Source organism: Amycolatopsis sp. QT-25 (assembly GCF_029369745.1).
In the GTDB taxonomy this organism is placed as follows: Bacteria; Actinomycetota; Actinomycetes; order Mycobacteriales; family Pseudonocardiaceae; genus Amycolatopsis.
Genome location: NZ_CP120210.1, coordinates 6,972,298 through 7,028,542 on the forward strand (window position 1 = coordinate 6,972,298; position 56,245 = coordinate 7,028,542).

At 68.7% G+C, this 56,245-nt stretch carries 56 protein-coding genes and 2 pseudogenes (2 of these 58 running past the window's edge); 32 read left to right on the forward strand and 26 right to left on the reverse strand.

Going from position 1 to position 56,245, the window contains the following annotated elements:
• Together P3102_RS32630 and P3102_RS32635 are read left to right on the forward strand one after the other, a co-directional pair.
• A protein-coding gene (locus P3102_RS32630; protein ID WP_276364463.1) for a bifunctional salicylyl-CoA 5-hydroxylase/oxidoreductase crosses the window boundary here: on the forward strand, positions 1-2,350 show its 3' portion. Its footprint begins 11 nt before the window's first position; only the last 2,350 of its 2,361 coding nucleotides appear in the window; its start codon lies off the left edge, out of view; the stop codon is at positions 2,348-2,350.
• Positions 2,347-3,489 carry an acyl-CoA dehydrogenase family protein gene (locus P3102_RS32635; RefSeq protein WP_276364465.1) on the forward strand — a complete coding sequence of 381 codons (1,143 nt, stop codon included), beginning with the start codon at positions 2,347-2,349 and terminating at the stop codon, positions 3,487-3,489. Before P3102_RS32630 ends, P3102_RS32635 begins: the two co-directional genes overlap by 4 nt.
• On the opposite strand, the gene P3102_RS32640 is transcribed toward P3102_RS32635, so the two are convergent.
• Entirely contained in the window at positions 3,461-4,177 is a 717-nt protein-coding gene (locus tag P3102_RS32640; RefSeq protein ID WP_276364466.1) for a DUF2306 domain-containing protein, read from the reverse strand. The two genes, P3102_RS32635 and P3102_RS32640, sit on opposite strands and share 29 nt — an antisense overlap.
• 321 nt (positions 4,178-4,498) lie before the next feature.
• On the opposite strand from P3102_RS32640, the gene P3102_RS32645 reads away from it, so the two are divergent.
• Positions 4,499-5,752, forward strand: coding sequence for an ROK family transcriptional regulator (locus tag P3102_RS32645; RefSeq protein ID WP_276364468.1), 1,254 nt, complete (start codon positions 4,499-4,501; stop codon positions 5,750-5,752).
• A gap of 109 nt (positions 5,753-5,861) precedes the next feature.
• Here the strand turns inward: P3102_RS32645 and P3102_RS32650 are convergent, their stop codons facing one another.
• Positions 5,862-6,512, reverse strand: a complete 651-nt coding sequence (locus P3102_RS32650) for a GntR family transcriptional regulator (protein WP_276371457.1) — start codon at positions 6,510-6,512, stop codon at positions 5,862-5,864.
• 183 nt (positions 6,513-6,695) lie between these two features.
• Between P3102_RS32650 and P3102_RS32655 the strand changes: the two genes are divergently transcribed.
• The 6 genes from P3102_RS32655 to P3102_RS32680 all read left to right on the forward strand — a co-directional run bounded on the left by P3102_RS32655 (position 6,696) and on the right by P3102_RS32680 (position 13,481).
• Entirely contained in the window at positions 6,696-7,940 is a 1,245-nt protein-coding gene (locus tag P3102_RS32655) for an MFS transporter (RefSeq protein WP_276371459.1), read from the forward strand.
• Positions 7,941-7,966: 26 nt separating this feature from the next.
• Positions 7,967-8,761 (forward strand): putative hydro-lyase, encoded by a 795-nt coding sequence (locus tag P3102_RS32660; protein ID WP_276364470.1) that lies wholly within the window; start codon positions 7,967-7,969, stop codon positions 8,759-8,761.
• A gap of 14 nt (positions 8,762-8,775) precedes the next feature.
• Positions 8,776-9,534, forward strand: coding sequence for a 5-oxoprolinase subunit PxpA (locus P3102_RS32665; protein ID WP_276371460.1), 759 nt, complete (start codon positions 8,776-8,778; stop codon positions 9,532-9,534).
• Entirely contained in the window at positions 9,534-10,139 is a 606-nt protein-coding gene (locus P3102_RS32670; protein ID WP_276364472.1) for an allophanate hydrolase subunit 1, read from the forward strand. The genes P3102_RS32665 and P3102_RS32670 overlap by 1 nt, the downstream gene beginning before the upstream one ends.
• On the forward strand, positions 10,136-10,993 hold the full coding sequence (locus tag P3102_RS32675) for a biotin-dependent carboxyltransferase family protein (RefSeq protein ID WP_276364474.1): 858 nt from the start codon (positions 10,136-10,138) through the stop codon (positions 10,991-10,993). Before P3102_RS32670 ends, P3102_RS32675 begins: the two co-directional genes overlap by 4 nt.
• Before the next feature lie 1,192 nt (positions 10,994-12,185).
• Complete coding sequence (locus tag P3102_RS32680; protein WP_346660149.1) at positions 12,186-13,481, forward strand: IS256 family transposase; 1,296 nt, start codon at positions 12,186-12,188, stop codon at positions 13,479-13,481.
• A gap of 52 nt (positions 13,482-13,533) precedes the next feature.
• Here P3102_RS32680 and P3102_RS32685 read toward each other — a convergent pair whose 3' ends face one another.
• The 10 genes from P3102_RS32685 to P3102_RS32730 form a co-directional block, all read right to left on the reverse strand.
• A complete protein-coding gene (locus P3102_RS32685) occupies positions 13,534-13,758 on the reverse strand; it encodes an HNH endonuclease signature motif containing protein (protein WP_276364475.1) in 225 nt (74 codons plus the stop codon).
• Between the two features lies 1 nt (position 13,759).
• On the reverse strand, positions 13,760-14,581 hold the full coding sequence (locus tag P3102_RS32690; protein WP_276364477.1) for a DUF222 domain-containing protein: 822 nt from the start codon (positions 14,579-14,581) through the stop codon (positions 13,760-13,762).
• The gene (locus P3102_RS32695; protein WP_276364479.1) at positions 14,550-14,792 is read right to left on the reverse strand and encodes a hypothetical protein; all 243 of its coding nucleotides are present in this window, start codon (positions 14,790-14,792) and stop codon (positions 14,550-14,552) included. Before P3102_RS32695 ends, P3102_RS32690 begins: the two co-directional genes overlap by 32 nt.
• A gap of 233 nt (positions 14,793-15,025) precedes the next feature.
• On the reverse strand, positions 15,026-15,655 hold the full coding sequence (locus P3102_RS32700) for an alpha-ketoglutarate-dependent dioxygenase AlkB (protein WP_276364480.1): 630 nt from the start codon (positions 15,653-15,655) through the stop codon (positions 15,026-15,028).
• Positions 15,643-15,771 (reverse strand): hypothetical protein, encoded by a 129-nt coding sequence (locus P3102_RS32705; RefSeq protein ID WP_276364482.1) that lies wholly within the window; start codon positions 15,769-15,771, stop codon positions 15,643-15,645. The genes P3102_RS32700 and P3102_RS32705 overlap by 13 nt, the downstream gene beginning before the upstream one ends.
• 95 nt (positions 15,772-15,866) lie before the next feature.
• Positions 15,867-16,925: an alcohol dehydrogenase catalytic domain-containing protein gene (locus tag P3102_RS32710; RefSeq protein ID WP_276364483.1), complete on the reverse strand. Its 1,059-nt coding sequence runs from the start codon at positions 16,923-16,925 to the stop codon at positions 15,867-15,869.
• Positions 16,926-16,982: 57 nt separating this feature from the next.
• Positions 16,983-17,369, reverse strand: a complete 387-nt coding sequence (locus tag P3102_RS32715) for a transcriptional regulator (RefSeq protein ID WP_276371462.1) — start codon at positions 17,367-17,369, stop codon at positions 16,983-16,985.
• Positions 17,370-17,557: 188 nt separating this feature from the next.
• Positions 17,558-18,241 carry a metal-dependent transcriptional regulator gene (locus tag P3102_RS32720; RefSeq protein WP_276364485.1) on the reverse strand — a complete coding sequence of 228 codons (684 nt, stop codon included), beginning with the start codon at positions 18,239-18,241 and terminating at the stop codon, positions 17,558-17,560.
• A 22-nt stretch (positions 18,242-18,263) separates the two neighbouring features.
• Complete coding sequence (locus tag P3102_RS32725) at positions 18,264-18,713, reverse strand: GNAT family N-acetyltransferase (RefSeq protein ID WP_276364486.1); 450 nt, start codon at positions 18,711-18,713, stop codon at positions 18,264-18,266.
• 5 nt (positions 18,714-18,718) lie between these two features.
• Positions 18,719-20,344, reverse strand: coding sequence for an amidohydrolase (locus P3102_RS32730; RefSeq protein WP_276364488.1), 1,626 nt, complete (start codon positions 20,342-20,344; stop codon positions 18,719-18,721).
• 47 nt (positions 20,345-20,391) lie between these two features.
• Between P3102_RS32730 and P3102_RS32735 the strand changes: the two genes are divergently transcribed.
• From P3102_RS32735 to P3102_RS32750, 4 genes are read left to right on the forward strand one after another with little or no spacing between them, the layout of a single operon-like run.
• Positions 20,392-21,135 carry an enoyl-CoA hydratase/isomerase family protein gene (locus P3102_RS32735; RefSeq protein WP_276364489.1) on the forward strand — a complete coding sequence of 248 codons (744 nt, stop codon included), beginning with the start codon at positions 20,392-20,394 and terminating at the stop codon, positions 21,133-21,135.
• Positions 21,132-22,676: an ATP-dependent acyl-CoA ligase gene (locus P3102_RS32740; protein WP_276364491.1), complete on the forward strand. Its 1,545-nt coding sequence runs from the start codon at positions 21,132-21,134 to the stop codon at positions 22,674-22,676. The genes P3102_RS32735 and P3102_RS32740 overlap by 4 nt, the downstream gene beginning before the upstream one ends.
• 53 nt (positions 22,677-22,729) lie before the next feature.
• Positions 22,730-23,365, forward strand: a complete 636-nt coding sequence (locus P3102_RS32745) for a TetR/AcrR family transcriptional regulator (protein WP_276364492.1) — start codon at positions 22,730-22,732, stop codon at positions 23,363-23,365.
• Between the two features lie 58 nt (positions 23,366-23,423).
• On the forward strand, positions 23,424-23,759 hold the full coding sequence (locus tag P3102_RS32750) for a hypothetical protein (protein ID WP_276364494.1): 336 nt from the start codon (positions 23,424-23,426) through the stop codon (positions 23,757-23,759).
• Positions 23,760-23,914: 155 nt separating this feature from the next.
• On the opposite strand, the gene P3102_RS32755 is transcribed toward P3102_RS32750, so the two are convergent.
• Positions 23,915-25,084 (reverse strand): acyl-CoA dehydrogenase family protein, encoded by a 1,170-nt coding sequence (locus P3102_RS32755; protein ID WP_276364495.1) that lies wholly within the window; start codon positions 25,082-25,084, stop codon positions 23,915-23,917.
• A gap of 137 nt (positions 25,085-25,221) precedes the next feature.
• Between P3102_RS32755 and P3102_RS32760 the strand changes: the two genes are divergently transcribed.
• A complete protein-coding gene (locus P3102_RS32760) occupies positions 25,222-26,577 on the forward strand; it encodes a cation:dicarboxylase symporter family transporter (RefSeq protein ID WP_276364497.1) in 1,356 nt (451 codons plus the stop codon).
• A 123-nt stretch (positions 26,578-26,700) separates the two neighbouring features.
• On the forward strand, positions 26,701-27,390 hold the full coding sequence (locus P3102_RS32765) for a 4'-phosphopantetheinyl transferase superfamily protein (protein WP_276364498.1): 690 nt from the start codon (positions 26,701-26,703) through the stop codon (positions 27,388-27,390).
• A 160-nt stretch (positions 27,391-27,550) separates the two neighbouring features.
• On the opposite strand, the gene P3102_RS32770 is transcribed toward P3102_RS32765, so the two are convergent.
• A complete protein-coding gene (locus P3102_RS32770) occupies positions 27,551-28,690 on the reverse strand; it encodes an isochorismate synthase (protein ID WP_276364500.1) in 1,140 nt (379 codons plus the stop codon).
• A gap of 108 nt (positions 28,691-28,798) precedes the next feature.
• Complete coding sequence (gene mihF, locus P3102_RS32775; RefSeq protein WP_005155963.1) at positions 28,799-29,110, reverse strand: integration host factor, actinobacterial type; 312 nt, start codon at positions 29,108-29,110, stop codon at positions 28,799-28,801.
• 451 nt (positions 29,111-29,561) lie between these two features.
• Here mihF and P3102_RS32780 point away from each other — a divergent pair, with 451 nt between their 5' ends.
• Positions 29,562-31,199, forward strand: a complete 1,638-nt coding sequence (locus P3102_RS32780) for a long-chain fatty acid--CoA ligase (RefSeq protein ID WP_276364506.1) — start codon at positions 29,562-29,564, stop codon at positions 31,197-31,199.
• 137 nt (positions 31,200-31,336) lie between these two features.
• Positions 31,337-32,599: an extracellular solute-binding protein gene (locus P3102_RS32785; RefSeq protein WP_276364507.1), complete on the forward strand. Its 1,263-nt coding sequence runs from the start codon at positions 31,337-31,339 to the stop codon at positions 32,597-32,599.
• On the opposite strand, the gene P3102_RS32790 is transcribed toward P3102_RS32785, so the two are convergent.
• Positions 32,568-33,023 carry a hypothetical protein gene (locus tag P3102_RS32790; protein WP_276364509.1) on the reverse strand — a complete coding sequence of 152 codons (456 nt, stop codon included), beginning with the start codon at positions 33,021-33,023 and terminating at the stop codon, positions 32,568-32,570. The genes P3102_RS32785 and P3102_RS32790 overlap by 32 nt on opposite strands.
• A gap of 58 nt (positions 33,024-33,081) precedes the next feature.
• On the opposite strand from P3102_RS32790, the gene P3102_RS32795 reads away from it, so the two are divergent.
• Entirely contained in the window at positions 33,082-33,681 is a 600-nt protein-coding gene (locus tag P3102_RS32795; RefSeq protein WP_276364510.1) for a TetR/AcrR family transcriptional regulator C-terminal domain-containing protein, read from the forward strand.
• Here P3102_RS32795 and P3102_RS32800 read toward each other — a convergent pair.
• Entirely contained in the window at positions 33,678-34,112 is a 435-nt protein-coding gene (locus P3102_RS32800) for a hypothetical protein (protein WP_276364512.1), read from the reverse strand. The genes P3102_RS32795 and P3102_RS32800 overlap by 4 nt on opposite strands.
• A 177-nt stretch (positions 34,113-34,289) precedes the next feature.
• Here P3102_RS32800 and P3102_RS32805 point away from each other — a divergent pair, with 177 nt between their 5' ends.
• From P3102_RS32805 to P3102_RS32820, 4 genes and pseudogenes are all read left to right on the forward strand, one after another.
• The gene (locus tag P3102_RS32805) at positions 34,290-36,011 is read left to right on the forward strand and encodes a TIGR03767 family metallophosphoesterase (protein WP_276364513.1); all 1,722 of its coding nucleotides are present in this window, start codon (positions 34,290-34,292) and stop codon (positions 36,009-36,011) included.
• 268 nt (positions 36,012-36,279) lie between these two features.
• A complete protein-coding gene (locus P3102_RS32810) occupies positions 36,280-37,545 on the forward strand; it encodes a C39 family peptidase (protein WP_276364514.1) in 1,266 nt (421 codons plus the stop codon).
• Positions 37,546-37,625: 80 nt separating this feature from the next.
• Positions 37,626-37,814: pseudogene (locus P3102_RS32815) on the forward strand (alcohol dehydrogenase catalytic domain-containing protein); the annotation flags it as partial.
• Positions 37,815-37,824: 10 nt separating this feature from the next.
• Positions 37,825-38,433: pseudogene (locus P3102_RS32820) on the forward strand (gamma-glutamylcyclotransferase family protein); the annotation flags it as partial.
• 193 nt (positions 38,434-38,626) lie between these two features.
• Here the strand turns inward: P3102_RS32820 and P3102_RS32825 are convergent.
• Positions 38,627-40,246: an FAD-binding oxidoreductase gene (locus P3102_RS32825; RefSeq protein WP_276364516.1), complete on the reverse strand. Its 1,620-nt coding sequence runs from the start codon at positions 40,244-40,246 to the stop codon at positions 38,627-38,629.
• 97 nt (positions 40,247-40,343) lie between these two features.
• Between P3102_RS32825 and P3102_RS32830 the strand changes: the two genes are divergently transcribed.
• The 7 genes from P3102_RS32830 to P3102_RS32860 all read left to right on the forward strand — a co-directional run bounded on the left by P3102_RS32830 (position 40,344) and on the right by P3102_RS32860 (position 45,714).
• Entirely contained in the window at positions 40,344-40,907 is a 564-nt protein-coding gene (locus P3102_RS32830) for a TetR/AcrR family transcriptional regulator (protein WP_276364517.1), read from the forward strand.
• Positions 40,904-42,484, forward strand: a complete 1,581-nt coding sequence (locus P3102_RS32835; RefSeq protein WP_276364519.1) for a glycerol-3-phosphate dehydrogenase/oxidase — start codon at positions 40,904-40,906, stop codon at positions 42,482-42,484. The genes P3102_RS32830 and P3102_RS32835 overlap by 4 nt, the downstream gene beginning before the upstream one ends.
• An 81-nt stretch (positions 42,485-42,565) precedes the next feature.
• Positions 42,566-42,835 carry a helix-turn-helix transcriptional regulator gene (locus tag P3102_RS32840; RefSeq protein WP_276364520.1) on the forward strand — a complete coding sequence of 90 codons (270 nt, stop codon included), beginning with the start codon at positions 42,566-42,568 and terminating at the stop codon, positions 42,833-42,835.
• Positions 42,832-43,377 carry a hypothetical protein gene (locus tag P3102_RS32845; RefSeq protein WP_276364522.1) on the forward strand — a complete coding sequence of 182 codons (546 nt, stop codon included), beginning with the start codon at positions 42,832-42,834 and terminating at the stop codon, positions 43,375-43,377. Before P3102_RS32840 ends, P3102_RS32845 begins: the two co-directional genes overlap by 4 nt.
• Positions 43,374-43,604: a hypothetical protein gene (locus P3102_RS32850; RefSeq protein WP_276364523.1), complete on the forward strand. Its 231-nt coding sequence runs from the start codon at positions 43,374-43,376 to the stop codon at positions 43,602-43,604. Before P3102_RS32845 ends, P3102_RS32850 begins: the two co-directional genes overlap by 4 nt.
• On the forward strand, positions 43,601-44,527 hold the full coding sequence (locus P3102_RS32855; RefSeq protein ID WP_276364525.1) for an ATP-binding cassette domain-containing protein: 927 nt from the start codon (positions 43,601-43,603) through the stop codon (positions 44,525-44,527). Before P3102_RS32850 ends, P3102_RS32855 begins: the two co-directional genes overlap by 4 nt.
• Positions 44,524-45,714, forward strand: coding sequence for an ABC transporter permease (locus P3102_RS32860; RefSeq protein ID WP_276364526.1), 1,191 nt, complete (start codon positions 44,524-44,526; stop codon positions 45,712-45,714). The genes P3102_RS32855 and P3102_RS32860 overlap by 4 nt, the downstream gene beginning before the upstream one ends.
• Positions 45,715-45,768: 54 nt before the next feature.
• On the opposite strand, the gene P3102_RS32865 is transcribed toward P3102_RS32860, so the two are convergent.
• The 4 genes from P3102_RS32865 to P3102_RS32880 all read right to left on the reverse strand — a co-directional run bounded on the left by P3102_RS32865 (position 45,769) and on the right by P3102_RS32880 (position 50,320).
• Positions 45,769-47,118: a deoxyribodipyrimidine photo-lyase gene (locus P3102_RS32865; RefSeq protein WP_276364528.1), complete on the reverse strand. Its 1,350-nt coding sequence runs from the start codon at positions 47,116-47,118 to the stop codon at positions 45,769-45,771.
• 114 nt (positions 47,119-47,232) lie between these two features.
• On the reverse strand, positions 47,233-48,549 hold the full coding sequence (locus P3102_RS32870; RefSeq protein WP_276364529.1) for a citrate synthase: 1,317 nt from the start codon (positions 48,547-48,549) through the stop codon (positions 47,233-47,235).
• Between the two features lie 193 nt (positions 48,550-48,742).
• Entirely contained in the window at positions 48,743-49,684 is a 942-nt protein-coding gene (locus P3102_RS32875) for a carbohydrate kinase (protein ID WP_276364531.1), read from the reverse strand.
• A gap of 48 nt (positions 49,685-49,732) precedes the next feature.
• Positions 49,733-50,320 (reverse strand): TetR/AcrR family transcriptional regulator, encoded by a 588-nt coding sequence (locus P3102_RS32880; RefSeq protein WP_276364533.1) that lies wholly within the window; start codon positions 50,318-50,320, stop codon positions 49,733-49,735.
• 104 nt (positions 50,321-50,424) lie between these two features.
• Between P3102_RS32880 and P3102_RS32885 the strand changes: the two genes are divergently transcribed.
• On the forward strand, positions 50,425-51,570 hold the full coding sequence (locus tag P3102_RS32885) for an acyl-CoA dehydrogenase family protein (protein WP_276364534.1): 1,146 nt from the start codon (positions 50,425-50,427) through the stop codon (positions 51,568-51,570).
• A gap of 263 nt (positions 51,571-51,833) precedes the next feature.
• Here P3102_RS32885 and P3102_RS32890 read toward each other — a convergent pair whose 3' ends face one another.
• The 4 genes from P3102_RS32890 to P3102_RS32905 all read right to left on the reverse strand — a co-directional run bounded on the left by P3102_RS32890 (position 51,834) and on the right by P3102_RS32905 (position 55,129).
• Positions 51,834-52,421, reverse strand: coding sequence for a hypothetical protein (locus P3102_RS32890; protein WP_276364536.1), 588 nt, complete (start codon positions 52,419-52,421; stop codon positions 51,834-51,836).
• A 67-nt stretch (positions 52,422-52,488) separates the two neighbouring features.
• Positions 52,489-53,718 (reverse strand): amidohydrolase, encoded by a 1,230-nt coding sequence (locus P3102_RS32895; RefSeq protein WP_276364538.1) that lies wholly within the window; start codon positions 53,716-53,718, stop codon positions 52,489-52,491.
• Between the two features lie 11 nt (positions 53,719-53,729).
• Complete coding sequence (locus tag P3102_RS32900) at positions 53,730-54,221, reverse strand: GNAT family N-acetyltransferase (protein ID WP_276364539.1); 492 nt, start codon at positions 54,219-54,221, stop codon at positions 53,730-53,732.
• 2 nt (positions 54,222-54,223) lie between these two features.
• Complete coding sequence (locus tag P3102_RS32905; RefSeq protein ID WP_276364541.1) at positions 54,224-55,129, reverse strand: aldose 1-epimerase family protein; 906 nt, start codon at positions 55,127-55,129, stop codon at positions 54,224-54,226.
• 510 nt (positions 55,130-55,639) lie between these two features.
• Here P3102_RS32905 and P3102_RS32910 point away from each other — a divergent pair.
• Positions 55,640-56,203, forward strand: a complete 564-nt coding sequence (locus tag P3102_RS32910; RefSeq protein ID WP_276364543.1) for a TetR/AcrR family transcriptional regulator — start codon at positions 55,640-55,642, stop codon at positions 56,201-56,203.
• Positions 56,203-56,245, forward strand: the 5' portion of a protein-coding gene (locus P3102_RS32915; RefSeq protein WP_276364544.1) for an MBL fold metallo-hydrolase. It continues 788 nt past the right edge of the window; only the first 43 of its 831 coding nucleotides appear in the window; the start codon lies at positions 56,203-56,205; its stop codon lies beyond the right edge, outside the window. The genes P3102_RS32910 and P3102_RS32915 overlap by 1 nt, the downstream gene beginning before the upstream one ends.

Genomic DNA, 56,245 nt, shown 5'->3' on the forward strand with positions numbered 1-56,245 from the left:
GGTGTTAGGCGGCGGCCCGGCGGGGCTCTACTTCGCCACGCTGGCGAAACAGCTCCATCCCGAGCACGAGATCACCGTCTGGGAGCGCAACGCGCCCGACGACACCTTCGGGTTCGGAGTGGTGTTCTCCGACGAGACACTCGGCGGGATCGAGCACGCCGATCCGGTGATCCACGCCGCCATGCGGCGGGAATTCGCGCGCTGGGACGACATCGACGTCCACTTCCGCGGCACGGTGCACACCTCCGGTGGGCACGGGTTCGCCGCGATGAGCCGCAAACGGCTGCTCGGCATCCTCCAGGAACGCTGCGCGGAACTCGGCGTGGACGTCCGTTTCCGCACCGGGGCGCCGGATGCGGCCGAGGTGAGCACCGAGTACGACCTCGTCGTCGCGGCGGACGGCGTCAACTCCCCGACCCGCGACGCCCTCGCCGAAAGCTTCCGGCCGAGCCTCCAGACCAGGCGTTGCCAGTACATCTGGCTCGGCACCGACCTGGTGTTCGACGCCTTCAAGTTCCACGTTCTCGAAACCCCGCACGGGATCATGCAGATCCACGGCTACCCGTACGGCGACACCGCGAGCACGTTCATCCTCGAACTGCACGAGGACGTCTGGCAGCGCGCGTTCGGCGAGATCGCCGCGACGGCGTTGGCGCCGGGTGAAAGCGACGAGAAGTCCATCGAGGTCATCCGCGAACTGTGCGCGGACGTCCTCGGCGGCCATCAGGTGTTCGCCAACAACTCGAAGTGGACCGCGTTCGCCACCGTGCGCTGCGCGAGCTGGCGGCACGGGAACGTCGTCCTGCTCGGCGACGCCGCGCACACGGCGCACTTCTCCATCGGCTCCGGCACGAAACTCGCGATGGAGGACGCGCTCGCGCTCGCCGCCTGTCTGCACGAACAGTCCGACATGGACAGTGCGCTGAAGGCATACGAGGCCGAGCGCCGCCCTGTCGTCACTTCCACCCAGCGCGCCGCGCAGGCGAGCCTGGAGTGGTTCGAGAACATGGGCCAGTACACCCATCAGGATCCCGCTCAGTTCGCGTTCAACATCCTCACCCGCAGCCGCCGCGTCACCTACGACAACCTCCGGTTGCGCGATCCCGAGTTCGCCGCCGAACTGGACACCTGGTTCGCGTCCACTGTGCACTCGTCGGACTCCGACGTCCGGCCGCCGATGTTCCAGCCATTCCGGATCGGGAACCTCGACCTGCCGAACCGCGTCGTCGTCTCGCCGATGGACATGTACTCCGCCGAAAACGGTGTCCCGACCGATTTCCACCTGGTACACCTGGGAAGCAAGGCGCTCGGCGGTGCCGGTCTGGTGATGACGGAGATGGTCTGCGTCTCCGAAACCGGCCGGATCACCCCGGGCTGCGGCGGCCTGTACACCGAAGAACAAGAGCAGGCGTGGGCGAGAGTCACCGACTTCGTCCACGGCCACACGCCCGCGCGGATCGGCGTCCAGCTCGGCCACTCCGGGCGCAAGGGCTCCACGAAACTGATGTGGGACGGGATCGACCAGCCGTTGCCGGCGAACAACTGGGAGATCTGCGGCCCGTCCGCGATCCCGTACAGCGAAGCGAATCAGACCCCGCGCGAGCTCACGGTCGCTGAGCTGCGAGAGATCCGCGACCAGTTCGCGCATTCCGCCGTCGCCGCCGCGCGTGCCGGATTCGACCTCCTCGAACTGCACTGCGCGCACGGCTACCTCCTGTCGTCGTTCCTGTCGCCGCTGACCAACCGGCGTACCGACGAATACGGCGGCTCACTGGAGAACAGGCTGCGTTTCCCGCTCGAGGTCTTCGACGCCGTCCGCGCGGCCTGGCCCGCGCGGCGGCCGATGACGGTCCGCATCTCCGCGACCGACTGGTACGACGGCGGGATCGACGTCGACGACGCCGTCGAGATCGCCCGCGCGTTCGCCGAGCACGGCGTGGACGGTATCGACGTCTCGACCGGGCAGGTCGTCAGCGAGGAGAAGCCCGAGTACGGCCGCAGTTACCAGACGCCGTACGCCGACAGGATCCGCAACGAGATCGGGCGCGAATACGGGATCGCGGTGATCGCCGTCGGCGCGATCTCCTCCTACGACGACGTCAACTCGCTGATCCTGGCGGGCCGCGCGGATCTGTGCGCGCTCGGCAGGACGCATCTTTACGATCCACAGTGGACCTTGCACGCCGCCGCCGAGCAGGGCTATCCCCTGCCGTGGCCGAAGCAGTTCGCGGCGGGCAGCCGGAAACCGCAGGGTGGCCGCACCGACGGACCGAAACCACGGCTGGAACTGTTGCGTTCGGGCGAATCCGGTACCGCGCACGCCCGCTGGCGACCTGGGAGCGACCGATGACCGCCTTCGCACTGAGCCCCGAGCAGCAGGTCTTCGCCGAAGAGGTCCGGCGGCTGGGTGCCGAAAAGCTCCGCCCGCTGGCCGAATCCGGCACCGAAGGTGCGGTGAACCGGCCACTGCTCAAGGAAATGGGCGCGCTCGGCCTGCTCTCCCGGCTGTTCCCGGGCGTCGACGGCGGCAGCCCGAGCCGGGAGGCCGCCGCGACGGATCTCTGCATCCTGCGGGAATCACTCGCGAGTCAGAGCACCGAAGCCGAAACAGCGTTGGCATTGCAGGGTCTGGGCACGTATCCCGTGCTGCAGTCCGGGCAGGACTCGCAGGTCGCGAAGTGGGTTCCCGCCGTGGCCGCGGGGGACGCCGTCGCCGCTTTCGCGCTCACCGAGCCGAACGCGGGCTCGGACGCGGCGGCGCTGGAACTCGCCGCCGAACCCGACGGCGACGGCTGGCGTCTCACCGGTGAGAAGATGTGGATCTCCAACGCCCCCGAGGCGGACTTCTACAGCGTTTTCGCCCGCACCACCCCGGAAGCGGGCTCACGCGGGGTCTCCGCGTTCGTCGTCCCCGCCGATCGCGCCGGGCTCTCGGGTGAGCACCTCGACCTCGTCAGCCCGCATCCCATCGGCACCCTGGTCTTCGACGGGGTCCGCGTGGACCGGGACGAGTTGCTCGGCGAGCGGGATCGCGGTTTCGGCGTCGCCATGCGGACCCTGGACCTGTTCCGGCCGAGTGTCGGGGCGTTCGCCGTCGGGATGGCACAGGCCGCGCTCGACGCCGCCGTCGCCCACGCCCGTACCCGGGTCGCGTTCGGCGGCCCGTTGCTGAAGCAGCAGACCGTGGCGCACACCCTCGCCGAAATGGCGACGCGCACCGAGGCGGCACGCCTGCTCGTCCACGCCGCGGCCGCCGCCTACGACGCGGGCGAGCGGAACCTCGCCGGCCGGGCCGCGATGGCGAAACTGTTCGCCACCGAGACCGCGCAGTACGTCGTCGACTCGGCCGTGCAGATTCATGGCGCGCGGGCGCTGCGGCGAGGGCATCTGCTCGAACACCTCTACCGCGAGGTCCGCGCGCCGCGCATCTACGAGGGCGCGTCCGAAGTACAGCGCACGATCATCGCGCGATCGCTGACTTCTTCCTGACCGGACGGCGATCGAGCCACCACTGCGTGGCGAGTATGACCAGTGTCGGGCTCAGCCAGGCCGTGATCCCGGCGACCGATTGGGTCAAGGCGAGTTCGCTGCCGCCGAACGTGGTTTCCAGCTGAGGTTGCAGGATGATGGTGGCGATCGGCCCGACCACCCGGCTGACGATGATCGACATGGTCAGCGCGAAGCTGCGGATCATCCAGCGCCGGTGGTCGCCGAACCGGCGTCGCCTCGCCGCGCGCCAGCCGGCGAAGGTGCACGCCAGCCACAGCACCCCGGCCACGACGTTGGCCACCCGCGTCACCGGGCCGAACGGGCTCATCGCGCCGACGGTCAGCGCCAGCAAACCGGCCGGGAGCACCCCGGCGAACACGTAGACCCGGCCGATCTTCCGGTGCACCGCCGGGTACTTCGCCCGGAACCACGGCCAGATCTGGAGCAGCGCCCCGATCATCGCGATCGAGCCGAACAGCACGTGCGCCGCGAGGAACCAGTAGTGCGAGGTGAACCCGGCCGGCTGCGGAACCCTCGACAGCGACGGGTCCATCGCGAGATACGGCGGCATCGAGAAGGCCAGGAACACCACGACGACCACGGCCAACGGCCCCACCCACGGCCTTCGCCACCACGATTTCCCTGGCGCCGCGCCCGGCTGATCACGTCGCTCGAGCCTGACGGTCATCACTGTCCCCCACGTTTCCTTTACCGGCAAACAACTTCGCTGCCGAACTTAGGACGCGGGGCGAGCGGCGAACAGGGAGCGGACCGCCGGATCGAGGGTGGGGCGGGCCCTACCACCGTCCGTCGCGCACCCGCTCGACGTGGTTCCTTGAGCGGCGTTGTCGACGGACCACGGAGACCTGACCCAGGTGTCCCCAAGGGACGGTGTTCATCCGTCTTCGACGACCGCGCTTTCTCCAGGCTCGCCCCCCTTATTTCGCCAGTTGATACATGGCGGAGGCTAAGGTCGTGGAGCATCCTGGAAAAGGTCCGCCGCCATGAGATGGGTACCCGCATGCCTGCCAAGCGCACCACCGTCCGTGACCTGCGGCGGCACAACCGTTCCCTCCTGCTGGCGAAACTCTACTTCGACGGCCCGCTCAGCCGCCACGAATTGAGCGGGCTGACCGGGTTGAGCGCGGCGACCGTCAGCAACGTGACCGCCGAACTCGGCGAAGAACGCCTCATCACCGAAGCCGGGCTGGTCGAGTCCGACGGCGGCAGGCCGCGTGTGCTGCTCCGCGTCGACCCGGCGTACGGCCATGTCGCGGGCGTCGACATCGGTGAGACCGGCGTGAAGGTCGAACTGTTCGACCTCACCATGAACCGGCTCGCCGCCGTCGAGCATCCGCTCGCCTCGCCCCGGCCGGACGCGGCGGCGGCCGTCACCCAGGTGGCGTCCGGGCTCCGCGAGGTGATCTCGGAAGCGGGGATCGACGAGGCGACCGTGCTCGGTGTCGGCGTCGGTGTTCCCGGCACCGTCGAACAGGGTGAGGCGCTGCGTGTGCACGCCCCCACCATCGGCTGGAAGGAGGTCCCCCTCACCGACCTCCTGCGCGCGGAGGGCGTCGAGCTGCCGTTGTTCGTCGACAACGGCGCGAAAACCCAGGGCCAGGGCGAAATGTGGTTCGGTGCCGGCCGCGGCGCCCGGCACGCGGTGATCGTCCTGATCGGGTCCGGCGTCGGCGCGGCCGTGGTCACCGACGGCACCACGTATCGGGGAGCCACCAGCAGCGCGGGCGAATGGGGCCATACGACGATCGTCTACGGCGGGCGGGAATGCCGCTGCGGATCGCGCGGCTGCCTGGAGTCCTACGTCGGCGCGGAGGGTGTTCTCGCCCGGTATCGCAAGGCACGCGGCGGAAAGCCGACCTCGGGCGAGGACGAGCGGACACAGTTCGCCGCCCTGCTGAAGTCCGCGGGCAAGACCAAGGCCGCGGCCAAGATGCTGGAGGAGACCGCGGGCTACCTCGGCGCCGGGATCGGCAATCTGGTCAACCTGTTCAACCCGGAGCGGATCGTGCTCGGCGGCTGGGCCGGGCTCGCGCTCGGCGAGCAGTACCTGCCCGAGATCCGGCGCGTGGCGGGTGCGCACGCGCTGGCGCACGTGTTCGACCAAACCGAAATCGAACTCGGGCGGCTCGGGCCGGACGCCGTGGCCATAGGAGCCGCCACGCTCCCCGTCGCCGCCCTCCTCGACCAGGGCACGGACCCGCGGACGGCCGGATCGAACCGCGACACGGCCGCCAGACCTTAATTCGAGCCCGAAAAATATCCCTTGTCGCAGTGGTGGAGACCCACCGCAATTCGGCACCAGGCTGCGATGGTTCGCTTTGCCGACTACCGCAACCTGGTGCCGAATTGCGTCAAGCGGGAGCGCGTTCGGCGTAGGCCTCGACGAGCTGGTTTTCGGCGTCGGTGAGGTATTGCGCGAGAAGTTCTTCGGCGCCCAGGCCGTCGCCGGCCTCGATGCGCCCGAGGATCTCCGCGTTGCGCTTGAGGTACGGCTCGTGAAAGCGCCGCGGGTCGGCCATCATGTGGAACACCAGCCGCAGCTCGGCCAGAACGCCGCGCATCAGCTCGTCGATCCGTTCGCTGCCACCGAGTTCCGCGATCGCCGAATGGAACCGGATGTTCGCGGTGCCGAGGTCCTGCCAGCGCTCACTTCGCTCGGCCAGCCTGCCGTCCTCGACCAGGCGCGCGAGCTTGGCGAACGTCGGGGGCTTCTCCGTCACCGCCCGCACCGCCGAACACTCGACGACCTTGCGCACCTTGTAAAGGTCGACGACGTCCTCGACGGGCAGCACCCGCACGAAGACACCGCGGTTGAGCTCATGGGTCAGCAACCGTTCGTGCGTGAGCAACCGGAATGCCTCACGCAGCGTGTTACGGGAGACGCCGAGCGCCGAGCCGATGTCGTGTTCCGACAGCCGGACGCCGGGCAGGAAGAACCCCTCCGCGATACGCGTGCGAAGGACACCCGCGACCCGTTCGGCCGTGCTGGTGCGGCTGATCATGCCGCGATCGGCCTCGAGTCCCTCTACCGAGGCAGGACCACCCTCCGCGATCGTCACGTGACCGATCCTACCCAGGGGCAAAAGCCTCAGCCAAGGATCCTCTTGTGGAATTGTTGAACAATACCTACAGTGGCTATCCATGTGACCCGTGCCACCATGAAGAAGTCACCGCTGGAGGTGCCGATGGACGCGACAGCCACTACCGAAGACACCCGCCCCTTCGCCTGGTTCCGCACGCTCGGTTCGCGAGGCCGCCGGGCCTTCGTCGGCGCGTTCGGCGGCTACGGGCTCGATTCGTTCGACTACCAGACCCTGCCGCTGGGCCTGGCCGCGATCACCGCCTACTACGGCCTTTCCGGTGGCGAGGCGGGCCTGCTCGGCACCACGACGCTGGTGGTTTCGGCGATCGGCGGCATCGGCGCGGGTATCCTTGCCGACCGCATCGGCCGGGTCCGCACCCTCCAGATCACCATCGCGATGTACACGGTCTTCACCGTGCTCTGCGGATTCGCGCCGAACTTCGAGACGCTTCTGGTCTTCCGCGCCCTGCAGGGCCTGGGCTTCGGTGGCGAGTGGGCCGCCGGCGCCGCGCTGGTGGCAGAGTACTCGCAGGCGAAGTATCGCGGCCGCACGGTCGCTTTCGTGCAGAGTGCGTGGGCTGTCGGCTGGGCGCTCTCGGTTGTCGTCTACACCGTCGTCTTCAGCCTGTTCAGCCCGGACATCGCCTGGCGCGTGCTGTTCTGGACCGGCGTCATCCCCGCGCTGCTGGTGCTGTGGGTCCGGCGCAACGTCCAGGACGCCCCCGTCGCGGAAGCCGCCCGCGCCACGAAGAAGGAACGCGGTTCGCTGGCGGGCATATTCAAATCGGATCTGCTGCGCACGACGTTCTTCGCCGCGTTGCTCGCCACCGGTGTCCAGGGCGGTTACTACACGCTCGCGACCTGGCTGCCGAGCTACCTCAAGACCACCCGCGGGCTCACCGTCATCGGAACCGGCGCCTACCTCGCCTTCCTGATCTCCGGCGCGTTCATCGGGTACGTCACCGGCGGTTATCTCACGGACATCTTGGGCCGCAAGAAGACATTCCTGCTGTTCTCGGTGCTGTCCGCCGGCCTCATCATCGCCTACACGCAGATCCCGGCGGGGGCGAACACGCTGGTGCTGTTCCTCGGGTTCCCGCTCGGATTCTCGATGTCCGCGATCTTCAGCGGGTTCGGCGCCTTCCTCGCCGAGCTGTACCCGTCGGCGCTGCGCGGGACCGGACAGGGCTTCACCTACAACCTCGGCCGCGCCATCGGCGCGACCTTCCCCGCCGTGGTCGGTTTCCTCGGCGCGGGCGGCGCGATGGTGTTCGGCGCGGTCGGTTACGGGATCGCCGTGCTGGCGCTGCTCGGCCTGCCCGAGACTCGCGGCCGCGAACTGCTGTGACCACGATCGGAAACGGAGGCACCGCGATGACCACCTTCGACGAGCCGGCGACGTTGTCCCCCGGTGAGGCCCGCGCCCTGTTCCGCGCGGGCACGGCCCGCCCGACCACCGGCTGGGCGAACGGGTTCACCCAAACCAACCTGATCGCCGTCGGAGAGGACTGGGCCTACGACGTCCTGCTGTTCTGCCAGCGGAACCCGCAGCCGTGTCCGGTACTCGACGTCAGCGACCCCGGTGACCCGTCGACCCGGCTGGCGCCCGGCGCCGACCTGCGCACCGATCTGCCGCGGTACCGCGTCTGGCAGAACGGCGCGCTGTCCGGCGAACTCTCGGACGCGAGCGGGTTGTGGCGCAGCGACATGGTCGCGTTCTCGATCGGTTGCAGTTTCACCTTCGAATCGGCGCTGGCCGCCGAGGGCATCCCGCTGCGGCACGTCGATCAGGGCCGCAACGTGGCGATGTACGTGACGAACCGCGAGTGCGTACCCGCCGGGCGGCTGCACGGGCCCATGGTCGTCTCGATGCGGCAGATCCCCGAAGACCGCGTCGACGACGCCGTGCGCATCACCCGGGGGATGCCCGCCGTGCACGGTGCGCCGGTGCACATCGGCGACCCCGCCGCGCTCGGCATCGCCGACCTCGGCAAGCCGGACTTCGGCGACCCGGTCGACGCGGAACCCGGTGACGTGCCGGTGTTCTGGGCGTGCGGCGTGACCCCGCAGGCGGCGCTGATGGCCTCGCGGCCGCCGTTCGCGATCACGCACGCGCCGGGCTACATGTTCGTGACCGACAAACTCGACAGTGAGTTCAAGGTGGCCTGATGCAACTCGGCAGCATGGATCTCAACAGTGACCTCGGCGAGGGTTTCGGCGCCTGGAAAATGGGCGACGACGACGCCATGCTCGACATCGTCACCAGCGCGAACGTAGCCTGCGGCTTCCACGCCGGCGACCCGTCGGTGATGCGGCGCGTCTGCGAACGCGCGGCGGAACGAGGCGTCGTCATCGGCGCCCACGTCGCCTACCGCGATCTGGCCGGATTCGGGCGGCGGGCGATGGACGTCGCCCCCGCCGACCTGGCCGACGACGTGCTCTACCAGATCGGCGCGCTGGACGCGTTCGCCCGCGCGGCGGGCACGCTGGTCCGGTACGTCAAACCGCACGGCGCGTTGTACAACACGGCCGCGGTGGATCCGGAGCAGGCGGCCGCGGTGGCCGAGGGGATCCGGCGGTTCCATCCCGGGCTCTCGCTGCTGTGCCCACCGGGGTCGGAACTGGCCAAGCAGGCCGAAAAGGCCGGGTTCCCCGCGTACGCCGAGGCGTTCGCGGACCGCGCGTACACACCGGAAGGCCTTCTGGTGTCCCGGAAACTCGCGGGCGCCGTGCTCCACGACGCCGACGAGGTGGCCGAGCGGGCGGTCGTGATGGCGACCACCGGCAAGGTCGTCGCCATCGACGGGACGGAGCTGGCGCTCCGGCCGCGTTCGCTGTGCGTGCACGGCGACACACCCGGCGCCGTCGAGCTGGCCCGGCGGATCCGCGCGGGACTCGACGCTTCCGGTGTCCACGTCGGATCGTTCCTCGAGGCCGCGTGATGCGGTTGCTGCGCTATGGGGCGCGTGCGGCCATGGTCGACTTCGACGATCCGTCGGAGGTGCTCGGGCTGCACGCGTCGCTGGAACAGGACCCGCCGGACGGCGTCCTCGAACTGGTCCCGGCCGCGCGGACCCTGCTCATCCGGTTCGATCCGGGCCGGACCCATCACGACCGGCTCGCCGGTGACGTCCTCGATCGGTCCACAGTGGACGTCCAACCACGCGAGACCGCCGAGATCATCGTGCCGGTGCGCTACGACGGCCCGGACCTGGCCGAGGTCGCGGCCGCCGCCGGCATGTCGGCCGAAGCCGTCGTCCGGCGGCACGAGGACGGGACCTACGTCTCGGCGTTCTGCGGCTTCGCACCGGGTTTCGCCTACCTGACCGGACTCGACCCCGCACTGCACCTGCCGCGCCGGACGAGCCCGCGCACCAGGGTGCCCGCCGGTTCGGTCGCGATCGCGGGCGAGTACACGGCGGTGTACCCGAACGCCTCGCCCGGCGGCTGGCAGCTGATCGGGCGGGCCTCGCTGCCGGTGTGGGACGTCGAGCGGGAGCCGCCGAACCTGCTCACGCCGGGCACGCGGATCCGGTTCACTTCATGACCACGAAGATCGAAGTGCTCCAACCCGGGCTGTTCACCACCGTGCAGGATCTCGGGCGACGCGGGCTGGCCTCGATCGGCGTCGGCCGGTCCGGTGCCGCCGACCGCGGTTCGCTGCGGCTGGCGAACCGGCTGGTCGGGAATCCCGAGAGTCATGCCGCGCTGGAATGCGTCCTGGGTGGCCTCGCCCTGCGGTTCTCGGCTCCGGCGACCGTCGCCGTCACCGGCGCGCCCTGCTCGATCACCGTCGGCGGACGGGCTTTCGGCCCGGACTCCCCGATCCCCGTCGGGGCCGGCGCCGAACTGGTTCTCGGCCTGGCTTCTCACGGTTTGCGTTGCTATGTCGCCGTTCGCGGGGGCATCGACGTCCCTCCGGTGCTGGGCGCGCGGGCGACCGACACCCTCGGGAAGCTCGGCCCTCCCGTGCTTTCGGCGGGGACGACCTTGCCGGTGGGAGAGCGTGCGCCACATCACCCCGGTGTCGACCTCGCGCCTCACGCTCCCCTCGCGGATGAGCCCGTCCTGCGGGTCACGGCCGGTCCTCGGGCTTCGTGGTTCACTGCCGGCGCACTGTCCACTTTGGTCTCTTCCGGTTACGTCGCCACCGCCGATGTCGATCGCGTGGGCGTGCGGCTGGCGGGCCCGGTGTTGTCGCGGGCACGTGAGGGCGAGTTGCCGCCCGAGGCCGCCGTGCCGGGCGCGATGCAGGTTCCTCCTTCGGGGCAGCCGATCCTGTTCCTGGCCGACCACCCGGTGACCGGCGGCTATCCGGTGATCGCGGTGGTCGAAGAAGCGGATCTGGACCAGGCGGCGCAGGTACGGCCGGGGCAACGGGTGCGGTTCCGGCTCGGTTGAACCGAGGCCAGGTACCTCCCGGTGGGCAGTCCGTGATGTCGCGCGGCCGAACGGCGAGGGGCGCGGGGCGACATCTTGACCCCGTCGCTCCACATGCGCTGACCCGCTCACTCCACACCCGTCGGCCGCCTGCTGAAGCCAGCTCTCCGCTACGCCTGTCGCTGCCTGACCCTCAGCCAACAGACGCCGACCACCGATGGGATCGATCCAGGTCGCCGTTCGGTTTCAGCACCGATGCCGCGAGTCCTGGTCGCCCGTGCGAACTCGGCACGAAGGGTGGGCCAACGGACTGCCTTGCCGGGCTCCACCGGCCAACGGCAGCGCCCTTGTGGCCGGTGAATCGGCGGTGCCGTCGGTGACGTCCAGTCCGGGAAGGCAGGTCCACACCCGCAGGTTCGTCCGGGCCGCGGCGGGCATCAGCCGGTGCGCGACGCATCCGCGGCGTACTTGAGATAGCCGCTTACCGGCCCCGGTCCGGCGCGGTCGGACAGGGCGTGGATCTCCGGACCCGATTTGCCGCGGTGGTCTACCGGACGGGTTCGCAAGACGACTCCGACGAAGGATGAGGTGATCTTGATGCACGTTCGGTCAACAGCCCAAGTACTTGGCTCCACACGAACTCATTGGCGATGAATGCTTATTGACGGGTAGGGCGAACACGGCATACAGGGATCGGCGGCGCAGCGGACTCGCAAGCGAGTCTCGACGCTCCTCACCATCCACAAAGGACGTTTCCTGATGTCGATGTCGTTTGAGCTGTGTGCAGTGCGTTATAGGAAGGTAAGTCGACCTGTCGCGCGTAGGGCGTGTGGTCGATCTGCGTAGGCGGTTTGCGGGTCATGGAGGCTTCCTTCCCTACTTTGAAGGTAGGGAAGGAAGCCTTGGCTGCCTTCGGATGTGCTCCCTGGTGACAGTGGGACGACTGTGACGACAGCGCCAGTTCATGAAGTCCGTGAAGGCCTCCTTGAGGGACCCTGGGTCCCTCAAGGAGGCCTTCACGGACTTGCCACCCACACGACGCGTTTGCCCTACCCCTCAATAATTCTCTGAATACGAGCGTGACTGACGACAACGTGAGCCACTACACCTGCTTATTCCCCGCCGGAGCGCCCGGCGGAGGGGACTGTTCCAAGATCGGTGTTTTCGGCCCGACACGCCGGGCTGAGGTCCGGCGGGATGGGCACTGTGAGTGATGACATCGGAGCTTGTGAGTCCACGTAAGCGTGAGTCCAAGCCGGCGCGGGAGTTGTCGCCGGAGCAGGCCGCCGCGGCGGTGATGGTGGCTGAGGCGAAGGCTCGCGGGCTGGCGCTGACCGGCCCGGACGGGTTGCTGAAGCTGTTCACCAAGAACGTGCTGGAAACGGCACTGAACGAGGAAATGACCGAGCATCTGGGGCATGAGAAGAACCAGGCCGACCCGGATCGTGAGTCGACGAACGTGCGCAACGGCTCCCGGCCGAAAACGGTGGTCTCGGATGCGGCGGGCGAGGTCGGGATCAACGTTCCGCGGGACCGGGAGAGCACGTTCGAACCGCAGATCGTGAAGAAGCGGCAGCGTCGGCTGACCGAGGTGGACGAGATTGTGCTGTCGCTATATGCGAAGGGAATGACGACCGGGGATATCTCGGCGCATTTCGCCGAAATCTACGGGTCCTCGGTCAGCAAGGAAACGATCTCGCGGATCACCGACAAGGTCGTCGCCGAAATGAACGACTGGGCCAGCCGCCCGCTCGACCCGGTGTACGTCGCTGTGTTCATCGACGCGATCCACGTCAAGGTCCGCGACGGGCAGGTCGCCAACCGGCCCGTCTACGCCGCCATCGGCGTCACCGTGGACGGCCACAAGGACGTCCTGGGCCTGTGGATGGGCGTCGGCGGCGAGGGCGCGAAGTTCTGGATGAGCGTGCTGATCGACCTGAAGAACCGCGGCATCCGGGATGTGTTCTTCCTCGTCTGCGACGGCCTCAAAGGCCTGCCCGACGTCGTGACGAACGTCTGGCCGCAGGCCATTGTGCAAACCTGTATCGTCCACCTGATCCGCAACACCTTCCGGCTCGTTTCCCGCCGGGACTGGGACGCGGTGAAACGCGACATCAAACCCATCTACACCGCACCCAGCCCGCACGCTGCGGCGGCCGCTCTGGACGAATTCGAAGAGAAATGGGGCGCGAAGCATGCAGCGGTGATTCGTTTATGGCGCAACGCTTGGGATGAGTTCACGCCGTTCCTCGACTACGACGTCGAGATCCGGACGATGATCTGCTCCACGAACGCGATCGAGTCGCTGAACGCCCGTTATCGGCGGGCGATCCGTGCACGTGGACATTTCCCGACCGAGCAGGCCGCGATGAAGTGCCTGTACCTTGTGACCCGCAGCCTGGACCCGACCGGGACAGGCCGCGCTCGATGGACGATGCGTTGGAAGCCAGTGATCAACGCTTTCGCCATCACATTCGGTGACCGCTGGCCGGGAGCCGAGACCTACTGATCGACAACGCCGGAAACACCGATCACGGGACAGGCCCCTCGCGAATTTCGGCCTACACCCTGAGGTGCATGGTGTTTCGTCTGGGTGTTGTGGTGGGGTCGAGGTAGGCGGGGGCGGTGAACTCAGGTAAACCGTCGTGGGTGATCCGGACTTTCCATTCGCTGTGGTGGATGAGCCGGTGATGCTTCGTGCACAGCAACACCAGATTGTCGATTTTCGTTTCGCCGTGGTGTCGCCAGAAGACGATGTGGTGTGCCGTGCAGCGGGGCACGGGCATGTCACAACCCGGGGAACGCGCAACCACTGTCGCGGAGGGTGAGTGCGTATTTCCGGGCGAGGGACACGGTGCGTTTGGATCGGCCGATGTCGAGGGGTTCCCCGCCAGTTCCGAGCACACCGGGTCGGACACGGGCGTCGCAGGCGAGGATGCGGGCGTCGGTGGCGCTGATCGGGCCGACGAGGTCCAGGCAGGCTTCACCGAGGTCCCGGATCAGGTCGTCGTAGGACATGGTCACCAGGATGTGTGTGGCTTCGTCCGCTTGTCCGGGAAGGTTGCGGCTGGTGGTCTTCAACCGCACGTAGTCGGTGAAGGCGTCCCCGTAGCGTTCGTCCTGGGTGCGGGAGTCCCGCACCCCGTCGACGGCCTTGTGCGGTTTGGCCATCGGATCCAGGTCCGATTTCAAGCGGGCGCAGGTTTCCCGATCCAGGGTGGCCTTCAAGCCGAGGGTGCCGTCACGGTGCTGGACGAACCGCATCTCCGGCCGGACATCCCTCGGATCCTCGCTACGAGGTTCCTGCCCATCCGGATCCAGTTTGTCCAGCAAACGACGCCCGGCGTGGGCGATCTGCCGCGGTCCGGCGTGCCGGGCGAGGTCGACGAGGATCTTCTCCCCGGCCCGGATGTCTTCTTCCGGGACGGTGGAGGGGATGCGAGCGAGGGTGCGGATGATCGCATCGATCTGCGCACCCCCGATCACACCCTCCGCCGCGGCCTGAGCGGTCAACGGCGCCAGCGGCGGCCCGGGATCTCCCCCGATCGACGGACCCGCATGCAGGGCCAGGACACGATCAGCGCGGACACCGGCCTCCCTGTCCGTCACCCGGAAATCCTCGAAAATCAACGCCGCCAACGTCGAATGACCCGAGCACCCACGCACCCCCACGGGCATTGATTTCCGCGAGGATCGCGTTCTGCTCCGCCTCCAACCGACGCTTCCGCATTTCCAATTCCTGCTTACGGGCGTGCAGCGTCGCGGTGTCGACACGCCACCACTCGATGGACGTCTCCGGGGATGCGTTGTCACTGGCCACACCCCCACACTACTCCGAGTGGAACAAATGTACGAGCCCGAACGGCCTAGCAAGAAAGATCCGAAATACACATGCAAAGAAGGCAGCGAAGCGCTCTTAAAGGCGCGAAGACCACGAAGACCACGTTAACGCGAAAGCCGCGACGAGGCTTTAAGACACACAAATACGTGGCCGAGCAAACGCGAAGCCCCGAAGTGCCGAAAAGTCAGCTCATCCGCCACACAAAGAACCGCTCAACCGCTCCCCAGACCCGAAACCCGTAAAGTGATGTTCAACCGCCCCGCCAACCCCAACTCCGGATCAGCGGTCCCCGGCAAGACGCGAGGCACTCCGTGGAAGGCCAGCCTCGACTCCCCGCCGAACACGAACAGATCCCCCGACCGAAGATCCACGTCCGTGTACGGCCGCCCGCGATCGACCGTGTTCCCGAACCGGAAGACGCACGCGTCGCCCAGGCTCAGCGACACGACGGGCTCCAGCGAGGCCTCGTCCTTGTCTTGATGCAGCCCCATCTTCGCGGCGGAGTCGTAGAAGTTCACCAGCGCGATGTCCGGCTCGTACGACGACGGACCGTAAGCGGCGGAAACCGCCCGGCGGCCCAGATCACCCAGCCACGAAGGGAACGGCAGCACCGGGGAGCCGTCGTCGGTCACCTTCGAATACCGGTACGGACGCCAGTGCCAGCCGAGGCAGACCGTCCGCACCGACATGACGCCGCCGTTCGGCAGCCGTGTCCGCCGGTAGCCGCGCCAGCCTCGGCAGGCTTCGACCAAGCGGCGTTGCCCGTCGAAGTCGAGCCAGCCGGGAACGTGCACGGCACCGGGGGCGACCTCGGTGCGCGGGCGAGGGATCAGCGCGTCCACACGTCGAGTGTGCCAGGACGCGCGCCGATGAGCCGGTGGCCCCGTGCCATCACGCCCGCCTCGGCGAACCAGCGCAGCACACGCTGGACGAAATGCGGCCGAGACGGAGCGTCCATGACTGTCACGGCCGGAGAAGTTGCCATAAACCGGCACCGGATGCCACCCTTCGGACTACTCCGATCGGCCGGTTGACCGCGAGGCGTTCACCCGGTCACGGTGCGAGTTCGACCACGGTCACCCCGGCCTGAGCCGGCACCGGGTCGGTCATCTCCGCGAGTACCGCGGGGACGTCGTCGAGGCCGACCCGGTTGCCGATCATGTCCCTGAGGTCGATTCCGGCGGTCTCCACCACCCGCAGCATCTCGGGGTACTCGTGCGCCTGGAGTCCGTGGATGCCGACGATCTCCAGCTCCCCGCCGATCACCCGGTGCATCGGGATCGGCGCGATGCCCTGCGCGGGCGGCATCAGCCCGGCCTGGACGTGGCGTCCGCGCTTCCGGAGGCTGCCGACCGAGGCCGCGCAGGTCCCCGGCGAGCCGAGACAGTCGAGGGAGACGTGCGCGCCGCCGCCGGTCAGATCCCGGACGTGTGCGGCGACGGCCTCGTGCCCGTCGAACGCCGAAGCGTCCACACTCACCGCGGCGCCCATTCGCGAGGCCAGCGCCCTGGCCCGCGGCGACGGGTCGACGGCGACGACCGAAGCACCGGCCGCGACGGCCAGCAGGACCGCCGACACGCCGACGCCGCCACAGCCGTGGACCGCCACCCACTGGCCGGGCCGGACCCCGCCTTGGCGCAGCACCGCCCGGAACGCCGTCCCGAACCGGCAGCCCAGCGCCGCCGCTTCGGGTGAGGACAGCGAGTCCGGCAGCGCCACGAGGTTGACCTCGGCGTTCTCGATGGCGACGTAGTCGGCGAACGAGCCCCAGTGGGTCGCGCCCGGCTGGAACTCGCGGTCGCAGATCTGCTGGTCACCGGCCGCGCACTGCGCGCAGGTGCCACAGGCGCACACGAACGGCACCGTCACCCGGTCGCCGACCGACCAGCCGCGGACATTCCCGCCGAGCGACGCGATCCGGCCGGCGAGTTCGTGTCCGGCGACGTGTGGCAACTTCACCGACGTGTCGTGCCCTTGCCAGGAGTGCCAGTCGCTGCGGCACACCCCGGTCGCCTCCACGGCGATCACCACCCCGCCCGGCGGCGTGGCCGGATCCGGCACATCGCGTACCTCGGGCAGCACCCCGAACTCCTCGAAGACGACCGCCCGCACCCGTGCTCCTTGCTGTCTGTCGGTGAACCCGCGTCCGTGACCGAATCCGGCACGGCGCTACGTTCCCGCCTCCCGGCCGCGCTGCACCACGAGGCCCTCGCCAGGCACCGTACACCGGGCCGCCCGCCCGCGCGGCGGCCCCAAAAGCCGCGACAGGGACCGCTCCGGTACCCCGAGGACCTCCTCGAGATTTTTCAGCACCAGCAAGGATTCCGGCCGTTCCGGACGGCAGCGGCCGGACTGCCAGTGGCTCAGCGTCGCGAGACTGACCGAGCACCCCCGCCCTCGCAACCGATACCGGATCCGATCGAGGCCGAGGCCTCTCGCCCTGATCGCCGCCCTGAGGGCGTCCGCGAAGGGCCCTGTCTCCAGCAGCCTCCTGAGTTCACGTCCTTCCGCCACCCCCCGGTCGATGGTGTGTGTCCGCTGACCGGTCATCGTCATCGCCTTCGCACGCTCGCTAGCCACCCGGAACAGCGCAGCCTAGGCGGGTGGACACATGATCGGAAGGGTCTTCGATCACCTATCGGCCCGGCATGCGGGTGAAGTGCCGAGAGCCGAATTATGCAGGGACGTAGGGAAAATTCCCACCGCGCGCACCGTTCGAAACGCGTCCACAGTGGACACGCCGGTCAGCGCATGGCGACCGACAGGGCTTGCGCGATCTCCTTGCCGATCGCGTGGGTCGCCGCGTCCGGCGGCGAACCGACCTTGACCACCATGGGGCCGCCGAACGGCTGGCGTTCGACGACCTCGATCCGCTCGCCGAGGCCGATCGCGTGCTCGGTCAGATAGCGCAGGAGTTCCGGATCGGTGTCCCAGACGCGGACGATCTCGCCGACCGCGCCGGGCGGGAGGTCGTCGAGGATGCGCATCGGCATCTCCTCGACACTGCCGTCCGGGGCGGGGATGGGGTCGCCGTGCGGGTCGCGCACCGGGTTGCCGAGCTTCGCCGCGATCCGTTCGACGAGCCTGTCCGACACCGCGTGTTCGAGCGCGTCGGCCTCGGCGTGCACCTCGTCCCAGGTGTAGCCGAGCTCGGACACCAGGTACGTCTCGATCAGCCGGTGCCGGCGGAGCACCGAGCGGGCGAGCAGCCTGCCTTCGGTGGTCAGCTCGATGCCCCGGTACGGGACGTGCGCGACCAGGCCGAGCTGGGACAGCTTGGTGACCATGCCGGACGCGGAAGACGGGCTGACCTCCAGCCGTCCGGCCAGCGACGTGTTGGTGACGGCTTCACCGCGTTCCACCAGCCCGTAGATCACCCGGACGTAGTCCTCGACGGACGACGACCTGCGGCTTGCCCCTTCACCCATACCCCGGAGTTTACGGCTTGGCTCACCTCGCGTGCGGCCGCCAGCGGTACCGGATCCAGCCGGGGACGGGCTCGGCGCCGAGCTGGGCGTAGAACGCCTCGCCCTTCTCGTTGCCCTCCTGCATGTCCCATTCGACCCGGCCGGGCGTCCGCGCGCCCAGCTCTTCGAGCAACTCCTGCCCGAGGCCGGAACGGCGGTGTTCCGGGCGTACGAAGAGATCGTCCAGCCAGATCCCGGGCCTGGCCTCCCAGGTGGAGAAATTCCAGCTGCAGAAGGCGAAGCCCGCGACCTTGTCCGGCTCACCCGGAGGGGTGGCCAGCAGCACCCAGGCCTTCGGGTCGGGCCCGAAGAGGAACCCGGCCAATTCCTGCCTGTCGAGCTTCAGATCGTGTTTGTCCTCGTAGACCGCGTGCTCCTCGATGAGCGCGCAGATCTCCTCGATGTCGTCCGCGATCGCGTCCCGCACCGGCATGGCTCTCAGCTCCGTTCGTAGACGATGTCGCCGCCGACCGCGGTGGCGACGACGTGAATCGAATCCAAAGTGGACTCGTCGGTCGGGTCGGCCGAGAGGACGGCGAAGTCCGCGAGCTTACCGGGCTCCAGCGTGCCCAGGTCCTTTTCGGCGAAAGCGGCGTACGCGGAACCGTAGGTGTACGCGTGCAGGGCTTCGGCGGGTGTGAGCCGCTCATCGGGACCCAGCACGACGCCGGAGGCGGTCTTCCTCCGCACCATGTCGGCCAGCGCGAGCAGCGGGGCGCCCTCGACGACCGGGCGGTCGGAACTGGCGGGCAGCACACATCCCACGTCGAGCAGGCTCTTGAGCCGGTAACACCACGGTTCGCGCTCGGGGCCGAGCGCGGCCCGCATCCCGTCGCCGATCTCGTTGACGAACCGGCCCTGCGGCGAGGCGATGAGCCCCAGCGACGCCAGCCGCTTCAGCTCCTCCGGCCGCAGCACCGCGCAGTGCTCGACGCGGTGGCGGTGATCAGGCCGCGGGTCGGCCTTGAGCGCGGCCTCGTAGGCGTCGAGGACGACGGTGATCGCGCGGTCGCCGATGGCGTGCGTGGCGATCTGCCAGCCGGCCTTGTGCGCGGCGGCGATCGTCCGCGCGATCTCGTCCTCGGGCACCTGGAAGTAGCCGACGTTGTCCGGCTCGCCCGCGAACGGCTCGTGCATCGCGCAGGTCCGGCCGATCAGCGAACCGTCGGCGAACAGTTTCATCGCGCCGATCCGCAGCCATTCGTCGCCGAAACCGGTGCGCATCCCCAGGTCGAGCCCATACAGCGCTGATGGCTCCTCGGCGGGAAAGCGGGCACCGGCGTCCAGGTCGTGGAGCACGCTCGCCGCGACCATCACCGTGCTCCGCACCCGCAGCACACCGCGATCGCGCGCCAGCTGGTACGCGGCGAGTTCGGCGGGGGTCTCCCCCACCAGCCCCCCGCCGATCCCGGCCTCCTGGACGCTCGTGATGCCTTCGGCCAGGTACCGCTCGCTCGCCCGGTCCAGGCCGCGGACGACGGTCTCGACCGGTGTCGGGTAGGTCAGCGGCCGCAGCATGAGCTGGGCCTGTTCGGCGAGCAGCCCGGTCGGCGAGCCGTCCTCGTCGCGGACGACGTCGCCGCCCACGGGCACGTTCGGCAGGTCCAGCCGCTCCAGCACCGCGGAGTTGACCACGGTCATGTGCCCGGACGTGTGCTTGAGCCGCACGAGATGGCCGGGAGCGGCGCGGTCGAGCCCCTGCCGCGTCGGATGGCCGCCGGCGAGCTTGTTCTGGTCGTAGCCGCTGCCGATGATCCAGCCGCCCGGCGGCGTTTCGGCCGCGCGCCGCGCGACGGCGTCGTACACCTCGTCGACGCTGCGGCAAGCCGAGAGCGCGACGTCGTCGAGCGCCATGCCGAACCAGGCCATGTGGTTGTGCGCGTCGTGGAAACCGGGCACCACCACCGAGCCGCCGAGGTCGACGCGGTGCTTGGCGGAAAGCGCAGAAAGCGCGGAAGCGTCCTCGCCCAACGCCACAATCCGTCCGTGCAGCACCGCGAGCGCCGCGAATTCCTCCCTGCCGGTGAGGAATCGGGCGTGCTCGTAGACCGTGTCGACCCGCATGGATTCGACCCTATCGATCGATCGATCGGTCGTCTAGGCTCGGCGTCATGAGCACCGTGGACTACGCAACCGACGACGGCATCGCGGTCCTGTGGCTGAACCGCCCGGAGCGACTCAACGCGGTGGTCGCCGAACTGATCGACGACCTGCTGGAGGCACTCGACGCGGCCGCCCGCTCCGACGCGCGGGCGGTGGTGCTCGCGGGGCGAGGACGGGCGTTCTGCGCCGGTCACGATCTCAAGGAGCCCACCCCCGAGGGTGACTCACGCCGGCGGCTCGACCGGCTACAGGACGTGACACGTCGCCTGCGCGGGCTCCGCCAGCCCGTGATCGCCGCGGTCCACGGTTACGCGATCGGCGCGGGCGCCGAGTTCGCGATGGGCTGCGACCTGATCCTCGCCGCCGAAGACGCGGTGTTCGCCTTCCCCGAGGTCTCGCTGGGCCTGAGCGTCACCGGCGCGGCGTCGCGCCTGCTACCGCTGCTGGTCGGCCCGCTCAAGGCCAAGGAACTCCTGCTGCTGGGCGAACGGGTGAGTGGCACCAAGGCCCGGGAACTCGGCCTGGTCAACGCCACCCTGCCCGCCGACGACCTGATGGACACCGCGCTCGCGTGGGCGGCCAGGATCGCGGCGCATCCGGCGGCCGCGGCCACGATGGCCAAACGCGCCCTCGATTCCGGCATCGACGGTTCGCTCGACGCCGCGCTCGAACTCGAAGTCAGTCACGCGCTGATCACCGAACACTCCGCCGAGGTCGCCGCCTCGGCCGAGGCCTTCCGGAACCGGACATGACCTCGCTCGCCGGGATCGACACCCTCCTCGGGCTGACCACCAGGGCCGCCGCCCGCTGGCCGGACAAGACGGCGTGGATCTTCGACTCCACCGGTGAGAGCTTCACGTTCGCCGACGTCGACGCGCGCAGCACGGAGTTCGCCCGCGCGCTGCTGGCGCTGGGCGTGAAGCCGGGTGACAGGGTCGCGGTGATGCTCCGCAACCAGCCCGAATTCCCGTTGCTGTGGCTGGCCTTGGCCAAGATCGGCGGCGTGCTCGTCCCGGTCAACACCGGGTACCGCGAGTTCGACGGCGCCCACGTGCTCCGGCATTCCGGCGCCAGGTTCGCCGTCGCGGCCGAGGAATTCCTGGAGCTGCTGGCCGGTATCGCGCCGGAGACAGCGTTGGAACGCGTGCTCACGCCCGGCGAACTGACCGGTGGCGGGGCCACCCCGGATTTCGCGAGCGAAGGCGAACGCCCGGTCAACATCCAGTACACCTCGGGCACCACCGGCGCGCCCAAGGGCTGCGTACTGCCGAACCGGTACTGGACGACCTTGGCGATCAGCCTGGCCACGGACTTCCCCATGGTCGGCGCCGACGACGTCGTCCTGACCGCGCAACCGTTCCACTACATCGATCCACAGTGGAACGTCGCGCTGGGGCTCGCGGGCGGCGCGACACTGGTGGTGCTCGACCGCTTCCACCCGTCCACGTTCTGGGCGAAGGTCCGCGAACACGGCGTCACCTGGTTCTACTGCCTCGGCCTGATGCCCACCCTCCTGCTGCGTCAGCCGGAAAGCGAGCTGGACAAGGCACACCAGGTCCGCGCGATCTGCGCCTCGGCCATCCCCCGTGACCTGCACGCCACACTCGAAGCACGCTGGGGCGCGCCGTGGTACGAGGCCTTCGGCATGACCGAGACCGGCGGTGACATCCGGATGTACCCCGCGGACCACGAGGAGACGGTCGGCACCGGGTGCCTCGGCAGGCCCGCGCCCACGCGTGAGGTGATGATCGCGGACACGGCCGGGAAACCACTGCCCCGAGGGGAAACCGGTGAGCTGCTGATCCGCGGGGTCGGCCTGATGCACGGGTACCACGACGACCCCGAGGCGACCAGGCGCGCGTTCGACGACGGCTGGTTCCACACCGGTGATCTGGCCACAATGGACGCCGAGGGCCGCGTCTACTACGTGGGCCGCACCAAGGACATGATCCGCCGCAGCGGTGAGAACATCTCCGCCGACGAGGTCGAGCGGGCATTGCAGCTGCATCCGGCGGTCAAGCTCGCCGCCGTCATCGCGGTGCCGGACGACATCCGCGGCGAGGAGGTCAAGGCGTATCTCGTCCTCGACGAAAACGAGGGACACCGGTGCGAACCGGCCGAGCTCGCGGAGTTCTGCTCGGCGAAGCTGGCCTACTTCAAGGTTCCCCGGTTCTGGGCGCTCGTGGCGGAACTGCCGATGACGCCGTCGGAACGGGTCGCGAAGGGCGAACTGAAGAAGGCGGAGGACCTGCGCGCGGGTTCCTGGGACAGGGTCACCGGGACATGGCTCTGAACATGGACTCCCGGCGGGGCAGCGACCCTCGGCGAGAAAGGGGACCGCGAGCCGTGAACACCCGCGAAAGAGTCCGGCAGGCCGCGGTGAAACTGTTCGCCACCAAGGGGTTCCACGGCACCGGCATCCGGGATCTGGCGCTGGCGGCGGAGCTGTCCTCCGCCAGCCTCTACCACTACATGGGCACCAAAGAGGACCTGCTGGTGGCCATCATGAACGAGTCGCTGCGGCGGTTGCTCGACGCGGCCGAGCAGGCGACCGCCGGGCTCACCGATCCCGTGTCGCGGCTCGGCTCCCTGGTCGCGCTGCACGTGCTCGCCCACGCCATTCAGCCGGATGACACCCGCGTGGTGGACAACGAGGTCCACGCCCTCACCCCCGGCGCCAGGGCCGGGGTGGTCGGCCTGCGCGACGCCTACGAAAGGCTGTGGGCGGACGCCATCGAAGACGGGGTCGCGGTGGGCGTCTTCCGCACCGATCAGCCTTCGGTCACCCGGCTCGCGCTGGTGGAGATGTGCAGCGGGGTCGCGCGCTGGTACTCGCCGAGCGGGCCGCTCACCCTGGACCAGCTGGCCGTCCATTACGCGGAACTGGCGCTGCGGGCGCTCGCCTCCGAACGCCGGCTGGACCGCGCGGCGCTGCAAAACTGCCGTGAAGTGGTCTCAAGAGTGTGGCGAGTGCCCGTTTAGCGGCGACTTTAGGTCCGTACGCCTTGCTCAGACGGCTTGTCTGAGGGACGCTCGAAGGGTGACTGAGCAAACGATCCAACTCGAACTGGACGACTCGGGTCTCTCGCCGGCGTTGCCGGTGCCTTCGAACCCCCGTGATCAGGTGCAGGACGTCCCCTACCGCCCGGTGGGATTCCGGGACGACGACCTGCCCACGGCGCTCGAACGGTGCGCGACATGGCTACGCCAGGCTCAGGAGTGGCTCGGGGAACCGGTCGATGTGCTGGCCGTCCATCTCGACTACGACGACCGCCAGGGTTCGCCGTACTACGACGTGAAACTTCTCTGCAACGAGGAGGACCTCGCCGGGGTCCCGATCGCGATGCGGAATCAGAAGGACGAGGACGAGGACTAGCGAGACCGACGCAATGAAGGGGCCTTTCATCGCGAAATTTGCGATGAAAGGCCCCTTCATTGCGCGTGGCGGGTGCCCGCGTGGGTCGAGTGGGTCGTGCGTGCCGATTCGGGTTCTGACCCGAATCGGCACGCACGACCACCTGTACCCACGTCTCAGCCCAGGGTGCCCCCGACCTTGACGTGTCCCTTGAGCAGGTTGCGCGCGATGGTCCGGCGCTGGATCTCGTCGGTGCCCTCGTAGATCCGCAGCAGCCGCAGTTCGCGGTACCAGCGCTCGACCGGCAGTTCCCGCGTGTAGCCCATCCCGCCGTGGATCTGCAGGACGCGGTCGACGATCTCGTTCGCCTTCACGCCGCCGTACAGCTTCGCCATCGACTGCGCGTGCCGCGAGTCCAGCTTCCGGTCGACCTGCCAGGCGGCGTGCAGCACCAGCCAGCGCAGGGCCTCCAGTTCGGTGCCGGAGTCCGCGATCATCCACTGGATGGCCTGGCGCTCGGCGATTTTCTGCCCGAACGTCTCCCGCGTGTTGGCGTGCTCGATCGCCATCGAGATCAACCGCTCGCAGGAGCCGATCGCGCGGGCGGGCAGCAGGTAGCGGCCTGCCCCGATCCACTGCATGGCCAGGTCGAACCCGTGGCCGAGCTCACCGAGGATCTGCGTCTCCGGCACGCGGACGTCCTCGAAGACCAGCGCGGCAGGCCCCCATTCGCCCATGGTGTCGATGTACTCGGACTTCCAGCCCGCGTCGCGGTCGACGAGGAAGCAGGTGACGCCGCCGTTCGCGCCCTTCTCCGGGTCGGTGATCGCGAAGACCATCACGAAGTCGGCCTCGTTGCCGCCGGTGATGAAGGTCTTCTCGCCGTTGATCACCCAGTCGGTGCCGTCCTTGCGGGCCGAGGTCCGGATGGCCTTGGCGTCCGAACCCGCGCCGGGTTCGGTGATCGCGAAGCACGATTTGCGCTCGCCCGAGATCGTCGGGAGCAGATAGCGCTCCTTCTGCTCGTCGTTGGCGTAGTACAGGATGTTGTCCGCCGAGCCGCCGAAGCGGAACGGCACGAACGTGCGGCCGAGTTCGGCTTCCAGCAGCGCGGTCATCACCGCCGACAGGCCCATGCCGCCGTACTCCTCGGGCGTCTGCACACCCCAGAAGCCGGACTCCTTGGCCTTCAGCTGGAGTTCGCGCAGCTCGTCGGAGGTCAGGCCGGGCTGTCCGGCGCGTTCGCGGCGCAGCACTTCCTGCTCACGCGGCATCAGATCGCGCTGGACGAAGGTGCGCACCCAGTCGCGTACCTCGCGTTCCTCGACGCTCAGAGAGAAATCCATGGTCAGCCCGCTCCCGTTCGACAGTGACCCAGCGCTGACTAAGCGCTCGCTTAGTTCAGCGTACCGCGTCGCTTGTCGTTCGCCGAGGAGTTGTCATAAGTTTTCGCAACCTGTTCCCGTCCCGGCGAAGGGCACCCATGAGCACGGCAGTACCCGCCACGAAGCGGGATCGCACCCACTACCTCTATCTGGCGGTCATCGCGGCGGTGGTGCTCGGCATCGCCGTCGGCATCCTGTTCCCCGCCCTCGGCAAGGAACTGAAGCCGCTCGGGACCGGGTTCGTGAACCTGATCAAGATGATGATCTCGCCGATCATCTTCTGCACGATCGCGCTCGGCGTCGGCTCGGTGGCGAAGGCCGCGAAGGTCGGCCGCGTCGGCGGGCTCGCGCTCGGCTACTTCCTGATCATGTCGACGGTCGCGCTGGTCATCGGCCTGGTCGTCGGCAACATCCTGCAGCCCGGCAGCGGACTGCACCTGACCCCGGAGATCGCCGAAAAGGGCCAAGGCCAGATCGCCAAGAGCGAGGGCACCGTCGAATTCCTCCTCGGGATCATCCCGAAGACGCTGGTCTCGGCGTTCACCGAGGGCGAGGTGCTGCAGACGCTGCTGGTCGCCCTGCTCGCCGGGTTCGCGTTGCAGAAACTCGGCACGAAGGGCGAGCCGATCCGCCGCGGCATCGAGCACATCCAGCGGCTCGTGTTCCGGATCCTCGCGATGATCATGTGGGCGGCCCCGGTCGGCGCGTTCGGCGCGATCGCCGCCGTCGTCGGCGAGACCGGCTGGAAGGCACTGCAGAGCCTCGCGGTGATCATGCTCGGCTTCTACCTCACCTGCGCGCTGTTCGTGTTCGTGGTTTTGGGGCTGATCCTCGGCCTGCTCGCCAGGGTCAACATCTTCAAGCTGCTGAAATACCTCGGCCGCGAGTTCCTGCTGATTCTTTCGACGTCGTCCTCCGAGTCGGCGCTGCCGCGGCTGATCGCGAAGATGGAGCACGCCGGCGTCTCCAAACCCGTGGTCGGCATCACCGTGCCGACCGGGTACTCGTTCAACCTCGACGGCACCGCGATCTACCTGACGATGGCGTCCATCTTCATCGCCGACGCGCTCGACAAACCGTTGACCATCGGCGAGCAGATCTCCTTGCTGGTGTTCATGATCATCGCCTCGAAGGGTGCCGCCGGGGTCACCGGCGCGGGGCTCGCGACGCTGGCCGGGGGATTGTCCTCGCACCGGCCGGAACTGGTGGACGGCGTCGGGTTCATCGTCGGCATCGACCGGTTCATGTCCGAGGCCCGCGCGCTGACGAATTTCGCGGGCAACGCCGTCGCGACCGTGCTGATCGGCACCTGGACCAACGAGATCGACCGCGAGCAGCTCGACCGGACGCTCGACGGCCGATCGCCGTTCGACGAAGCGACGCTGCTCGACGAAAACGCGAGTGATCCCGGTGCGGGATCGAGTGAAGACGCTACTCAACCGAACACTCGATGATCGGGTGCGGGATCAGGTGAAGACGCCACTCAACGAACACTCGATGATCGGGTGCGGGATCAGGTAAAGACGCCACTCAACGAACACTCGATGATCGGGTGCGGGATCAGGTAAGAAGGACACGTGATCGAATGTGCGGTCCGCTGGTCCCCGCCCCTGCCCGCCGAACCCCGGTTCCTGGCCTTGCTCGACGAGCTGGAGCAAGGCCGGTACGGGAACTACCGCCAGGACATCGACAAACGCCGGTTCCTGACCGGTCGCGTCCTGGCGAAGACCGTCGCCGCCGAGCGGCTCGGCCTGGCCGTCGAGGACGTGAGCTTCGACGCGACCTGCGATGACTGCGGAAAACCACACGGCCGCCCCAGTGTCCCCGGTGCGCCGCTGATGTTGTCGATCTCGCATTCCGGCGACCTCATCGGCGTCGCGGCCACCGCCGGGACACCGGTCGGCCTCGACGTCGAGACGGCCACCAGGCGTGCCGAGGACTCGCTCATGGAGTACGCGCTGACCCCCGCCGAGCTGGCCGCGATCTCCGGGCTCGCCGACGACGAACGCGCGACGGCGTTCTTCACCTATTGGACGCGCAAGGAAGCGGTCATGAAGGCCACCGGAAAGGGCCTCAAGATCCCGCTGCAGAGCATCACGTTCTCCGGCTACGACGAGCGGGCGCGGCTGGTCCGGTCGAGCCACCAGGCCCTCGACCCGGACCGGACCCGGCTCGCGGACCTGAAGGCCGCCGAAGGCTACCGAGCCGCCGTCGCGCTGCTGACCTCGGACGACATCTCGGTCACCGAAGCCTTCGCGACCCTCTGACTCCGCTGTACGCCCCCAATCACGCGAGTGCGCCCTCCAATCCCGCCGGCGACGCGTGAAAGGCCCCCTCACCGCGTCCAGCGCAGGCAAGCGGCGGCACCGAGCGCCCCGAACGCCCGCAATTCGTCACCTGCTTGCAGGTGACGAATTGCGGGCAGTGCTAGCTCTCCAGGCCCATGGCGGCCAGCAGGGTGCGGAACTTCGCCGAGGTCTCGTCGAGTTCGGCCCGCGGGTCGGACGCGGGCACGATGCCGCCGCCGGCGTACAGCCGCATGGAGGTGTCGGCGATCTCCGCGCACCGGATCCCCACGGCCCATTCGCCGTCCCCGGCCGCGTCGACCCAGCCGACGGCGCCCGCGTAGTACGCGCGGTCGAACGGCTCGAGTTCCCGCACCAGCGCGCGGGCGGCGGCGGTCGGCGTACCGCAGACGGCGGGTGTCGGGTGCAACGCGGCGGCGAGGTCCAACGCGGTGATGTGCTGGTCGAGCAGCTCACCGGTCACGGTGGTCGAGAGGTGCCAGATCGCCGGCGTGGAGACGAGTTCGGGGCCGCGGACGTCGAGCGTGCGGCAGAACGGCCGCAGGGTCTCCACGACGGACTCCACCACCACGGCGTGTTCGACGTGGTCCTTTTCGGACGCCAGCAGTGCCGCACCGTTCGCCTTGTCGATCGCCGGGTCCGCCGACCGGGGCATCGACCCGGCGTGCGGCCGGGACAAGACAGCCCCGCCGGTGCGGGACAGCAGGAGCTCGGGGGTGGCGCCGACCAGCGTGCGCCCGCCGGGCAGCCGCGCGGCGTACGTGGTGTGCCGAGGGTTTCCGTTCGCCAGGTTCCGGACGACGTCGGCGACCGGAACGGCCGCGGAGAAGTCGAGATCGAGCGCGCGGGCCAGGACGACCTTGCGCAGGTCCCGGTCGCCCAGCGCCGAGACGGCCGCGCGGACGGCGGCCAGATGCGCCTCCGGCTCGGGCACGGGAGTGACCTTGACCGGCTGCGGAAGCGCGGTGCGCGATGGGACGGCCGCGTGCTCGGACGTCGCGCGACGGACCGCACGGGGCAGGACCAGGTGCCCCGGCAGCGAGGTGGTGTCGAAGGGCAGCACACCGACCGCGATCGACGAGCCCGAGTCGGCGAACAGCCCGGGGAGCGCCCCGGAGAGCCGCGCCGGATCGGTGTCGGTCGCGGTGGCCGCGGTCCCGCTCGCGAGAAGCGCGTGCCGCGCCGTGGCCAGGAGGAAGTCGCCCCGCTCGTAGCGGGCGACCAGGTCTGCCGGGGTCGCCGGTGCGGTACTGGTCGTCACCCCACCAGCGTCCCAGGCTCCGGCTGAGACCAGGGAAAAGTGTTGTCCGGGCAACAGCCTCGCGAACAACACCTTCCCCCGGGCAACCCTGTGACCTGGGCGGAAGCGTTACTTCAGCGCCTCGAGAAGGGCCTCGCGCTGCCGCTCGCCCAGTCCGGCGGCACGCCGGTCCGGGTCGATCCCGGCCTGCTCCAGCAGGGCGGCGACCTTGACCGCGCCCAGGCCGGGCACGGCCTTCAGCAGCTGCGTGACCTTCGTCTTGCCGATGGTCTTGTTCTCCTTGGCCTGCTTGAGCACCTTGTCGATGCTCTCCTTGCCGGACTTGATCGACGCAAGCAGCTCGGAGCGCGCTTTGCGAGCCTCAGCCGCCTTGGCGAGGGCATCGGCGCGCTGCTCCGGAGTCAACGTGGGCAGAGCCAACGTAGTAGTCCTTTCATCTCAGGTCTCCGCTTTCGCGGCCGACGGCCTTTGAACCATGCTTGCAAGAGCAAGCGCTGGCCAGCCGTCTCTGTACCACGGCTCCAGTAAACGCCACCCGTTCCTCGGCCGTGAAACCGACACGCACTTATTACCCCTCGACCACGCCGCGGGCAACCCGCCCCAGCCTGCGGAAACACGCCGTTCGGGCGGCGATTCGCCCGTGTTCATCACCCTTATGAGCGATGTCCGGACTTCGCCCTGTCAGCCATTTTTCGTTTCATGGCAGGAGAAATACGAATCGTCGACGATCTTGCCCCGAACCGGGGAACACCCGTTAGCGCGACACTGTGACCGAACGGTTGCCTGTGATGTTACTGACCGGTTCACCCCTCCCGGATTAGAGTCGGCGCAACCCCAGTTCACCGGAGAACGAGCACTACGGGAGTACACGATGTTGAGCACGATGCAGGACGGACAGCTGTCACTGGGCAAGCTGCTCCGCCACGGCACCACGGTGCACTCCGCGAGCGAAGTCATCACCTGGACCGGTTCAGAAGCCCGCCGGGAGACCTACGGCGAACTCGGCAGGCACGCCGCCCGCCTCGCGAACGCGCTCCGGGGCCTCGGCATCACCGGTGACCAGCGCGTCGGCACCTTCATGTGGAACAACGCCGAGCACATGGCCGCGTACGTGGCCATCCCCGCCATGGGCGCCGTGCTGCACACGCTCAACATCCGGCTGTTCCCCGAACAGCTGGTCTTCGTCGCCAACCACGCCGAGGACCAGGTCGTGATCGTCGACGGCACGCTGGTCCCGCTGCTGGCCAAGCAGCTGCCCGAGCTGAAGACCGTGCGTCACGTCATCGTGGCCAACGGAGACGCCTCCACGCTGACGGCACCGGACGGCGTCCAGGTGCACTCCTACGACGAGCTGCTGGCAGGCCAGCCGGACACCTTCGACTGGCCCGACGTGGACGAGCGGTCCGCCGCCGCGATGTGTTACACCTCGGGCACCACGGGTGACCCGAAGGGCGTCGCGTACTCCCACCGGTCGATCTGGCTGCACTCGATGCAGGTCACGATGTCCGACAGCATGCGGCTGGCCCAGCACGACAAGGCCCTCGCGATCGTCCCGATGTTCCACGCGATGGCCTGGGGCATGCCGTACGCGGCGTTGATGGTCGGCGCCTCGCTGCTGATGCCGGACCGGTTCCTCCAGCCCGCCCCGATCGCGCAGATGCTCGGCGTCGAGAAGCCGACCTTCGCCGGCGCCGTCCCGACGATCTGGCAGGGCCTGCTGTCCCACCTCGACGCGAACCCGCAGGACATCTCCCATCTGCGTGAGGTCGTCGTCGGCGGCTCGGCCGCGCCGCCGTCGCTGATGCACGCCTTCGAAGACCGCTACGGCGTGCCGATCCTGCACGCCTGGGGCATGACCGAGACGTCGCCACTGGGCAGCGTCGCGCGTCCGCCCGCCGCCGCGACCGGCGAGAAGGCGTGGGACTACCGCTACACCCAGGGCCGGTTCCCGGCGTCCGTCAGCGCCAGGCTGATCGGCGACGACGGCGAAGAACTGCCGTGGGACAACGAAAGCGTCGGCGAGCTCGAGGTGCAGGGCCCGTGGATCGCGGCGTCGTACCACAGCGGCACGAGCGGTGACGAGCCCGATCCGGAAAAATTCCACGACGGCTGGCTCCGCACCGGCGACGTCGGCAAGATCAGCCCGGACGGCTATCTCACGCTGACCGACCGCGCGAAGGACGTCATCAAGTCCGGCGGCGAGTGGATCTCCTCGGTGGACCTGGAAAACCAGGTGATGGCGCATCCCGCGGTGGCCGAGGCGGCGGTGGTCGGCATCCCCGACGAGAAGTGGGACGAGCGGCCGCTGGTCGCCGTCGTGCTCAAGGAGGGCCAGGACGTCACGGCCGAGGAACTGCGCGAGTTCCTGTCCGACAAGGTCGCGAAGTGGCAGCTTCCGGAGAATTGGACCTTTGTGGACGAAGTCCCGAAGACCAGCGTCGGCAAGTTCGACAAGAAGCGGCTGCGGGCGTTCCACTCCGAAGGCAAACTCGACGTCAGTCAGCTCTAACGGGTTAATCTCCCGCGCGCCTGCCGTTCCGTGAAGGCCACCGTGTTTTACAAAGACACAGGGCCATGTTGGCGATGTGCCTCAGGGACTCCGGTCCCCGTTAGGTGGCCTTCACGGCATTCGGCGAAGGGTTTTCGGTGCGTAAGGCGAACAGGCGAGCGTTCCTGGCGATGGCGGGGACCACCGCGCTCTCCGCCTGTGGGTCCAACACCGTCCAAACCGGAAACCCGCCCCCTTCGACGGCCTACTCCGCCGGGGTGACCGAGCCGAAGCCGCAACCCGTGGACCTCACGCAGTGGTACCACCCGTATCCCGAAGCCGGTGTCCAAGAAGCCGTCACGCGCTACGCGGCCGCGTACCACAAGTCCGAGGTCGCGGTGCGGTGGAATCCCGACGACTACGAGACGAAACTGAACGCCGCGCTGCAAACAGGGCCGGTCCCGGACGTCTTCGAAGGCCAGGTCACCGTCGATCGCGTCCGGCAGAACCTCCTCTTGCCGCTCGACGACGTCGTCGGCCCCGTGCGCGGGGATTTCCCTCCCTCCGTCTTGGCGGCACAGACGGTCGACGGCAGGCTTTACGGCATCCCCCAGGCACTGGACGCCCAGGTTCTCTTCTACCGCAAGAGTTTCCTGCAGGAGGCCGGGGCGCAGCCGCCGCAGACGCTCGGTGAACTCGTCGACGCGGCGAGGAAACTGTCCAGGGACGGCGTCAAAGGACTGTTCGCCGGCAACGACGCGGGCGCGGCGGCGCTGGCCGGACCACTGCTGTGGTCGGCCGGGCTCGACTACGTCAAGGACGGCAAGTCGGTCGGTTTCGACGATCCACGCGCCGCCACGACCTTCGCGAAACTCCACGAGCTCAACGGTTCGCTGCTGTTCGGCGGTTCGACGGACTGGGCGGATCCGCTCCCGTTCATCGACGGGCTCACCGCCATGCAGTGGACCTGGCTGTGGAACCTGCCGAAGATCCAGGACGCCGTGAAGGACGACTTCGGGATCCTGGCCTTCCCGCGGCTCGACGCGGCGGGCGCGCCGTCCGTCCCGGTCAGCGGGCTGAGCGCGATGGTGCACTCCAAGAGCCTGAACCCCGACGCCGCCAAGGACTTCGTCAAGTGGCTGTGGCTGGAACGCACCGACTTCCAGCAGGAGTTCGCCACCGAGTTCGGTTTCCACCTGCCCGCGCGGCTGAGCGTGCTCGACAAGGTCGCCGCGGCGGCCGACGCGGCGAAGCTGGTCAAGGAGAACGGCCGCGCCGCCGGTCCACTGTGGACTCCGGTGGCGAACACCGCGCTCGTCGACGCGCTGGGCCGGATCGCCCGTGACGGCGCGGATCCGGTCGCCGAGACGAAGGCCGCGGTCGAGGCCGTCAAAGCCGAACTGGGTCGCCTGTCCGCGTGAGCCGCCGCGAACGGACGTAGGCGACGATCAGGACCATCGACAGGATCACCGCGCCGCCGTCGGTGACCAGCGTCGGCAGCACGCCTGGCCAGCCGTGTTCGGCGATCGCGGCGCGGTGGACTTCGAACGGCACGACGTACACGCCGGCCGCCTGGCCGATGTTGACCGCGAGCACCGGCCAGAACAGCCACCTACCTCGGAACCACACCAGCAGACCGAGCGCGTTCCCGGCGATGAAGACGTTGCCCACCAGCCGCAACGCGCCGAGGTAGGCGGGCGCGTCACCGGTTTCCACGCCTTTGAGCCGCATGCTCGCTTCGATCAGGTCCAGGTCGATGAGCACGTAGTTCTGCAGCATGGTCCCGAGCACGAAGACGAGCGAACACAGCACCGTGACCAGGCGAATCTTTGGTGTCCAGTACATCACTTCCCCCATTCTCTATCAGTGATAGAGACAAATCTATCACTGATAGAGTCCACGGGTGGCCCGCAAAGGAACGCTCGATCCGGCCAAGATCACCGAAGCGGCCGTCGAGTTGCTCGACGAGGCCGGTCTCGCCGGGCTGAGTACCCGGCGCCTGGCGGCGAAGCTCGGCGTCAGTTCACCGACGTTGTACTGGCACGTGAAGGACAAGGCGCAACTGCTCGACCTCGTCGCCGAAGCGATCTGTGCCGACGCCTTCGAGATCGACCAGAACCTGCCGTGGCGCGAACAGCTCGCGAGCGGGCTCCGCCAGTTCCGCGCTTTGCTGCTGCGCCATCGGGACGCGACGGCGCTGCTGCGCGAGCGACCGCCGGCCGGGCCGCACCGGCTGGGTCACCTCGAGACGACCGCGCGGATCCTGCTGGAGGCGGGCTTCTCGGAGAAGGACGCCGCAGGCATCTCACGACTGCTCACCGCGCACGTCCTCGCCTCGATGGAAACCCTCCCCGCGCGGAAGCCGGACGAGGAGTTCTTCGAACGGCTCGCGGCCTACCCCCACGTGAACAGGCTCGGGCGGGCTTTCGCTCGCCAGACCGGCGAAGACGTCTTCGCGCTGGGCGTCGAGGTGATCCTGGACGGGCTCGAAGCCCGGCTCTAGTCGCCGGAAACGCCCCAGATCGCCAGCTCGACAGCGACGTCGTCCTCGTAGAGCAGCGCGCAGTTGGCGCTCCAGCGCGGGCGGCGTTCGAACGGCAGCCGTCCCGCCTTGTCGAGTTCGTCGAAGGCGGCGACGGACGGCTCCTCGGTACCGAAGGCGGCGAGGAGTTCGGCGTCGGTCAAGGGCCGGATGGTGCCGAAGTCGTCCTCGCCCGTGGCGCTGATGAACTCGTGGACGTCGAGCACGGAATGGGTCCCGGCCTCCTGGACGCTCTCCACCTCGTACAGCTCGTCGATCGAATCCGGGCGGCCGAGTTCGTCCCCTTCCCAGAGGTAGTCGCCCTCCTCGAAGACGCGCGCCTTCATCGCGTCCAGCGCCGCCCCCGGGTCGCCGTCGAACCGGCCGCGGACAGACCAAGCCGAAGCACCCACCGGGGCCACCTCCTCGTTTCGCCGAGCAGCCAGCGTAACCAGCCCGCTCGGCTCCCGGGGCATTCGGCCGAACGTGACAACTTTTCGCATTACCCTTTTCTGGCGTTCACCCCACGGCTAACGTCGTCCGGCATCGTCCTTCCGCGACGACCATCCGCGACGACTGGGGGCACCGCCATGTCCGACATCTCGAGGCGCACCTTCACCGCGGCCGGCGCCGCCGGCATCGGCCTGCTGCTGTGCACGCCGACCGCCAACGCGCTCGACCGGGCACTGGCGCGCACCTCGGCCCGCGCGGTGCGTACCGCGGGCACCACCCTCGAAGCCGCGGCGGCCCCGCTGAAAACCGGTCCGGACTACACCCGGCTGACCGCGGGCCCCGGCTGGCCGCTCGTGGTACGGGGCGACCTCGCCGCGCCCAAATCCGGCCGCGACGACCGGCGCCGGGCGATGGCCTCGTTCGCGCAGTTCACCGACCTGCACTTCACCGACGCCGAAAGCCCGGCGCGGTTCGAATACCTGCACCCGTTCGTCGGCTCGGCGCACCGGCCGCAGGAGACCCTGGGACCGGTGGCGACGACGGCGCTGGTGGAGCGGGTCAACACGCTGAAGGCGGGCCCGTTCACCGGACGGCCGATCGACTTCATGGTCACCACCGGCGACAACACCGACAACCACGAGCTGATCGAGCTCGAATGGTTCCTCAAGGTGCTCAACGGCGGCACGGTCAACCCGACCTCGGGCGACCCGAACACGCACGAAGGCGTCCAGACGTCGGGCTCCTCGCACTACTGGAATCCCGGCAAGCCGTTGGACGACGCGTACACGAAGAAGGGCTTCCCGCAGCTGCCCGGCCTGCTCGGCGCGGCCTCGAACATCTTCACCTCGCCCGGTCTCGACGTCCCGTGGTTCTGCACCTTCGGCAACCACGACGACAGCATCGTCGGTACCGTGCCGGACTTTCCGGGGATGGACGCCTGGTACACCGGCCGCTTCAAGGTGATCGGCAAGGACGAGACGACGTCGCGGAAACTCGCCAAGGCGATCGGCTCCGGCTCCGGCGTCCCGATCACGGAGCTGTTCGGCGGTTCCGGCACGATCCGCGAAATCACCCCGGACGAGCGGCGGCGGCCGTTCAGCACGGCGGAATTCGTGCGGCACCACCTCGATTCGGCCAACACCGGCCCCGGCCCGGTCGGCCACGGGTTCAGCGAGAACAACGCCGACGGGCGGAACGTGTACTACACCTTCCGCATCGCGCCGGGCGTCGTCGGCCTCAGCCTCGACACCACGACGATGGCCGGGCTGGCCAACGGGTCCATCGGGCTCGGGCAGTTCACCTGGGTGGAGAACACGCTCAAGCGCAACAGTTCGACGTACTACGACTTCTTCGGGCGCAAGGTCACGCAGAACGTGACGGACGAGTTGTTCCTCCTTTTCAGCCACCACACCAGCGACACCATGGGCAACGTGCTGCCGGACGCGCGCCACCCGCTGGAGCCGCGGCTCAACGGCGACACGTTCGTCTCGCTGCTGCACCGGTTCCCGAACGTGCTGGCGTGGGTCAACGGGCACACGCACCACAACAAGATCACCCCGCACGTCGGCAAGACCGCGAAGCAGAGCTTCTGGGAGATCAACACCGCTTCGCACATCGACTTCCCGCAGCACGCGCGGATCATCGAGGTCGCCGACAACGCCGACGGCACGCTTTCGCTGTTCACGACGCTGATCGAGGCGGAAGCCCCGTACGCGGCTCCCTACTCGGACACTTCGACGCAAGCGCTTGCGTCGCTGTACCGGGAGCTTTCGTACAACGACATCCACGCCTCGCTGTCCGCCGTCGGCACCGCCCGGGACCAGAACACCGAACTCCTCCTCCCGAACCCCCTCGCCTGAGTTCCGCCTTCCGGCACGCGAGTTACGCCCCCGATCACGCGAGATCGCCCTCCAGTCACGCGAGTTCCGCTTCCAGTCACGCGAGTCGTCCATCCACGCACGGCCGAACGACGCGATTCGCGTGACCGGGGACGTAACTCGCGTGACCGGGGGCGTAACTCGCGTGATCAGGGGCGTAACTCGCGTGCTTGAAGGCGAAACTTTACATACCTGGCGCGACCGGCGAAAATTCCTTCCCTACCGGGTGGACCCTAGGGATGGAGCCGGGATGCGCAGACGAGGGCTGGTCACGTTGCTGACGATCGCGACGATGACCGCGGTGACGGCACAGACGGCGGAAGCGGGTCCCGGCCGGCCGGACGACGAGTCGATCGACCATCACGAATGGTCCGGTCACCACGGGTTCCGGGACGGCAGGCTGGAAGGGCTCGATCTCGACCACGGCGCGCTGCGCATCGACCGCCCGATCGGCACCATCGAACACACCGAACCCGAACTCGGCACCACCAAGACCTACGAATACGGCCAGTGGACGTCGAGAAGTCACACGCAGGGCTTCGACGCCTCCCAGCTGGTCGCTTCCTGGAACGCGAAGACGCCGGCCAAGACCTGGCTCGAGGTCGAGGCGAAGGGCCGCACCGCCGCGGGCGCCGAGACCGCCTGGTACGTCATGGGCCGCTGGGCAGGCGGGGACGCCGACATCAAGCGCACCAGCGTCGACGGTCAGAGCGACGCCAACGCCGCCGTCGAAGTCGACACGCTGGTCATGAAGGCGGGCGTCGCGCTCCGCTCGTACCAGCTGCGGGTCAGCCTGTACCGCGAGGCCGGTTCCCGCGCCACGCCCTCGGTGACGTCGGTCGGCGCGATGACGTCGCTGGTCCCGGACCGGTTCGAGGTCGAGGCGACCGAACCGGGCCGCGCCGCCGGCATCGAGCTCAAGGTGCCCGCCTACGCGCAGAACATCCACAAAGGACAATTCCCGGAGTACGGCGGTGGCGGCGAGAACTGGTGCAGCCCCACGTCCACCGAAATGGTCGTCGAGTACTGGGGCAAACGGCCCAAGCGCGCGGACATGACATGGATCCCGGAGGGTTACGTCGATCCGACCGTCGCGTACGCCGCCCGCTACACGTTCGACTACGCCTACGACGGAACGGGCAACTGGCCGTTCAACACCGCGTACGCCGCTTCGCTCGGACTGCGTGGGCACATCACCCGTTTGCACTCCTTGACCGAACTCGAAAGCTACATCGCGCGCGGCATCCCGGTGATCACGTCGCAGTCGTTCAAGGCCGAGGAACTCGACGGCGCGGGCTACGGCACCGCCGGGCACATCATGGTCGTCGTCGGCTTCACGAAGGACGGTGACGTGATCGCGAACGACCCGGCGGCGAGCAGCAACGACCGCGTCCGGAACGTCTACAAACGACACCAGTTCGAGACGATCTGGCAGCGCACCAAGCGGTACAACACGAATGGCGGTGTTTCGAGCGGTCCTGGCGGGATCGCCTACCTCATCACTCCGGGGCACTGAACCGATACCGCACCCGAGCGGATGTCGCGATCCGAAGCGGTTTCATGGCAAGCTTCGGGGTCGACTACTCGGAGGTGGGCATGCCGTACGAGGTCCAAGGCGCCGTTTCCCGCGCCAAGGGTGAACCGGTCCCGCCGGGGTCCGTGAGGGCGTGCGGTGTCCGCCACCCCGGCCTGCGCTACCGCGAGGGCGGGCTCGCCGACGAGTCCCCGTTCCTGCTCGGCCACGAAGCCGCGGGCTCCGTGGAGGCCGTCGGCGACGGCGTCACGGTGTGGTGACGTGGTGAAGCTCTTCACCGACGCCGATTTCCCCGCCGACCCGTATCCGGGCGCGCGGCCGGGGCATTCGTTCGTCCACTTCGACGGCGCCGGGCACAGTCTCGACACCGCGCCGGAGGGCTGGCGCGAACGCCAGGCCGTGCTCGCCTACGGATCGAACGCGTGTCCGGCCAAGATCACCTGGCTGCGGGAGAACATGGGCCTGACGGGTCCGGTCGTCGTCTGCCACGCGCGCTGCACCGACCTGGCCGCGGTCTGGGCGTCCGGGCTGCGGTTCCGGGACGGGCAGCGGCCCGCGACGCTCGCTTCCGCACCGGGGGTCGTCGAGGAGCACTCCGTCTGGTTCGCGACGCCCGACCAGCTCGCCGTGCTCGATCGTTGCGAGGGCACCGGACAACGTTACGACCTGGTGCGGCTGACCGCGCCGGCCATCACCCTCGACGACGGCACCGTGCTCGACGACGTGGTGGCCTACGTCGGCGCCGCGGACATCCGCCTGCCGATCCTGGTGGACGGCAGGCACATCCGCGTCGCCGACCTCGAACAGCGCCGGGCCGCGGCGCTGGAGGGCATCCCCGCCGAAACGCACGGCCTGGACTGCACGCTGGTCGAGGCCGCGACGCTGGTCAGAGGAGCCGCCGGTGAACTCGCGTCCGCGATCGACGTCGGCAGGGCGAGACCTGATCGTCCGGCTCGCCAAGGTGCCGAAGGCGCCCTGCCACCGCGATAGCGGGGCCTTCGGCCGGGCGGGTCCACGCGTCGAGTCGCTTTCCGCGGAGGGGCTCTCGGCTCCGCCAACAGGCTCAGAGCAGCTTTCCGGGATTGAGGATCCCGGTCGGGTCGACGGCCTTCTTCGCCGCTCGCAGCACTTCGACACCGAGCGACCCGATTTCCGCCGCCAGATAGGGCGTGTGGTCGACGCCGACGGCGTGGTGGTGCGAAATGGTGCCGATCCCGGTGATCGCCTCGGACGCCGCCGCCTTCGCCCGCCGCCACTGACCGATCGGGTCGGTCTCGTCGCGTGCGGTGAGCACGGTGAAGTACAGCGACGCGCCCGTCTCGTAGGCGTGCGAGACGTGGCACATGATGATCGCCTTGCCGAGGGTCGCGGTGAGCGCGGCGCGGACGGCGTCACGCAGGTCACTCAATTCCGCCCAGTAGGCGGCGGTTTCCAGGGTTTCGACACAGACGCCGTTGTCCATCAACGCATCCCGCTGCCGAGGCCCGGAAAACCGGCCACGGCGCCAGGATTCGCCGAGGGCGGCGCCGATGCGGACGGCACCGGACGACGCCAGCACCCGGGTGGTCTCCTGGCGGCGCCGGGCGACTTCGCGTTTCGACGCGCCCTCCCAGCCGACGATCAGCAGGCAAGGCGCGTGGACTCCCCGCGCCTTGAGATACCGGCGCAGCGCCTTGGTCTTCAAGCTGTCGTTGAGGGCCAGCGAAACCTCGCTTTCCTCCACATCGGACAGCCGGGTGACGTCCGCGAGCACGTGCCGCTGGGCGAGTTCGCGGACCGCGGCGGCGCCGTTCTCCCAGCCGTCCAGGACGTAGCCCTCGTAGCGCCGCACTTCCGGCACCGGGCGGACGCGAAGGGTGACCTCGGTGATCACGCCGAGCGCGCCTTCGCTGCCGATGGCGAGGTGCCGCAGGTCGGGTCCGGCGGCCGAAGCCGGCGCGACGCCGAGCTTCCACTCGCCGCGGGGGGTCGCGAGCCGGACGCCCGTGACCATGTCCTCGAACCGGCCGTAACCCGACGAGGCCTGCCCGGCGGACCGGGTCGCGGCGAAGCCGCCGATGGTGGCGCGTTCGTAGGACTGGGGCACGTGCCCGAGGGTGAAGCCGTGCGCGGCGAGCAACCGATCGGCCTCCGGGCCGGTGACCCCCGCCCGCAGGACCGCGATCCGGGACACGGGATCCACGGACACCAGCTCATCGAGCCTGGTGAGGTCGAGCGCGATCACCGCGCTCTTGTCCCCGCGCAGCGCCGAAACCCCGCCGACCACCGACGTCCCGCCGCCGAACGGGACGACGCCGACGTCGTGCCGGGCACAGATTTCCAGTACCGACTGGACTTCGGCGGGATTCTCCGGCAGGACGACGGCGTCCGGCACCGGAAAATCACCGAAGCCCCGGCGCCGGATCAGGTCCAGATAGGACAGACCGCCGGCCCGCGCGAGCCGTTCCTCCGGGCCCACCAGGACGTGGTCGGCGCCGACGAGCTCTTCGAGGTCTCGTTTCGGCTGTTCGCCCAGCGCCGGATCGGGAACGGACAAGGCGGGAATCTCCGCGAACGGCGCCGCCGAGCCCAGCGGGCCGATACGCTGGACGAGCCACCGCAGGGCTTTCGCCGGAAGGTGGGCCGCGTCACCGGCTTCGGGCGTCCAGGATCGTCTTAACCGGTGGTCAATAAGCTCCGTCACGACTACAGTGTTACATATGCACGTAAAGCGTCACTCACCTGCGGAAACAGGCGTTTCGGCACTGGCGGACACCCGATCCCGTCAGGCCTCGACACGCGTGTCCGACGACGTTCTGCTCGACGCCGCGAAGAAGTGCGTGCTCGCCGTCGGCGTGCGGCGGACCACCCTCGCCGAGATCGCGCGGACCGCGAAGGTCAGCCGGATGACCGTGTACCGCCGGTTCCCGGACGTGCGCAGTGTGCTCGCGACGCTCATGACCCGCGAGTTCGGCGGACTGCTGCAGGGTGCCGCCGAACCGGGCGTCGAACCGGCCAACTCCCGCGAGAAGCTCGTGCAGAGTTCGTCGGCCGCCGTCGCCGCGCTGTCGGGTGATCCGCTGTTCCGCACACTGCTGGACCTCGACCCCGAACTGGTGCTGCCCTACATCGTCGAGCGGCTCGGGAAGACCCAGCGCTTCGCCGAGGGCGTCATCCTGCACCTGCTGCGCTCCGGCCACGAAGACGGCTCCATCCGCAAGGGTGACCTGCCTTCCCAGGCCCGTACCCTGTTGCTGCTCATCCAATCCTTCGCGTTCTCCTACCGCCCCGCCACGTCGGACGTGGACGAGAAGAAGCTGTTGACGGAGTTCGCCCACGTGCTCGACGCGGCGTTGCGGCCGTGACGCCCGGCTCGCTCAACGCACTCCGGCGCGAACGGGAGCTCACGGCGCTGGCCGGCGGTGAGCGGGTCGACCTGGTGGTGGTCGGCGGGGGTGTCACCGGCGCCGGGATCGCGCTCGACGCGGCCGCGCGCGGGCTCTCGGTGGCCCTCGTCGAGGCGTACGACCTGGCGTACGGGACGTCGCGCTGGTCCAGCAAACTGGTCCACGGCGGCCTCCGGTACCTGGCCAAGGGCGACCTGGCGCTGGCGCACGAAAGCGCCGTCGAGCGCGGGATTCTGCTGACCCGTACCGCCCCGCACCTCACCAGGGCGATCCCGCAGTTGTTCCCCCTGTACCGCAAGACCTCCCGTGGCCAGCAGGCGTTCATCATGACGGGCCTGGTCGCCGGTGACGGCCTCCGCCGGGCCGCCGGGACACCGGCGTCGGTACTGCCGCGGCCGAGGTCGATCCCGGCCGCGGAGGCGCTGGCGCTCGCGCCCGGCCTGACGCCGCGAGGCCTGCGCGGCGCGTTGCTGGCCTACGACGGAGCGCTGACCGACGACGCGCGGCTCGTGGTGAGCCTGGCTCGCACGGCGGCGTCACGCGGCGCGAAGATCCTGACGAAGGTGGAGGCGCTTCGGCTCGACGCGGAATCCGTACTGGCCCGGGACCGGCTCACCGGGCAGGAGATCGAGATCCGCGCCCGTCAGGTGATCAACGCGACGGGCGTCTGGGCGGGCGAACTGACGGAGTCGGTGCGGCTGCGGCCGTCTCGCGGCTCGCACCTCATCCTGGCCTCGGGAGCGGCGCGGATCGGCGCGACGTCGGTCAACGTACCCGTCCCCGGGGAGAACAACCGGTTCGTCTTCCTGCTGCCGCAGCCCGATGGCCGCGTGTTCGTCGGGGTCACCGACGAACCGATCGACGGCGCCGTCCCGCGAGTGCCGTCCGTACCGGAGTCCGATGTGGACTTCCTGCTCGAAGTGGCGTCCACCGCGTTCACCCGGCCACTGACCCGCGCCGACGTCGCGGGCTCCTACGCCGGGCTGCGGCCGCTGATCGAAGGCCGTGGTGGTCTCGGCTCGAAGCCCTCTTCCCCGCTGAGAGCCCACCGGAGGAGCGCGGATCTCTCGCGCAAGCACGCGGTGGTGACCGGCGCGGACGGCGTGCTCACCGTCGTCGGCGGCAAGCTGACGACGTACCGGAAGATGGCCGAGGACGCCGTCGACGCCGCGCTGAAGCGGTCCGGTCTGCTCGCCGGGCCGTCGACCACTTCACGGCTTCCGCTGCTCGGCGCGACACCACGGGACCGCCTGTCCACTGTGGACGCACCTGCCCGGCTGGTCGCGAAGTACGGCACCGAAGCGCCTCGAGTCGCTGCCCTCGGCGAGGTCGACCCGGAACTGGGGCTCCCCCTGTTCGAGGGCACCGAGATCAGCGCGGCGGAGGTCGTCTGGGCCGTGCGGCACGAAGGCGCGCTCGACGTCGAGGACGTGCTGGAGCGCCGCACCCGGCTCGGCCTGGTCGCCCCCGAAGCGGAGGCCGCCCGCGCCCGCGTCCGGGAACTCGTCGACAAATCGCTCACCGGCCTGTCCTGACCCCTCGCAATTAGTCACCTACTTGCAGTGAGGTGCTGTCTCGGCTTGACGAGTCGTTGGGTTTTTGCAACAGTATGTTCCATGAGCCCGGTCAGACGCGGCCAAGAGCTGCCGATCTACAACCGGCTGCCCGTGCTCCGGGCGGAGCGCGGACTGAGCAGGGCCGCCCTCGCGGCGGCCGTCGAGGTCAATCCGCAGACCATCGGCGCGCTCGAGCGGGGCGACCATTACCCGAGCCTGGACCTGGCGTTTCGGCTCTGCGCGGTGTTCGACCTCCCGGTCGAGGCCGTGTTCAGCCGCGAACCGTTCACGCCACTGTCCACTCAGGTCTACCGGGAGGGGGGAGCATGAGTGAGAAGCGCGGCCGTCTCGCGGCGTACTGGGAACGCCGACAGGAACGGCTGGACGAGATCGAACGCAAGCGGGCGCTGAGGCTGCCGACCTGGCGCACGCGGAAACGGCGGCGGACGTTGAGCGTGCTGGTGCTCCTCGGCGATCTGGTCCTGATCGCCGGTGCCGCCTTCTTCCGGACAGGGCACGAGCCGGTCTTCTTCCTTGGCTGGTTCGGCGGTTGTGTTCTCGCCGGCGGCGCGCACTACCTGCTGCGGATCCTCACCGGCAAGATGAGCGGCGGGTTCTCGCTCCGGCTCGACGAACGCGAGCGGGAATGGCGCCATCGCGCCACCTTCATCGGCTATCAGGTCCTGGTCGCGCTGATGATGATCGCGGTGCTCTACAGCCTGATCGTCGCCGACACCGAGGACGGCGGCGCGCGCGGCGCGATGATGGCCTGCGCGCTGCTGGTCACCGGCACCACGCTGGCAGGCGTGCTCCTGGGCTGGTCGCTGCCGGACGACGATCCGGAAGACTTCGAGGGGGTGACTCCGGCATGACCGGGGACAAGAGGCGGTACAAGGTGTCCATCGGCGTGGTCGCCGTCGTGCTGGTGGCGGGCGGGGTCCTCGCCGGCGCGGGCCGGGCGGTCCTGGTGCACCGGGCCACCTCGGTGATGAGCCACGTCGAACTGGACGGGCTGCTCCAGCGGAACCGCACGATTTCCGGCGTCCACCGGGGGTTCACGGCGCTGGTGCGGTATTTCGAGGAGGGGAAGTGGAAATGAGCGAGGGGAAACTGGAGATCGACCGGATCTCCAAGAAGTACGGCGCGAAGGTCGCGCTGGACGAGGTGAGCTTCGAGGTCCAGCCCGGTGAGCTGTTCGGGTTCGTCGGCAGCAACGGCGCGGGCAAGACCACCACGATGCGGATCGTCCTCGGGGTACTGTCGGCCGACTCCGGGCAGGTGCGCCTCGGTGGCGCCCCGATCACCCACGAGACCCGCACTCATATCGGCTACATGCCGGAGGAACGCGGGCTGTACCCGAAGATGAAGGTGCTGGAGCAGCTGGTCTACCTCGCCGAACTGCACGGGATGTCGGCCAACGACGCCCATCGCAGCGCCGAGAACTGGATCGCCAGGCTCGGGCTGACCGAACGGCGCAAGGACGAGGTCCAGAAGCTGAGCCTCGGCAATCAGCAGCGCGTGCAGCTCGCGGCCGCGCTGGTGCACGATCCGCGGGTGCTGGTGCTGGACGAGCCGTTCTCCGGCCTCGACCCGCTGGCCGTGGACGTGATGAGCGGCGTGCTGCGCGAGAAGGCCGCGACCGGGGTGCCGGTGGTCTTCTCCAGCCATCAGCTGGATCTGGTCGAGCGGCTGTGCGACCTGGTCGGCATCATCCGAAGTGGACGGATGGTCGCCTCCGGCACCGTCGGGGAGCTGACCGCGGACGCGGGCAACGGGCTCGTCGTCACCGCGCCGAACGCCGCGCCCGGCTGGGCCTCGGCCGTTCCCGGTGTCCGCTCGGTCGAGCAGAACGGCCCGACGGCGATCCTCGAACTCGAAGCGGGCGCCGACGACCAGGCCGTGCTCGCCGCGGCACTGGCCACCGGCCCGGTCACCGAGTTCACCAAACGCAGGCGTTCGCTGACCGAACTCTTCCGCGACGCCGTCGCCGAGAAGCCGGCGGCACAAGGAGTTTCCGCATGAACACCGTATCTTCGTGGCGCGCGGTCCGGCTCATCGCCAAACGCGAGCTGAACACCCGGCTGCGCACCCGCTCCTTCGTGATCGGCACCGCCGTGCTGCTGGTCATCCTGATGGGGTACGTGCTGCTGCAGTCCACGCTGATCGGCGACGAGGACAAGAGCAAGGTCGGGCTGTTCGGCCAGACCGCCGGAATCGCGCAGCAGCTCCAGACGGCGGGCGCGGCACTCGACGAGAAGATCGAGACCGTCACGGTCGCCGACCCCGCGCAGGGCCGGGCGCAGGTCGAAAACGGCGATCTCGACGCGCTGCTGTCCGGCAACGCCACCGAGCTGAAGGTGCTCGTCAAGTCCGATTTGGACACCAAGTTGCGTGCCCTGCTGAACGGTGTTTCCCAGCAGGAGGTACTGAACGGCATCCTTTCCGAATCCCAGGAGTCCCCTGAACAGGTGATGCGCACGGTCCACCAGACGCAGGTCGAGGTCGACTCGATCAAACCGCCGGATCCCGAGAAGTCGCAGCGGATGGTGATCGGGCTGATCGTGGCGGTGCTGCTGTACATGAGCATCGTGACCTACGGGACGTTGGTCGCCCAGGGCGTGGTCGAGGAGAAGTCCAGCCGGGTCGTGGAGATCCTGTTGTCCACCGTCCGGCCGTGGCATCTGTTGCTGGGCAAGGTGATCGGGCTCGGCCTGGTCGGGCTGACCCAGTTGGTGATCATCGGCGGCGCCGGGTTGATCGTCGCTTCGGCGACCAACGTGCTGACCCTGTCCGGGGTCGCGACGGGCGCGCTGCTGTGGGGTGTGGTGTGGTACCTGCTCGGCTTCCTGTTGTACGCCACCGTCTACGGCGCGATGGGCTCGCTGGTCTCGCGGCAGGAGGACACGCAGTCGGTGATCGGCCCGGTCAACATCGTGCTCATCCTCGGCTTCGTCGTCGGGTTCAACCTGCTGACGCAGGCGCCGGACGGCACGGGTACGAAGGTTCTTTCCTTGGTGCCGCTGCTCTCCCCGGTGCTGATGCCCGCCCGGATCGCGGCCGGGACCGTGGAGGTGTGGGAGATCGCGTTGTCACTCGGCCTGACGGTGGCCGCCATCGCCCTGTTCACCTGGCTGGGCGCGCGGATCTACCAGAACAGCGTCCTGCGGGTCGGCAGCCGGATCAAGCTGACCGAGGCCCTTCGCGGCTGACCCACAAGTACGTGAAGGCCCCCTTCCTTGCGCCTGGGTACAGGAAGGGGACCTTCACGTACCTTTGATGGCGTTGTAGCGCTCCAGGGCGACCTGACGCTCGTGGGCGTGGTCGACCATCGGCGCGGGGTAGTCGGGCACGTCGGTGGGTTTGTGCACGGCTTTGCCTTGCACGGAACGGAGTTCGGGGACGTAGCGGCGGATGTAGACGCCGGCGGGGTCGAACTTCTCCCCCTGCGTGGTCGGGTTGAAGATCCGGAAGTACGGCGCGGCGTCGGTGCCGCTGCCCGCCACCCACTGCCAGTTCAGCTGATTCGACGCGAGATCACCGTCGACCAGGTGCTTCATGAAATGCCGGGCGCCGAGCCACCACGGCAGATGCAGGTCCTTGACCAGGAAACTCGCCACGATCATCCGGACGCGGTTGTGCATCCAGCCCTCGGCGAGCAGCTGTCGCATGCCGGCGTCGACGATCGGGAAGCCGGTGCGGCCTTCGCACCACCGCTGGAAGGCCTCGTCGTCGCTCTCGTATTTCATCGCGTCGAAGCGGGGATCGTAGTTCTTCCGCGCGGTTTCGGGGCGGTGCCACAGGACGTCGGCGTGGAACTCACGCCAGGCGAACTCGCCTCGCAACACCTTCGCGCCGGATCCCTCGTTCCCGTCGAGATCGGCCAGCAAGGTGCGCGGATGGACGCAACCCCAATGCAGATACGGCGAAAGCCTCGTCGTACCGGGACGATCCGGCCGGTTGCGATCCTCGTCGTAGGTCTCGACGCCGTCGTCGAGGAAATCGTGCCAGCGCTCCAGTGCCGCCTTCTCGCCGGGCTCCGGCAACTCCATCCCGTCGAGCGAAGGGGACTTCGGGAATTCGATCGAACGTGGCGGCTCCACCCAGTCCACAAGGGACCTTCCCGTGTCCGCGGGCCGCGGCCAAGCGTGGCGTGCCCACGCCCGGTAGAAAGGGGTGAACACGCGATAGGGCTCGCCGTCGGGTTTGGTGATGCGGCCCGGCGTGATCGCGTACGGGGAACCCGTCTCGACCCAGGCGATGTCGTGCTCCGCCAACGCCTTCTTGACCTCGTCGTCGCGACGGCGGCCGTACGGGCCGGTGTCCGCGCTGACGTGCACCGCGGCGGCGCCGATCTCGCGCGCGGCCCTGACGACCTCCTTGGCGGGGTCGCCCTTGACGAGCATCAGCCGTCCGCCGAGCTGATCGTCCAGCGCCTTCAGGCAGCCGTGCAGGAACGCGACGCGCGGGGCGCCGGACGGGCGGAGGAGCGCGTCGTCGAGGACGTACAGCGCGAGGACGTGCTTGCTGTGTTTCGAGGCTTCCAGCAGGGCGGCGTGGTCGCCGAGGCGAAGGTCGCGGCGGAACCACAGCACTACGGGGGCTTCTCTGGTCACTCCGGCAACCCTAAGCGCGCTTCGCGGACCTCGCACGCCCGGACGCCATGAAAGGTCCTTTCCTTGCAAAATTTGCAAGGAAAGGACCTTTCATGGCACTTGAGAGAGCCGGGATCAGCGCTCCGCGATGGGCGCGTAGTCCCGCGACGCGTAGCCGGTGTAGATCTGCCGCGGGCGGCCGATCTTCGTGGCCGGGTCCTGGATCATTTCGCGCCAGTGCGCGATCCAGCCCGGCAGACGACCGAGCGCGAACAGCACGGTGAAGTACTTCGTCGGGAAGCCGAGCGCCCGGTAGATCAGGCCGGTGTAGAAGTCGACGTTCGGGTACAGCTTCCGCTCGATGAAGTAGTCGTCCGAGAGCGCGGTCTCTTCCAGCTTCTTCGCGATGTCGAGCAGCTGGTCGCCGCCCTTGAGCTTGGCGAGGATCTCGTCCGCGGTGTTCTTGATGATCTTCGCGCGCGGGTCGTAGTTCTTGTAGACCCGGTGCCCGAAGCCCATCAGGCGGACACCCTTTTCCTTGTTCTTCACGCGGGTGACGAAGTTCGCGACGTCGCCGCCCTCGGCCTGGATGCCCTCGAGCATGTCCAGCACCGCGCTGTTGGCGCCACCGTGCAGCGGGCCGAAGAGCGCGTTGATACCGGCCGAAATCGAGGCGAAGAGGTTCGCCTCGGAGGAGCCGACGAGGCGCACGGTCGAGGTCGAGCAGTTCTGCTCGTGGTCGGCGTGCAGGATGAACAGCAGGTCGAGCGCCTTGGCGACGTCCGGGTCGACCTCGTAGGGCTCGGCCGGGAAGCCGAAGGTCATCCGCAGGAAGTTCTCGACCAGACCGAGCGAGTTGTCCGGGTACAGCAGCGGCTGGCCGACGGACTTCTTGTACGCGTACGCGGCCAGGGTCGGGACCTTGGCCAGCAGGCGGATGGTGGACAGCTCCACGTTCGGTTCGTCGAACGGGTTGAGCGAGTCCTGGTAGAAGGTCGACAGCGCGGATACGGCGCTGGAGAGCACCGGCATCGGGTGCGCGTCGCGCGGGAAGCCGCTGAAGAAGGCCTTGAGGTCTTCGTGCAGCAGCGTGTGACGCTGGATCTTCTCGGTGAACTCGGACAGCTGCGTCCGGGTCGGCAGCTCGCCGTAGATCAGCAGGTACGAGACCTCGATGAAGGTCGACTTCTCGGCCAGCTGTTCGATCGGGTACCCGCGATACCGCAGGATGCCGGCGTCACCGTCGATGTAGGTGATGGCCGACGAAGCGGCACCGGTGTTCACGAACCCCGGGTCGTGGGTGATGTACCCGGTCGTCGCCAGCAGCTTCCCCAGCTCGATCCCAGGCGCGCCCTCGACCGGGTGGATCACCTTGAACTCGTGCTCGCCATCGGGCAGGCGGAGCGTCGCGGTTTCGCCGGACTGACCCGCAGCCGTCGTCGCGTCGGACATGTAAGTCCCTCTCACGTTCAGCACGGGCCGGCGGCGCCTGTAGGTCCCACAGGCACGCCCTCACTTCACGCGCGTGACCCACGGCCTCGCTGCACACCGCCCCGCTGGGGTATGAATTCCCCTCCACGCTAGTCGAGAATGGGGTCAACGCGCAGCGGGTGAGTTGCTCACAACAGCCCCTTTGGGACCAGGTTCACACGGTGGCCGCCATCTCCCCGGCCGTCGGCGGTTCCGCCCCGCTCCGCGTGACGGTGATCGACGCCGCTTTCGCCGCGAATTCGAGCGCCGAACGCCAGCCGTCGGCGTCGAGTGTGGACACGTCACGCACCCCGTTCGAGTACAGCCACGCCAGCAGGGCGCCCTGCACGGTGTCACCGGCACCGATCGTGTCGACGACGTCGACCCGCCGCGACGGGACCCGCGCGATTTCGCCCGCTCGTGTGATGACGGACAGCCCGTGCGCGCCGCGGGTGAGCACGACGGCATCGACCCCGCAAGAGGTCCAGACCTTTGCCGCGTCGACCGGATCGGCGCCCTCGGCGAGCCATTCCGTGTCGTCGTCGGAGATCTTGAGCAGGCGGACATCCGGCAGCCAGGACCGGAACCTCGCCCGGTACGCCGCCGGATCGGTGATCAGCGCCGCCCGGATGTTCGGGTCGAGGACGGTCAGCACACCCCGGGCGGACGCGCGGCGCAACACGGTTTCGTAGGTGCTCGCCCCCGGCTCCAGGACCATCCCGAGGGTGCCGAGCGAGAGCGCCGTCACATTCGCCGGCAGCGGGCCGGGGTCGCCGACGAGCCTGTCCGCGGTGCCCTCGGTGTAGAAGGTGTACTGCGCGGAACCCTGTTCGCCGAGCGCGACCACGGCGAGCGTCGTCGGCTCGTTTCCCCGTTGCAGCAAGGCGGTGTCGACACCGGAGGCGTGCAGCCGGTCCACCAGCGCGACCCCGAACCGGTCGTTCGAGACCCGCGACAAGAACCCCGTCGGGACGCCGAGCCGCCCGGCGGCGAGCGCGACGTTGTACGGACCACCCCCCATCCGGGGCAGCAGCGCGCGCAACCCACCGTCCACAGTGGAATCCAACGGTGCACCGGGAACGAGGTCGACCAGCGCCTCTCCACCTACGACGATCACGGGCGCGATGCTAGCCGAGGCGGCGGCAAGACCACCAGAATTGTCAGTTCAGGACATTTTGGGTTCGAGGCCGCCGAGGAGAAGGACTTCCGACAACGCGGTGAACGCCTCGGCATCGGTCACGCCGGTGCGCTGACCGACGACGCCGGTCTGGATCCCCTCGATGATCAATCCCGCCATTTCCGCGATCAGCCGCGCGTGCACCTCACGGAAAACGCCGTCGGTGACGCCGCGATCGATGAACGACCGGATCCGCCGGGCCGCGGCGCGGCTGTTGAGCTGATACGCGTCCCGCGCCGGCGCGAATTCGGCGATGTCGGTCATGAAAGCGGCCGAGGCGCGATTCAGGTATTCGGAGATCCCGGCGAGGTATTCCCCGAGGATCTTGCGGGCGTCGTCGATCCCGTCGATCCGCTCTTCCAGCAGCTCGGCGGCACCCTTGAAAAAGTGGGTGACGACCTTGACCGCGAGCTGCTCCTTACTGGGGGCGAGCGCGTACAGGGTCGACTTCGAGCAGCGGAGCCTCGCCGCGAGGTCGTCCAGCGTGAACTGGGAGAACCCCTCGGCGAGAAAGAGTTCTTCAAGCTCCGAGAGCAGCGCTCTCTGACGCGCGGTGGGCTGGCGGCGCGGGGTCATCGGCTCACTATCCCTTACCCGGATGGTGGGTCCCCAGACAGTTCGTACTGTACTCTCGACGAGCCCACAGTACTGTTTCGAGTACAGCTCAGCTCGGAGGAGCCATGCCGGCGGACCGTCTTCTGCCCAGCACCGAGGCCCAGGACCTGATCGGCCTGGCCAGGGAGATCGCGCGCGAGGAACTCGCCCCGATCGCGAGCAAGTACGAAGAGACCGCGCACTTCCCGCGCGAGCAGTTCCGCCTGCTCGGGCAGGCCGGGTTGCTCGGGTTGCCGTACGCGGAACGCTGGGGCGGCGGCGACCTGCCGTACGAGGTCTACCTGCAGGTCCTGGAAGAGATCGCGGCCGCGTGGATGTCGGTCGGAGTCGGGCTCTCCGTGCACACGATGTCCTGCTTCGCGCTCGCGCACCACGGCACCGACGAGCAGCGTGACCGCTGGCTGCCCGCGATGCTGGAAGGCGGCCTGCTGGGCGCGTACGCGCTCTCGGAGTCCCACGCCGGCTCCGACGCGGCCGCCCTTTCGACCCGCGCACGGCTCGACGGCGACCAGTACGTCGTGAACGGCACGAAGGCATGGATCACCCACGCGGGCGAGGCCGATTTCTACACGACCATGGTGCGCACCAGCGACGACGGCGGGCAGGGCATCACCTGCCTGCTCGTCGACGCGGCGACGCCGGGCCTCTCGGCCGCGCCGCCCGAGCGGAAAATGGGCCTCACCGGCTCGACCACCGCGCAACTGATGTTCGAGGACGCCGCCGTCGACGCCGAACGGCGGATCGGCGAAGAGGGCGAAGGCCTGAAGATCGCGCTGTCCTCGCTCAGTTCCGGACGGCTCGGCATCGCCGCTTGCGCCGTCGGGCTCGCGCAGGCCGCGCTGGACGAGGCCCTCGAGTACGCGAAGGGCCGCACGCAGTTCGGGCGGCCGATCATCGAATTCCAGGGCCTGGAGTTCCTGCTCGCCGACATGGCCGCGACCGTCGAGACCTCGCGCGCCATGTACCTCGACGCCGCCCGCCGCCGCGACCGCGGGCTGCCGTTCCAGCGGCAGGCCTCCATCGCGAAACTCGTCGCGACCGACGGCGCGATGAAGGTGACCACCGACGCCGTCCAGGTGCTCGGCGGCGCCGGATACACGAAGGACTTCCCCGTGGAACGGTACATGCGGGAGGCGAAGGTGCCGCAGATCTTCGAGGGCACGAACCAGATCCAGCGCATGGTCATCGCGCGGGAACTCCGGAAAGCCTGACTTTCCGCGCCGGTACGATCACCAGTGGTCATCAGGAGCAGTGAGACGCTGCGACCGTCCTGCCGTCCGTCGCGGAGTACGCGGCGCGCGGTGAGCCGATTCCGGATCCAGGAGACACAACAAGGCGCTCTACGCCTCGGCGAGGCAACAGGAATCGCGGCTGCCCGACCACCTCGATTTCGAATTCGCCGCCGAGCCGTTTCCGGTGAAACCGGCTCGGGATCGGCTTCTGACCTGAGCGCTCATCGTCGGACGACGCGGTCTCAGTGCCCGGTCGGACCGAACTGCTGTGGCGGTTGCTGCGGCCAGGCCCCTTGTGGCGGGTACGGCTGCTGATACTGCTGATACTGCTGAACGGCCTGGTTCGCGTACGGCGGATTCCCTTGCCCCGGTGGAAATCCCGACTGAGGTTGTCCTTGCCATCGGGGCTGTCCTTGCCCCTGCTGACCCGGCCACTGCTGTCCTTGCCCCTGCTGACCCTGCCACTGCTGACCCTGCCAGTGCGGTTGCGCCTGCGGCTGTCCACTTCGCGGCGCCGTCACCCCGGCCCGCGACACGCGGCGCTGCCTGCGGATCAGCATCGTCGCGCCCAGCCCGGTCAGCGCGACACCGACTCCGCCCACCCACGGACCGTGGTTCCGGAAAGCCCGCTCACGGATTTCGGCACCCGCCTTCAGCTGGGCGTAGGTCTCCGAACGGACGGTGCGGCCACCCTTGGTGGTCTCGCAAACGTCGCCGTACGACATGAGCTTGCCGTCGCATTCGATCGCACTCGAGTCTTCGGCCGCCCACAACAGGCAGACACCCAGAAAGCCGAAACCGATGACCAGGACGAGAACCCAGCGCTTCATGTGTTACACACCCTCCCCAGTGTGTCACACATGACAGCACGGCTGGGTTCGTTTGGCAAGACCGAAGTCAGCTTTCGCGGTACCGGCGTTCCTCGGTGACACCGACCCCGGCGGCGGAGTCGAAGTGGTAGACCTCGCGTCCGCGCACGAACACCCGCATGGCGCGGTTCATCACGTCGAGCGGGTCACCCGACCAGAGGACCACGTCCGCGTCGAGGCCCGGTTTCAAGGCGCCGACCTGATCGTCGAGGCCCAGCATCGCGGCCGGGTTGACGGTCAGCGCCTTCAGCGCGGTCTCCGGGTCGAGGCCGTCCTTCACCGACAGCGCCGCTTGGTACACCAGGAAATTGATCGGCACGACCGGATGGTCCGTGGTGATCGCGATCCGCACGCCTGCCCTGGCCAGGATGCCGGGCGCGCGCAGGGTGCGGTTGCGCAGCTCCACCTTGGACTTCGTGGTGAACAGCGGGCCGAGGATCACCGGTACGTCCCGCTCGGCGAGCAGATCCGCGATCAGGTGGCCTTCGGTGCCGTGGTTGATCACCAGCTTGTAGCCGAACTCGTCCGCCAGCCGGATCGCGGTGACCATGTCGTCGGCGCGGTGGACGTGCTGATCCCAGTACAACTCGCCGTCGAGGACATCGGCCAGCGTCTCCTTGGTCAGGTCGACGTCGAACGGTTTGCCCTGACCGGCGGCGTGGTCGCGCTGGGCGGCGTAGTTGCGCGCGGCGGTGAACGCGTCGCGGATGGTCGACGCGACGCCGAGCCTGGTCGACGGCGTCTGCTTCTTGTCGCCGTAGACGCGCTTCGGGTTTTCGCCGAGCGCGCTCTTCACGCTGACCCTTTCGGCGAAGATCATGTCCAGCACGGTCCGGCCCCAGGTCTTGACGCCGATCGTCTGCCCGCCGATGGGGTTGCCCGAGCCGGGTTTGATGACGACGCTGGTGACACCGCCCGCGAGCGCGTCGTCGAAACCGGGCTCGTACGGGTCGATCCCGTCGATCGCCCGGAATCGCGCACCGTTGGGGTCGGTCATCTCGTTGGTGTCGTTGCCCGACCACCCTTCGCCGTCCTCATGGACACCGAGGTGGGCGTGCGCGTCGATGAACCCGGGCAGCACCCAGCAGCCCGTGGCGTCGATCAGTTCGGCGCCGTCGGGGACATCGACGTCGGCGGGCGCGCCGACCGCGACGATCTTCCCGTTCCCGACGAGGACCGTGCCGCCGTCGATCGGATCACCGTCGACCGGGACGACGTACCCACCGACGATGGCCTTGACCTGTACTTTGTTCGACATACTTTGACACGCTAACGAACTGGGCCGTCCGGACGCACGCGGGGCTTTTCGAAGTGGACCAGCTCGTAGTGTTTCTCGGGCGTCCGGTGCGTTTCGACGTAGCCGAGCTTCCGGTACATCCGCAGCGGACCGGCACTACGCTCGCCGGTGAACAGGCGGAACACGGTCACCGAAGGCGGCGCGGCCGCTTCGGCGGCGAGCAGCAACGAGCCGCCGAGCCCGTGCCCCTGCCTGTCCGGGGCCACGATGAGCCTGCCCACGAGACCGGCCCCGCCGTCCACGACGATCCGGACACTCGCCACCAACCGCCCGGACTCCCTGACACCCCAAGCAAAACACGCGGGATCGCCCAGCGCCTCCTTGGTCTGCTCGAAAGTCTCCAGCAGCGGCGGGAGGTCGAGGTTCTCGTGCTCCCTGGCCTCCGGGACATACGCCGCGCGTTGCAGCGTGAGCACTTCACCCGCGTCGACGGGGCCCAACCGGAGCAAAGGCAGCGCTGCCATCGTCACCGCACCCGGATGCCCCAGCAGCCGGTCCACGAGGACGCGGGCTCCAGGTCGATCAGGTCGGTGCCGGTGTTGAGCGCGTCGGCGGGGCAGGTCATCGGCTCGATCGCCACCGCGCGGCCGCGACCGACCAGATTCTCCGGCGTGAACACCTGTGCCCAGCGGAAGTCCGGCCCGGCCCAGACCAGCAGTTCCCGCTCCCCGTGCGAGAGGACGTGGTGGTGGTTGCCGTCGCCGGCGACGCTCAGCCCGCCGAACGCCGTGTCCAGGTCCACGCCTTCGAGCACCTTGCCGGACCGGAAGTCGTACTCGGTCCCCTCGACGTCCTGTTCATCGGCGTACGGCAGCTGCTCGTCGCCGAGGTACGGCCGGACCCGGCTCGCGGGCAGCGTCAGGGTCAGCTCGTCGGTGGGCACGTCGCCGATGCGGAAGTAGGGGTGCGTGCCGAGTCCGACGCCGATCGGGCTCTCGCCCTCGTTGCGGATCTCGTGCGTCACGACCAGTTCGCGCGGTGAGAGCTCGTAGGTGATCGTCGCGCGCAGCGGCACCGGCCAGCCTGCCTGCGCCGGCACGTCGATGGCCAGGGTGATCGACGACTCCGCGTGTTCGAGGAGCTCCCACTCCTCGTGCCGGGTCAGGCCGTGGATCGCGTTGCCGCGGGCCTCCTCGGTGATCGCGAGCTGCTGCTTCTCCCCCTGGTACACCCACCGGCCGCCCTTGGTGCGGTTCGGCCAGGGCAGCATCACTTGCCCGGCACCCTTCGGCGGCTTCTCGTCCTCGGCGAACGCCTCGACGTACGGCACGCCGCCGACCTCGAACGCGCGCAACCCGGCACCGATCTCGGTGACGACGGCGCGTGCGTTGCCGCGGGTGATCTCGAACTGCTCTCCGGTGGGATTGGCCATGCGGACGAGGTTACCGGCGAGCGCCGGGAAAGCAGGGCGGCCTTGCCGCGCCCGGGCGAAGGAAACCGCCGCGATGACCGTTCCCGGCTGCCCGGCACCGTCGGCCGCGTCCTGGGCCGGAGCACGCAGTGTGTCCGGCCACAGCTTTGATCGGCCTCACCACCGGGATCCGGCGTGCTCCTGAACGTCCACAAAGGACTCCAGGCGCTCGATTGGACGTTTGCGCAGCTTCACGCCGGAGTCGTCAGTGGCGATTCGGGCCCTTGAGAGGTAGGCGAACTAGGCGTACCGAAGTCGGGGGCAGACGCGAAATCGCCGAAAGAGCCCGGCGTGGCTTGAGTAGTCCACAAAGGACGTCACGATCCTGTGCCCACTTTCCGCCGCCGTAGTTCTCTCTCGCCGCGGTCACCCCAGGCGCACCGACGAAACCCGATCTCCACCCTGGACCAAGCCCCGGACTTCGCAAGAACTCACTAGACCGGTCGTCATAGTTCGGCTACAGTCGGCCGCATGGTCCGCCGCACCGACACCAGGCAGCGCATGCTCGACTCCGCCGCCGAGCTCTTCCACCGGCAGGGCTACCACGCCACCGGGCTCAACCAGCTCGTCACCGCCGTCGGCGCGCCCAAGGGGTCGCTCTACTTCCACTTCCCCGGTGGCAAGGAGCAACTGGCCGCGGAGGCCATCCGCCAGTCCGCGGATCGCCTCCGCGCCCGGCTGCGCACGATCGCCGCGCACGCGCCTGACATCGTCACCGCGATCGAAAACATCATCGACGCGCTGGCGACTTCGCTGGAGGAGTCGGATTTCCAGCGCGGTTGCCCGCTCGCGACGGTCGCGCTCGACGCGTCGGGGGACAGCGAGGTGATCCGTCAGGCCTGCGCCGACGGCTACACCTCCTGGCACACCGTCATCGCCGACGCGCTGGACACCGACAAGGCGGATCAGCTGGCGACCGTCGTCCTCGCCGCCATCGAGGGCGGTTTGCTGCTGGCCAAGACCTTGCACGACACCGCGCCGCTGCGCGCGATCGCCCCGCAGCTGGCCACCATGCTCGAACGGGAGTCGTCCTGATGCGCGTCCACCACCTCAATTGCGGGACTCTGCGGCCGATCG

Excerpts from the sequence above, each read along its gene's own strand:
- P3102_RS32635 (WP_276364465.1), top strand. The coding sequence starts at position 2,347 with ATGACCGCCTTCGCACTGAGCCCCGAGCAGCAGGTCTTCGCCGAAGAG.
- P3102_RS32640 (WP_276364466.1), bottom strand. The coding sequence starts at position 4,177 with ATGACCGTCAGGCTCGAGCGACGTGATCAGCCGGGCGCGGCGCCAGGG.
- P3102_RS32645 (WP_276364468.1), top strand. The coding sequence starts at position 4,499 with ATGGGTACCCGCATGCCTGCCAAGCGCACCACCGTCCGTGACCTGCGG.
- P3102_RS32650 (WP_276371457.1), bottom strand. The coding sequence starts at position 6,512 with ATGATCAGCCGCACCAGCACGGCCGAACGGGTCGCGGGTGTCCTTCGC.
- P3102_RS32655 (WP_276371459.1), top strand. The coding sequence starts at position 6,696 with ATGGACGCGACAGCCACTACCGAAGACACCCGCCCCTTCGCCTGGTTC.
- P3102_RS32660 (WP_276364470.1), top strand. The coding sequence starts at position 7,967 with ATGACCACCTTCGACGAGCCGGCGACGTTGTCCCCCGGTGAGGCCCGC.
- P3102_RS32665 (WP_276371460.1), top strand. The coding sequence starts at position 8,776 with ATGGATCTCAACAGTGACCTCGGCGAGGGTTTCGGCGCCTGGAAAATG.
- P3102_RS32670 (WP_276364472.1), top strand. The coding sequence starts at position 9,534 with ATGCGGTTGCTGCGCTATGGGGCGCGTGCGGCCATGGTCGACTTCGAC.
- P3102_RS32675 (WP_276364474.1), top strand. The coding sequence starts at position 10,136 with ATGACCACGAAGATCGAAGTGCTCCAACCCGGGCTGTTCACCACCGTG.
- P3102_RS32680 (WP_346660149.1), top strand. The coding sequence starts at position 12,186 with ATGACATCGGAGCTTGTGAGTCCACGTAAGCGTGAGTCCAAGCCGGCG.
- P3102_RS32685 (WP_276364475.1), bottom strand. The coding sequence starts at position 13,758 with ATGCCCGTGCCCCGCTGCACGGCACACCACATCGTCTTCTGGCGACAC.
- P3102_RS32705 (WP_276364482.1), bottom strand. The coding sequence starts at position 15,771 with ATGGACGCTCCGTCTCGGCCGCATTTCGTCCAGCGTGTGCTGCGCTGG.
- P3102_RS32715 (WP_276371462.1), bottom strand. The coding sequence starts at position 17,369 with ATGACGATGACCGGTCAGCGGACACACACCATCGACCGGGGGGTGGCG.
- P3102_RS32720 (WP_276364485.1), bottom strand. The coding sequence starts at position 18,241 with ATGGGTGAAGGGGCAAGCCGCAGGTCGTCGTCCGTCGAGGACTACGTC.
- P3102_RS32725 (WP_276364486.1), bottom strand. The coding sequence starts at position 18,713 with ATGCCGGTGCGGGACGCGATCGCGGACGACATCGAGGAGATCTGCGCG.
- P3102_RS32730 (WP_276364488.1), bottom strand. The coding sequence starts at position 20,344 with ATGCGGGTCGACACGGTCTACGAGCACGCCCGATTCCTCACCGGCAGG.
- P3102_RS32735 (WP_276364489.1), top strand. The coding sequence starts at position 20,392 with ATGAGCACCGTGGACTACGCAACCGACGACGGCATCGCGGTCCTGTGG.
- P3102_RS32740 (WP_276364491.1), top strand. The coding sequence starts at position 21,132 with ATGACCTCGCTCGCCGGGATCGACACCCTCCTCGGGCTGACCACCAGG.
- P3102_RS32755 (WP_276364495.1), bottom strand. The coding sequence starts at position 25,084 with ATGGATTTCTCTCTGAGCGTCGAGGAACGCGAGGTACGCGACTGGGTG.
- P3102_RS32760 (WP_276364497.1), top strand. The coding sequence starts at position 25,222 with ATGAGCACGGCAGTACCCGCCACGAAGCGGGATCGCACCCACTACCTC.
- P3102_RS32780 (WP_276364506.1), top strand. The coding sequence starts at position 29,562 with ATGTTGAGCACGATGCAGGACGGACAGCTGTCACTGGGCAAGCTGCTC.
- P3102_RS32790 (WP_276364509.1), bottom strand. The coding sequence starts at position 33,023 with ATGTACTGGACACCAAAGATTCGCCTGGTCACGGTGCTGTGTTCGCTC.
- P3102_RS32805 (WP_276364513.1), top strand. The coding sequence starts at position 34,290 with ATGTCCGACATCTCGAGGCGCACCTTCACCGCGGCCGGCGCCGCCGGC.
- P3102_RS32810 (WP_276364514.1), top strand. The coding sequence starts at position 36,280 with ATGCGCAGACGAGGGCTGGTCACGTTGCTGACGATCGCGACGATGACC.
- P3102_RS32840 (WP_276364520.1), top strand. The coding sequence starts at position 42,566 with ATGAGCCCGGTCAGACGCGGCCAAGAGCTGCCGATCTACAACCGGCTG.
- P3102_RS32845 (WP_276364522.1), top strand. The coding sequence starts at position 42,832 with ATGAGTGAGAAGCGCGGCCGTCTCGCGGCGTACTGGGAACGCCGACAG.
- P3102_RS32850 (WP_276364523.1), top strand. The coding sequence starts at position 43,374 with ATGACCGGGGACAAGAGGCGGTACAAGGTGTCCATCGGCGTGGTCGCC.
- P3102_RS32855 (WP_276364525.1), top strand. The coding sequence starts at position 43,601 with ATGAGCGAGGGGAAACTGGAGATCGACCGGATCTCCAAGAAGTACGGC.
- P3102_RS32860 (WP_276364526.1), top strand. The coding sequence starts at position 44,524 with ATGAACACCGTATCTTCGTGGCGCGCGGTCCGGCTCATCGCCAAACGC.
- P3102_RS32870 (WP_276364529.1), bottom strand. The coding sequence starts at position 48,549 with ATGTCCGACGCGACGACGGCTGCGGGTCAGTCCGGCGAAACCGCGACG.
- P3102_RS32880 (WP_276364533.1), bottom strand. The coding sequence starts at position 50,320 with ATGACCCCGCGCCGCCAGCCCACCGCGCGTCAGAGAGCGCTGCTCTCG.
- P3102_RS32885 (WP_276364534.1), top strand. The coding sequence starts at position 50,425 with ATGCCGGCGGACCGTCTTCTGCCCAGCACCGAGGCCCAGGACCTGATC.
- P3102_RS32890 (WP_276364536.1), bottom strand. The coding sequence starts at position 52,421 with ATGAAGCGCTGGGTTCTCGTCCTGGTCATCGGTTTCGGCTTTCTGGGT.
- P3102_RS32895 (WP_276364538.1), bottom strand. The coding sequence starts at position 53,718 with ATGTCGAACAAAGTACAGGTCAAGGCCATCGTCGGTGGGTACGTCGTC.
- P3102_RS32900 (WP_276364539.1), bottom strand. The coding sequence starts at position 54,221 with ATGGCAGCGCTGCCTTTGCTCCGGTTGGGCCCCGTCGACGCGGGTGAA.
- P3102_RS32905 (WP_276364541.1), bottom strand. The coding sequence starts at position 55,129 with ATGGCCAATCCCACCGGAGAGCAGTTCGAGATCACCCGCGGCAACGCA.
- P3102_RS32910 (WP_276364543.1), top strand. The coding sequence starts at position 55,640 with ATGGTCCGCCGCACCGACACCAGGCAGCGCATGCTCGACTCCGCCGCC.